Source organism: Stakelama pacifica, from assembly GCF_004361835.1.
Classification (GTDB): Bacteria; Pseudomonadota; Alphaproteobacteria; order Sphingomonadales; family Sphingomonadaceae; genus Sphingomonas; species Sphingomonas pacifica.
The window spans coordinates 1-57,671 of the sequence record NZ_SNWD01000007.1; the positions used below are offsets into that span (position 1 = coordinate 1).

Here is a 57,671-nt window from a genome sequence, read left to right on the forward strand (position 1 = left end):
CTCCTCGCTGAACCTCGATCGCTTCATTCGTCCGTCTCCTTGTCGAAGGCCGGACTCTACCTATCAATGGAGGAAATCTAGGGGCTCAGACCACGTTCGGAACCTGCAATAGCATCGCGAGATGTTTCAAGGCACCGACCGATGCAGACGACATCACGCAGCGAACGGCCTCGCTCCGGGGCGATTTCGGCCAGCGGGACGGGAACCTCCGGGTCTATAGCCCGGCAGTTGACCCGCTCCCGACAGATCCCCCCGGATCGCGCACCGTGTCGGCCGGCGGCGGACCAGCTGGTCTGGCGGATGTGCTGGCAACATGTTTTTGGTCGGCGGGCGGCATACCGGCGTGAATTGCCCTGCAGGATCGCTCGCAGCGCTTATCCCTTACTCGGGCAGAACCTGACCGCTCTGCCACAATCGCCTCTGCGGTCGCGGCGAGCGCGTCGATCGGGGCGCCGCCGTGCGCCATCGCCCGATCGAGATACGCAGCGCGTCGCCTTCCGAAATCAGATCGCGCCTGCCTGTTTCTGACGCACCGCATGATCCACCGCGCGCGCGGTAAGGGCCATATAGGTCAGCGACGGATTGACGCAGGAGGTCGACGCCATTTGCGCACCGTCGGTCACGAACAGATTGGGCGCGGCATGCGCCTGACTCCATGCGTTGAGCACCGAGCTCCGCGGATCGGCGCCCATTCGCGCGCCGCCCATTTCGTGGATCGCATCGCCCGGGACATGCTCGCTCTCGCTGCTCTTCACATGAAGCAGCCCTGCCTTGCGCAGCATGATCTCGCCCTGTTCGCGCGCATCGGCCATCATTTTGAGTTCATTGTCGCGGAAGGTCACGTTGAAGACCATTTGCGGAATGCCGAAACGATCGACTTTGGTCGGGTGCAGGCTGACGCGATTATCTTCATAGGGCAGGCATTCGCCGAATGCGCCCATGCTGAATCGCCAGGGGGCATAGCGCCGCATCCCTTCCTTCATCGCCGCCCCAAAGCCCTCGGGCTGTGCGCCATAGCGCCAGGCGCTGCCCTGATAGCCATAGCCGCGACGGAAACCGACATCTTCCTCGCCGTCGATATTGCGGAAGCGAGGGACATAGACCCCGCCGGGGCGACGGCCATATTCGATATAATCGGTCATTCCCGGAACATCGCCCGAAATGCTGACGCGGAAGATATGATCCATGACATAGCGGCCGAGCGTGCCGCTGGTGTCGAACCAGCTTTTCCCGCTCCCCGGCGCCTGCGAATTCATCAGGATCTGCACCGATGCCATGGCGGAGGCGCACAGAAAGACCAGATCGGCCTTCACCACTTCCGCCTGTCCGGTCTCGGCATCGACGAAGCGCACGCCGGTCACGCGCTTGCTCGCCGGATCATATTCAAGGTTCGACACGACGGCGTTGGGCCGGACGGTCAGCCGCCCGGTGGCGCGCGCGGCGGGGAGGGTTACCGCCTGAGTCGAGAAATAGGCACCGAACGAACAGCCGTTCGAACATTGGTTTCGATACTGGCAACGGGTGCGATTTTGCTCGGGCTTGTCCTCGGTCATGTTCGACACGCGCGCATGAATCAGCTTGCGCCCCGGAAACTGAGCCTCAAGCCGCTCCTTCAGCCATTTCTCCGCGATGTTCATCGGCATTGGCGGCTGAAATTCGCTGTCGGGCAGATAGGCAAGGTTCTCGCGCGATCCCGACACCCCGGCATAATTTTCGACATAGCTGTACCAGGGGGCAAGCTCGTCATAGCCGATCGGCCATTCGCCGCCTACCCCCTCGCGCTTGTTCGCTTCGAAATCGGCGGGGCTCCAGCGGAAGCACCAGCGGCCCCAGATCAGCGACTTTCCGCCTACCGCCGCGGGCCTGATCCAGCGGAACGCCTCGCCCTCGTCAAAGGCATAGGGGTTCAGCCGATCGTCATTATAGAACTGGACGTTGCTGCTGCTCACATAGCCGTGCTTGGCGATGAAATAATCGCTGTCGATGATCGGCTGCGGCACGTTCCCCCGCGCGGGAAGGTCGAAGGCGGGCGTGCCGTCATACGGATAGCCCGAACCGTGTTCGACCATATAGCCGCGGTCGAGCATCAGGACGCGCATCCCCTTTTCGGTAAGCTCCTTCGCGGCCCATCCGCCGCTCACCCCGGAACCGATTACAATCGCGTCGAAACCATTGGTCGATGCCATGATGCTGCCCCTTTCTTACCAGCGCAGCGCGCGCAGATTACGGAAACTGGTGGTGATGTCGGGGATGTAGGGCGCAGGCGCCTGATCATTCTCGACATAGAAATGCTCGACGCCGCTCGCGCCCGGCAGCGCGAAGAGGCGGGCGAAATCGATCGTGCCGGTGCCGACCGGCGCCATCGATCCGTCTTTCTTCATATCTTTCACATGAAAGGCGAAAAGCCGGTCGGATAGCCGGTCGATGAGCTTCGCGACATCGACCCCGGCATGCGCCGCCCAGTAGAGGTCGAGCTCGAACCCGACGAGTGCCGGATCGGTATCGGCGACCAGCCGGTCGTACAGGCTGGTGCCGTGGCCGGGGATCAGAAATTCGAAATCGTGATTATGATAGGCAAAGCCAAGCCCCGCATCGCGCGCCTGTCCGGCGATCCGGTTGATTTGGGGAATCAGCTTCGCGAACGCCGCTTCGGAGCGATAATCCTCGCTCAGCCAGGGCAGGATGATCGTCTTCGCGCCGAGCGCGTTCATGATTTTCTCGGCGGCACCGAAATCGCTCGACAGCAATTCGATCGGAATATGCAACGAGGGCGCAGTGAGGCCGAAGCGCGCGAGCGCATCGCGCAGCATGTTCTGATCCATCGCGGTATAGTTACCGCCGCCGAATTCGACCTCGCGATAGCCGATGGCCGCGACTTTTTTTAGCGTATCGACCGGATCGGCGGCGAACAGGTCGCGCACCGTAAAGAGTTGCAGGCCGATCGGACCTACCTGATGGGCACGGGCGAAAGCGGGCATGCCCAGTGTACCGAGGGCGGCCATGCCGGCGGCACCTGCAAGAAACGAGCGTCGGTTCGACATCATGCCGTGAACACCTTGTTGATGTTGGAATACAGATAGGCGCCGTCATATTCGCCGGGGACGGGCAGATATTCGCGTTCCTGCGTCATGCCGATTTCCGACGTGTAATAGCCGGTGAGCACGAGCTGGCGGAACGCTTCGAAAAAGTCCGCGCCAATGCCTGCCGTGTCGGTCATCGCGGAGGTCAGCAGCGCATCCTGCTGCTCCGGGCTCGCCTGATCGACGGGGAGCTTATACGCCTGCATGCTTAGCTCGTGCATCGCATCCAGCCCGGCAAGGACCGGCACCCGCTCGGCGGGGTAGGACCAGTCGGCGAGCAGCTTTTCGATATATTCGGGAACGCCTGCCTCGATCGCGCCGGGCGTGTCGGTGGCAGGCATGATCCGTTCGGACAGCGCTACCATCGCCGCGCGCTGGCGCGGGTTGAAGACCTGTACACTGGGCGGGCCTTCGCTGATAACGGGGCGGGTGGGCTTGCCCTCGATCCCCGCCGCCCGCGCGATAGGCGCATATAACGGCGCGGCGAACAGCGCAGCCATGCCCGCCAGCGCGCTTCTCCGGTTGATCATCTCTCGCTCTCCCCTGGTAACGCACGGATTGTCGTTCTGATGAAGGGCGGCGTCCGGTTCATGCCGCGTCGATCGCGCGATAGGCAGCGATCAGCCGCTCCTCGCCCGCGCGCCCCTGTATCGAATTGCCATGTTCCATGCCGATCACCCCGGCATAGCCGCGCCCGCGCAGCCACCGGACGACATTGCGATAATTGATCTCGCCGGTGCCCGGTTCGTTGCGGCCGGGATTGTCGCCGAACTGGATATAGCCGATCTGGTCCCAGCAGCTGTCGAGCGTGGGGATCAGATTGCCCGCCTGAATCTGCTGATGATACAGGTCCGCCAGCACCTTGATGCCCGGACTGTCGGCACCGGTCGCAATCATATAGCCCTGCGGGATCGTGCGCAAAAAGGCGTTGGGATGGTTGGTGATGGTGTTGAGCGGTTCCATCACCAGTATCTTGCCGTGCTTCGCCGCAATCTCGCCCGCCTGCCGCATCAGCGCGATGACGCGCGCGGTCTGAATCTCCTGCGGCACGCGGGAATCGACGAAGCCCGGCACGATCGTCAGCCATTTCGCGTCCATCCGCCTGGCGACTTCGATCGCGGGAAGAAGGTCGGCGAGAAACGCCTCGCGATCCTCCTTGCTATCGGCACCGAGCACGGGGCGGAATTGCGACCATTTCGGCATGCTCGCAACCAGCACACCCATGGTCATCCCGCGCCGGCGAAGCGCCTTCGCCATCGCATCGACCTGCGCGACCGGGCGCGCGGCGGCCTCATTATCTTCCCATGCGGTGAAGCCCTGATCGGCGGCAAAGGCGATCTGCTCCAGCACGTCGCCCCGGCTCGCGAAACTGCCGTCATGCGGCGCGAATTTCAGCGAAAAGCGGGCTGCGTTGCTCGTCTGCGCTCCGGCCCGGGCGACGCTCGCAAGGCCAAGGCCCAGTGCGGATGCACCGATCATCGTGCGGCGGCTTGTCTTCATGTCCGAACCCCTTGCCCCATCATGCCTGTTCGCCGCCGCATCGTTCGCCTTTCGCTCAGTCCGCCGTTTCGGTTTTGAGATACGCGATGATCGCAGCGCGCTTTTTCGGGTCGGCCACCGCGATCGGCATCTTGGTGCCCGGCACCGCCTTGGTCGGGGCGGCGAGGAACGCGTCGAGCGACTTCATGTCCCAGCGGATCTTTGATTTCTGCATCGCGGGCGAATAACGATATCCCGGCAATGTCCCTGCCTGACGCCCGAACAGGCCGTGCAGATTGGGGCCGAGCCGGTTCGCCCCGCCGCTTTCGACCGTATGGCACGCCTTGCACATCGCAAAGGCACGCGCGCCCTCGCTCGCGCTCTGGGCGGGCAGGGGAGCGGTCGCGCATAGCAGCGCGGCAAACCCCACCCCGGTTGCAGCAAATCCGTACGCAAACTTCATCGGATATCTCCTCGGATCATTCTGTAGCTCCGCCCCCGCTCAGACCGAGCAGCCGGCGATTAGCGGCCCTGTCGACACCGCTGGCGGCGAAATCGTCAAAAGCATGGGGCGTGACGCGGATGATATGGTCGCGGATGAACGGCGCGCCCTCTGCTGCGCCATCCTCCGGATGTTTCAGCGCGCACTCCCATTCGAGCACTGCCCAGCCCGCATAATCATAGGCGGCCATTTTGGAGAAGATCGCCCCGAAATCGACCTGCCCGTCGCCCAGCGAACGAAACCGCCCCGGCCGGTTGACCCAGCCTTGATATCCGCCATAGACGCCCGCCCGGCCATTAGGATTGAACTCGGCATCCTTCACATGAAAGCAACTGATTCTTTCATGATAAATATCTATAAAATCGAGATAATCCAGCTGTTGCAGTACGAAATGACTGGGATCGTAGAGGATGCGCGCGCGCGGATGATGGTCCACTGCGTCGAGGAATCGCTCGAACGTCACGCCATCGTGCAGATCCTCGCCCGGATGAAGTTCATAGGCGGCATCGACGCCCTCATCCTCGAACACATCGAGGATGGGTCGCCAGCGCCGGGCGAGCTCGGCAAAGGCTTCCTCGATCAGACCTGCCGGGCGCTGCGGCCAGGGATAGACATAGGGCCATGCAAGCGCGCCCGAAAAGGTCGCATGGGCGGTGAGCCCGAGGCGGCGGCTGGCGCATGCGGCGAGCTTCACCTGCCCGGCCGCCCATGCCTGACGCTCGGCGGGTTTGCCGCGAACCTCGGGTGCCGCGAACCCGTCAAACAGATGGTCATAGGCGGGGTGCACCGCGACCAGCTGCCCCTGCAAATGGGTCGAAAGCTCGCTGATCTCGATCCCGAACCGGTCGAGCCGCGCACGCAGGTCGTCGCAATAGGACTGACTCTCCGCGGCAGTTTCCAGATCGATCAGCTGCGGCGTGCACGGCACCTGCACCGCTTTATAGCCAAGCCCCGCCGCCCATTCGGCCATATGGTCGAGCGTGTCGAACGGCGCTTCCTTGCCCAGAAACTGTGCCAGAAAAATGCCGGGCCCTTTGATCGTCTTCATTGGGTTTCTCCGGGAAAAGGAAGCCAGCCCCGCGCTGCGTTCGACCGGACGGCAAGGTCAACAAACCGCATCGATCGCAGCCCGTCGGTAATGCCGGGAAGCAGCCCGTCCGCTTTGCTCCTGTCGCCTGAAATGGCGTCGGCAAAATCGGAATAGAGGGTGGCGAATGCCTCGATAAACCCTTCCGGGTGCCCGCTCGGCAGCCGCGTCGCCGCCTGCGCGGTTTCGTCGAGGTCCGGTCCGCCGCTATGCAGGATTTCGGTACGCGCATCGGGCCATAACAGCGTCAGATCGCCCGGCGCATTATGATCCCATTCGATCCCGCCTTTCTCCCCATAGACGCGCAGGCGCAGGCCGTTGCGCTCGCCTGTGGAGATTTGCGACGCGGTCAGCACACCCGGCACATTCCCGGCAAAGCGCAGCAGGATGTTGCAGTCATCGTCCAGCCGCCGCCCCGGCACCACGCGCGGCAGATCGGCGACGAGGTCGGTAACGCGCAAGGAGGTGACATATTCGGCAAGCTGAAAGGCATGAACGCCGATATCGCCGATCGCGCCGCCTTGCCCCGCGCGGTCGGGATCGGTGCGCCAGCTCGCCTGCTGATTGCTGTCCTCAATCGCTTCGGACAGCCAGCCTTGCGGATAGTCGACCATGATCTTGCGCACCCGGCCGATGGCGCCGGCCGCAATGCGCGCCCGCGCCTCCCTGATCATCGCATAGCCGGTATAGGTATAGGTCAGCGCAAACGGCCCGCCATTCGTCGCGACGATGGGGGCCAGCGCTTCCGCCTCATCCAGCGTCGCGGTCATCGGCTTGTCGCAGATGACCGGCAGGCCCGCCTCCAGCGCTGCCTTTGCGATGGCGAAATGGCTGTGATTGGGCGTGGCGATCGCAACCGCCTGAATCCCGTCCTCGCGCGCGGCTTCACCCGCCAGCATCGCCTCGATCCCGTCATAGGCGCGCGCCGGTTCGACACCCCATGCCATGGCCTGCGTGCGCGATTTATCGGCGTCGCGGCTGAATGCCCCGGCCACCAGCGTAAAGCGGGCATCAAGGCATGCCGCCATACGATGCACCGGGCCGATAAAGCTGCCCGGACCACCGCCGACAAGACCAAGGCGAAGGATCGGATACTGCCTCATATGCCGACCACCGTCGCCTCGCCATCCTCTTCTTTGGGAAGCGGCGGAGGCACCTTCTCGCGAAAGGTGATGGCGAAGATCACCATGATCGCAAAGGCAATCGCGGCGGGGATCAGCCAGATCGGCCGCCAGTCATGCCCGCCCGCCGGATCGGTATAGATGCCATAGACCAGTCCTGCGATATTCGACCCGATCACGATGCCGATCCCCTGCGTAATAAGGGTGAGGAAGGACTGCGCCCGTGCGCGCGAAGCGATGTCGAATTTGCGGTCGATATAGATCTGCCCCGACACGATCAGGAAATCATAGCAAATGCCGTGAATGATGATGCCGAGCAGCAGCATCGGCATGATCGCAGTGTCGCCGGCATAGCCATAGCCGAATAGGACGAAGCGGACCGCCCATGCGCCCATGCCGATGACCAGCACCCGCTTGATTCCCAGTCGGGTCAGCAGGAACGGCAGGCTGATGAGGAAGAAGGTCTCGAAAATCTGCCCTGCCGTCTGGATGCCCGTCGCCTCCACGCGTGCGCCGAAGAGCGACATGTGCAGATCCTTGTCGGCGAAAAACGGATTGGCATAGGTGTCGTAAAAGCTTTTCGGGATCATCAGCGCCAGCGTGCACAGGATGAACACCCAGAAGGACAGTTCCTTGCGCTGAAAAATCACGTCCAGCCCGAAAATCGCGGGGATGCTCACCACTTTGTGCTGCGCGCGGGGCGGCGTGTCGGGCAGGGTGAAGGCATAGAGGCCGAGCGCGATATAAACGACCGCCGCCATCCGCATCGGCAGCGCGGTTTCGGCAGCGCCGCTGATCACGCCGACCAGCAGCCCGGCAACGATCCAGCCGATCGTGCCCCAGACCCGGATCGCGGGAAATTCCCGTCCGATATCGTCGATCGCGTTGAACGCAATCGCCGTCGCCAGCGGGATGGTCGATGCGTAGAACAGGAAATGCAGCAGGCACCCGAACAGGAACAGCGATGGTGAGCTGTCGATCGTCGATACCCAGAACAATGCTGCGCCCGCGCCAAGCGACAACAGGCCAAGCAGCTTCTGCGCCGCCAGAAACCGGTCGGCGACCATGCCGACAAAAAGGGTGGAAAGGATCGTCGCAATACCGATCAGGCCGAAGGTCGTGCCGATGATCGTGTCGAAGCGCAGCCCCTTGCTCATATAGGTGCCGAGCGGGACCAGCCACACGCCCCATGCAAAATATTGCGCGAACATCATCGCGGACAGGCGCAGTTTTACCATATTGCCGTTTCCATCCCCGTCCTCCCGCTTGCTGTTCGCGGCGGAAATCGGAAAACGGCCTGAGCCCGTTCCTTCTCCCCGCCCGTTGCCGATCTTCGCCGGTTAGGAACAGCCAATCATGAGACCGATCTCATTGCAAGCAGTTTTCGCATTTGTCTTATTTTATTCGGGGGTTTCGGCGATAGCGGGCCCTTTGCCGACGCTTTGCCGGATGATCAGCCGGTGGGGCAGCGTCACGCACAACGGCACGTCCTGCCTGCCCTCCAGGATCTCGATCAGCAATTCGACCGCCTTTCGTCCGATCTCCGCCATGGGCTGGCGAATCGTCGTGAGCGGCGGATCGACATAGCGGGCCATGTCGATGTCGTCGAAACCGACGACCGATAGCTCCGCAGGGCAGGCAATCTGCGCATTGCGGGCGGCGGCGAGCGTTCCGATCGCCATTTCGTCGCTGAAGCAGAAAATCGCGCTCGGCCGGGCGTCGCGGGCAAACAAAGCCTGAGCGGCGCGACGCCCCGATTCGATCGAAAAATCGCCGCGCTCCAGCATCAAATGCCCGGTCAGCCCGCGGATCGCCGCTGCCCGCTGCGCGCCGAGCAGGCGGTCGCGAGTGAGCGGACTGTCTGCCGGACCCAGCACCAGCGCGATATCACGATGCCCCATGGTGTAGAGCGAATCCATCACCTCAAACGCAGCGCCCGCATTGTCGATATGCGCGCTCGACACGCCAAGGCCGGGCGTGAATTCGCAGCCATTGACGATCGGCGCGCGGCTTCCGTCGCGCGCGCGGATGCGATCCAGCACGCTGGGCAGGCGCGGGCCGAGAAAGATCATCCCGTCCGCCTCGCGCCGGTTCAGCATATCGGCATATTGCTCTTCACGCGCCGGTTCGTTGCGCGTGTCGCCCAGCAGCACGGCATAGCCCGCCGCCTGCGCCGCTTCTTCGACGCCGCGGATGACGCGCGAAAAGAACGGGTTGGAAATGTCGGGGACGGTCACGATGATCCGCCCGGTGCGGGTGGTGCGAAGGCTCGCCGCGACCGAATTGCGCGTATAGCCGAGCTGCTGCACCACCTCCAGCACGCGTTTGCGCGTCGCTTCGGCAACCAGTCCGGGATCGGACAATACTCGCGCTGCGGTTGCGCGCGACACGCCGGCGGCCTGTGCGACATCTCTGATCGTCGTCATCTGCGCTTCCTAACCGCATTGCGGCCGCGCGGACAGCCATGGCGGGCGTTAGCGAGCGGCTGGACAGGGCGGGTGGGTGGCTTTAGCATGAGATCGATTTCATAACGTCTTCACCGAAAAGAAAAACCATGGGTGATCGGCGGACCGGCACAGCGCCGGAAAACAGGAAAAGGGGGCGAGGATGATCGATCGGCGTTCATGGCTGAAGGGCGCGGCGGCAACGGGCGCCGGGCTGACCCTGTTTCCGAACGGCGCGTCTGCCGCGCGCCGCCTCTCGCCCTCCGACCGGGTCAATATCGCGGTGATCGGCGCAGGCGGCATGGGCGCTGCCAATATGGAGCGGCTGACCAGTCAGAATATCGTGGCGCTTGCCGATCCCGATTTCTCGCACGTCGCCAAAGCGTTCGTCGACGGCAAAGGCCAGCCGATCCAGTCCCGGCTCGCGCTGAAAACCGCGTATGACCGCGCCGCCAAATATGCCGATTATCGCCGCATGTTCGATACGCATCGCGATATCGACGCGGTCCTGATCGCAACCCCTGATCAGCATCATGCCGTCGCCGCGAAAATGGCGATGGAACGCGGCCTGCACGTCTATGTGCAGAAACCGCTGACCTATACGGTGCGCGAGGGGCGGGTGCTGAACGACCTTGCCCGTCGCAATCCGAAGCTTGTCACGCAGATGGGTAACCAGGGCCATTCGGGCGATGACGGGCGGCGCGTCGTCGAATGGCTGCGCGGCGGCGCGATCGGCGATGTGCGCGAAGTGCATGTGTGGACCAACCGGCCGATCTGGCCGCAGGGGGTGGCCCGGCCCGCTGCGATTCCCGCGCCCGCCGGGTTCGACTGGGATGTGTGGATGGGGCCGTCCACTGCCGGCTGGGGCTACAACCCGTTATACGCGCATTTCAACTGGCGCGGCTGGCAGCCGTTCGGGTGCGGCGCACTGGGCGATATGGGCGCGCATCTGATCGATTTTCCCGTATGGGCGCTCGAAACCGGCCTGCCGACGCGGATCGAGACTCGTCACTCGCCCTGGGGGCCGAGTGATCGGGCCGAGGACACCCCGCCCGGCGACGGGCGCGGCAGCTATCCGCTCGCCACCATGACCTATTTCGAGTTTGCCGATGCGAAGGGCGGGCCGGTGCGGCTGGTCTGGTATGATGGCGGGCTGATGCCGCCCAGCCCGCACGGGCTTCCGCCCGGCACGGTGATGAACCCCGATGGCGGGGTGCTCTATATCGGCAGCGATGGCTTGTTGATGCACGACACCTATGGCCAGAAACCGGTGCTGATGGGGGCAGGGGCCGCCGAACGCGCCGCCGCGATCCCGCAAAGCCTGCCGCGAATCGCCGGCGGGATCGACGGGCATGAGATGAACTGGGTGCGCGCGATCCGCGGCGAGGAGGCGATTTCCTCCCCCTTTGCAGATGCGGTGCCGCTCACCGAAACCATGCTGCTCGGTATCGTGGCAATGCGCGCCGCCACGCCGATCGAATATGACGGGGCGGCGGGCCGGATCACCAATAACCAGCAAGCGAACCGCTATCTGGACCGAACCTATCGAAAGGGGTGGGAGCTATGAAATTGCTGATCGGCGGTACGATTGCCGCGCTGATGATGACGCCGGTTCTCGCCATGGCGCAGGACAAGCCGAAGCCCGAAGATACCGAACAATGGTCGCCCAAAGTGCCGGTGGTGACGCCGGGCGGCGAGAGTTTCACCGCACCGCCTTCGGACGCGATGAAACTGTTCGACGGCAGCTCGCTCGATCAGTGGAAAGCGGTCGATGGCGGCGGCCCGGCGCGCTGGACTGTCGCCGACGGCGTGCTGACCGTGAACAAGCAAGCGGGCAATATCGAAACGCGCCGGGCATTCAGCGATTATCAGCTCCACCTCGAATATCGCATCCCGGCGAATATCAGCGGCGAAGGTCAGGGGCGCGGCAATAGCGGGCTGTTCCTCGCTTCGACCGGGCCGGGCGACAAGGGCTATGAGCTGCAGATTCTCGACAGCTATCGCAACGATACGTACGTGAACGGGCAGGTCGGCGCAATCTACAAACAATATCCGCCGCTCGCCAATCCGGCGCGCAAGCCCGGCGAGTGGCAGGCGATCGACGTGCTCTGGCATGCACCGGTTTTCGCAGCCGACGGGTCGCTGAAGACGCCCGCTTATGTCACGGCCTTTCTCAACGGCGTGCTGATCCAGGATCATGTCGCGCTGAAGGGAGAGACGGTCTATATCGGCAAGCCCGCTTACACCGCGCACGGCCCCGCGCCGATCAAGCTGCAGGCGCATGGTGATCCCAGCGCGCCGATCAGCTTCCGCAATATCTGGGTCCGCGATATTTCGGACGACTGACGCAAAGGCGGCCCGGCATCGCTGCCGGGCCGTTCGCGATCAGGCAGGAATCGGCTCTGCCGATGCCGGGGGCGCAGACGTCGCGCTGTGCGTTGCAGAGCGGGTCGACGGCCGGCCCGTATCGGGCTGCACCCTGAACGTTCGCGCCCGCGCAGCAAGGCCGCCGATCTCGTTCGAAAGATTGCGCGCGCCCGCCGATGTCTGTTCGACCATCGCGGCATTTTGCTGAGTCGACTGGTCCATGGCGTTCAGCGCACCGGCGATTTCGCTGATCGTCGTGACCTGAGCGCGGTTGTCGGCGTCCATCGATCGGACAAGCTCATGCACTGTCTCGACGCTTTGCGCGATTCCGGCAAGCGCGCCATCGACATTCTGCACCGCGCCGACCGCTGCGCCGATATCGCTTTGCGTCGCGGTGAGCTGTTCGCGCGCGCGGCCCGCCTCTTCCTCGGCGCGCATGGCAAGCGCAGAGACAAGGTCGGCAACGACTGCGAAGCCGCGTCCCGCTTCGCCCGCGCGACCTGCCTCGACCGCTGCGTTCATGGCAAGGACGCGCGTCTGGAACGCGATCTTGTCGAGCCCTTCGATGACGTCGTCGATACCCCTGGCGCTTTCGGACACGCGGCCCATCGCGGTCACCGCTTCCTCTGCGGTCGCGCGGCCGTCACCGACCGTGGTCATCGTGCCGTTGGTCTGTTCGACCGTGCGTTCGGATGCCTGTGACGAGGTGTGCAGGCGGTTCTTCATCTGCGAAAGCGCCGCCGATGTCTGTTCCAGACTTGCCGCGTTGCTCTCGGTTCTGCGGGCAAGGTCTTCGGACGCTTGTGCGATCTCGTCCGATCCGGTTCGGATCGTCGCGGTTGCTTCGGTGATCGAGGAAATCAGGTCGCGCAGATTGGCCAGCGCCTTGTTGAAATTGGCCTTCAGCGCGGCGTAGGAAGCCGGGAATTCGGTATCGATCGTGCTGGTCAGATCGCCCTGCGACAGGCGTTCGAGCTGCACCGAAACGGTTTCGACGACGAAGTGCTGCTCCTTATCGGCCCGTGCCTTTGCCGCTTCGGCCTTTTCCCGGGCGAGCGCGGAGTCGCGAAAGGTGCTGAGGGCGCGCGCCATATCGCCGATCTCGTCGGTACGCTGGTCGGAGGGGATGGGCGTATCATTGTCGCCCTCGGACAATTTCACCATCCGGTCGGTAACCTGCTTCAACGGCACCACGACCGAGCGGCCCAGCAATACGGTGACGATCATCACGATACCGATCAGGACGAGCGCAATGAAAGTCTGTTTGAAAATGGAGGAGAAGATCGCGGCGTTCAGATCATCGACATACACGCCGCTGCCGACGATCCAGCCCCAGGGCGCAAAGCCCTTCACATAGGACAGCTTTGGCTGCGGTTCGTCCTTGCCCGGTTTGGGCCAGCTATAGTCGACAAAGCCTTCGCCGTGTGCGCGGACGACATCCACCATCTCGTTGAAGAGCAGAACGCCGTCAGGGTCCGCCTTTTGCGACAGATCCTTGCCTTCCAGTTCGGGTTTGAACGGATGCGCGACCATGGACGGGCGCATATCGTTGATCCAGAAATATTCCTGACCCGAATAGCGCATTGCCTTTACGGCGGAGATCGCGGCTTTCTGCGCAGCTTCGCGCGTCATCCGGCCGGCGGCCTCTTCCGCCTGATAATGCGCCAGAATGCTATATGCGTTCTCGACTGCGGTTTTGGTTTCCTCTCTGACCCCGTCCCGCATCCTGCTATTGGTGCCATAGGCGGACAGGCAAAGCATCAGCACGAAACCGATCAGCGCCACGACGCCGATCATGTTCAACCGGCCGCCGATCTTCAAACGCATTACAATCTCCTGACGAAATATCGCCATTATAGTAGATGTGCGTATGTCCGGTCGTCGAAACGGCTAATTTGACGGAAGCGGTTTCAGGATCAGCGCTCGTCCTTGTCCCATCCATATACATCGTCGAGAATCCTGACGCCGTCCTTTGCCGATGGATCGGGTTCGGCGGTCAGATAGACGATATATACGCGGGTCTGCGGATGCGCGTCGATGGTGCGTGTCTCACCACTGGCCAGCGCTTCGGCGACGCTGGGGCGATCGATCGGGGGGAGCAGCGCTTCGGCCAGTTTCTGCGGGTTCTGAACGCGAATACAGCCATGCGAAAAGGCGCGCTTGTCCTTGTCGAACAGGCTGCGCGCGGGCGTATCGTGCAGATAGATCGCATAGTTGTTGGGCATTTCGATCTTGATCCGCCCAAGCGAATTTTGCGGCCCCGGCTTTTGCCGGATGCGGAAACCGCCATCGGCGGTCTTTACGCCGACATAGCCCTTGCGCGCCTCCGCCTTTGGATTGGCGCGCACGCGTGCGGCCAGCCCGTCTCTGGCGATGCTTTGCGGCACGTTCCACCATGGATTGACGGTGACGCCGGTGATCGTGCTCGCAAAGGCGGGGGATTCAGTGGCGGTCTTGCCGATGATCGCGCGGTGAGACTGTGCGACCTTGCGCCCGTCGATCAGGTCGACGCGATAGGCGGGCAGATTCACCCAGACATAGCGTTCGCCCAGATCGCGCGGCAGGCGGCGCCAGCGGTTCATATTGATTCGTATCGTCCGGCACCGTGCCGCCACCGTGCATTTGGAGAGCGCCGAACGCAGCACGGCATAATCGGGATTGCGCGGCAATAATTCCTCCAGCGCTTCGCCGACGCGATGCTGCGCCACCGCTTTGGCAAGCCAGCCGCGATAATCGGGATGGCCGCGGTCGAAGAGCCAGTTTTTCGCGGACGTGCCTGCGCCGACATAATAATCATGCGCCAGTTTCAGCGCGATCTTGCTGGCCGCCGCGTCCCGTGCTGCCCCGGTCATGCTTTTCAGCGATGCGACGTCATAGCTGGCGGGATCGAGCCCTTCGAGCTTCGTCATCGCCACTGCCTGGGCGAGCTGCGCGATATCGGCGTCGCTCCATTGCGGCTGCGCATCGGGTGCGGCCTGAACGGCTGGTTGGGGCGATTGCTGCGCGGCGGCAGGGGCGGCGGCGAACAGCAGCGGCAGAAACGCCGCACGGGCAAGATTGGTGGTCATCATCGCCTCTATAAACGTCATGGCGGCAATCTGTATCCTATTGGGGCTGGCACGGACTTGACTCTGATTGCGGGGAGCGCATCATAGAACATATAGAGAACACACTATGCAATCCGAGTCGGCCCTTCTCGCCCGGCTGCGCGGCACGATCGCGCAGGCAAAGGCTGTCGCTTCCGCGCATCCGCCGGTCCCTTTGGGGTCGGAGGCGGCGGATCGTGCGCTTGGCGGCGGGTTGAAGCGCGATGGCCTACACGAATTTTATGCGGCCGAACCGCAGGATTCGCCCGCCGCGCTCGCCATGGCATTGCTGTGCGCGGTGCGGTGCCGGGCAACCGGCCATGGTGCGCCGCTGCTCTGGCTGCGCGAGCGAAAGGCGCGCAGCGATGGGCAGCCTTATGGCCCCGGCCTTGCCGAACTGGGGATCGATCCCGATTCGGTGATCCTGCTCGACCTGCCCGATCTGATGGCGGTGCTGCGCGCCGGGGCGGACAGCCTGCATCATGGCGGGGCGACCGCTGCGTTGCTGGAAATGCCGGGCAAAGCGAGCGCGTTCGACCTGACTGCCTCGCGCCGCCTTGCGCTTGCCGCCGCGCGCATGGGGATGATGGTGCTGGTCGCGCGTGGGTGCGCGCAGCCGGTGCCCAGCGTCGCGCACAGCCGCTGGCGGGTGGCGAGCGCACCCTCCGCCGCGCTTGCCGCCGATGCCCCCGGCCATCCTGTTTTCGACCTGACCCTGATCCGTCACCGCGGCGGGAAAGAGGGGATCGACCTTCGTCTGGAATGGAATCGTGACGAACAAAGCTTCCGCGCGCCGCTATCTGGCGGCGTATCTGCCCCTGCTATCGGCGGAGCGGATCGTTCGGGCGGGCGTCGCGCCGCCTGATACGCCGTTCGCGCTGGTTGAAAAAGTGCGCGGCGCGATGCGGATCGCGGCGCTGTCGCACGCTGCGCTCGACCTTGGCCTGTCCCCCGGCATGGCGCTTGCCGATGCGCGGGCGCGCGAGCCTGATCTGGCCGCCTGTCCGCATGATGCGGCGGCGGATGCGGCTTTGCTCGGCTGGCTGGCCGATGGGTGCGAACGTTATACCCCGATGGTTGCGACGCAGGGGGAGGCGGGGCTGGTCCTCGACCTTACCGGATGCGAAGCGGTTTTTGCGGAGCGGGGAAGCGCAAAGACAGGGCCGTGCTTCGACAGGCTCAGCACGAACGGTCAACAGGGGCGGTCCGAAAGTTTTGAGGCACAGCTTGCCCGCGATCTTGTCGCGCGGCTCGCCGGTGCCGGGTTCACCGCGCGGCTGGCCCGCGGCGATACGCCGGATATGGCGCATGCGCTGGCCCGGTTCGCCTGCCGCGATCCGCGCGCGCTGCCGGTCGAGGCGCTGGCGCTGGACGGCGATGGTCATATTGCGCTCCACCGAGCGGGACTTTCCACCATCGGCGATCTGGCGGATCGCCCGCGCGCGCCGCTCGCCGCGCGGTTCGGGCCGCAGCTTCCCGTCCTGCTCGCGCGGCTGCTGGGCGAGGAAGACCCGCGCATCACCCCGCGCCGCCATGCGCCCGAAATTGAGGTCGAGCGGCGCTATGCCGAACCGATGATGACCACCGGCCCGTTGCTGGCGGTGATCGCCGATATGGCGCACGAAGCGGCGCGCGCGCTCGACCTTGCCGGGACGGGCGGACGGCGGTTCGGGGTCGCGCTGTTCCGGGTCGATGGGCATGTCGCGCGGCTTACCGTCGAAACCGGCGCTGCGACGCGCGACCCGGCGGTGATTGCGCGCCTGTTCGACGAACGGCTCGATTCGCTTGCCGACCCGCTCGATCCCGGTTTCGGCTATGATATGCTGCGCTTTGCGGTGCTTGACGCAGAGCCGCTCGATCCCGATCAGCAGCCATTGGAAGGGGGCGAAGCGCGCATCCCCGATCTCGCACCGCTGCTCGACCGGCTGGCGGTGCGGTTCGGTGCGGCGAGCGTGCGGCGCTTCCATCCGCGCGACCATCATTTCCCCGAACATGCCGCGACCACCCGCCCGGCGCGCGCCGGAGCCGCCGCTTTGCCATGGCCGGCCCCCGAACCCGGCGAACCGCCGCTGCGCCCGCTGACGCTGTTCGACCCGCCCCAGCCGATCACCGTGCTTGCCGAGGTGCCCGACGGCCCGCCGCGCCGCTTTCAGTGGCGGGGGGAGCAGCATCGCGTGCGCCTGTCCGAAGGGCCGGAGCGGATCGCCTATCCCTGGTGGCGCGTCGAGCAGGGCGAGGGGCCGACGCGCGATTATTACCGGGTGGAGGATGAATCGGGGCGCCGCTTCTGGCTGTTCCGCCACGGCCTGTATGAAGAGCGCGGCAATCCCGACTGGTATATTCACGGCCTGTTTGCATGACCGGCTATGCCGAACTCGCGGCGGCGACCAATTATTCGTTCCTGCGCGGGGCAAGCAGCGCCGCCGATATGGTGAAGGCGGCGATTTGCCACGGCCATACAGGCATCGGCATTGCCGATCGCAACACCGTGGCCGGGGTGGTGCGCGCGCATGTCGCGCTGAAGGAGATGCGCGAGGAATTGCCCGAATTAGGGCCTTTCCGGCTGGTCGTCGGCGCACGGCTGGCCTTTGCCGACGGTACGCCCGACATCATCGCCTATCCGATGACGCGCTATGGCTGGGGCAGGCTCACCCGGCTGCTCACCACCGGCAATCTGCGCGCGCAAAAGGGCGAATGCATTTTGACGCTCGCCGATCTGGAGGCGCATCATGCGGACCTCGCCCTCCTCGCCATGCCGGGCGCTTCGGAGGAATTGCTGCGGCGGCTGAAGACGCGCTTTGCGGGGCGGCTCTGGCTGGGCGCGGTGATGCAGCGCAGCGGACGCGATGCGCGGATGCTGGTGCGGCAGCAGGGGATTGCGCTGGGTGCGGGCGTCCCGCTGATCGCGATCAACGATGCGCTTTATGCGGGGCCGGAGGCGCGGCCGCTGCACGATATCCTCACCGCGATCCGCGAAAAGACGACGGTGCAGGCGGCGGGGCGCAAACTTGCCGCCAATGCAGAGCGCCATCTGAAACCGGGCGAGGAGATGGCGCGGCTGTTCGCCGATGCGCCCGAAGCGCTGGACGAAATCGACCGGCTGATGGAGCGGATCGGCTTCACGCTCGATGATCTCAAATATGAATATCCGCACGAGCCGGTGCCGCCGGGCTATACCCCGCAAGGCTGGCTGACCGAACTGGTGTGGAGCGAATATCGCCGCCAATGGCCGGAGGGGCGGCCCGATCTCGCCGCCTTGCTGGAGGACGAATTGCGCATCGTCGGCGATGCCAAATATCCCGCGTATTTCCTCACCGTTCACGACATTGTCCGCTTTGCGCAAGGGGCGGGGATATTGTGTCAGGGACGCGGCAGTGCGGCCAATTCGGCGATCTGCTATGTGCTCGGCATCACCGCAGTCGATCCGGCGAAGCATAATCTGCTCTTTTCGCGCTTCATCTCGCCCGAGCGCAAGGAGCCGCCCGATATCGATGTCGATTTCGAACATGAGCGGCGCGAAGAGGTGATGCAATATATCTACAAACGCTATGGTCGCCATCGCGCAGGCATCGCCGCCACGGTCATCCATTATCGCCCGCGCAGTGCGGTGCGCGAGGTGGGAAAGGCGCTGGGGCTCACCGAGGATATCACCCAGCGTTTGTCCTCGACCATATGGGGCAGTTTTTCGAAACGCTATGATATGTCGCGCGCAAGCGAGGGGGGCCTTGATCCCGACAATCCCGAAATCGCGCGGGTGCATCGCTTCGTTGAGCAAATCCTCGAATTTCCCCGCCATTTGTCGCAGCATGTCGGTGGTTTCGTGCTGACGCAGGATCGGCTCGACGAAACCGTGCCGATCCATAATGCTGCAATGGCGGACCGTACGTTCATCGAATGGGATAAGGACGATATCGACGCGCTCGGCCTGATGAAGGTGGATGTGCTCGCGCTTGGCATGCTCACCTGCATTAAAAAGGCGTTCGACCTGATCAATCCGGTGCGGGAGGGCCTCCGCGACAAGAAAGACCGCCCTTCGACAGGCTCAGGGCAAACGGTGTGGGGGCCGGTTGGGCGCGCTGCGCGAGTTGCGGCACCCACTCCCGCTGCATCGCCCGTTGCGTCACCCATCCCCGTTGGTGCTGAGCCTGTCGAAGCACCGTTCTTCTCTTCCCACGGTGGGGGCACTCCATCGCTTGCCCCCTATACCCTCGCCAATATCCCCGACGATGCGCCCGATGTGTTCGACATGCTGTGCGCGGGCGACAGTATCGGGGTGTTTCAGGTCGAAAGCCGCGCCCAGATCAACATGCTGCCGCGTCTTCGCCCGCGCGCTTTTTACGACCTCGCCATTCAGGTTGCGATCGTGCGGCCAGGCCCGATTCAGGGCGATATGGTTCATCCCTATCTGCGCCGTCGTCAAAAGCGCGAAAAGGTCGACTATCCTTCGCCCGGACCGCCGCATGACCCGAACGAACTACGCGGCGTGCTGGGCAAGACATTGGGGGTGCCGCTGTTTCAGGAACAGGCGATGCGGCTCGCCATCGTCGCCGCCGACTTCACCCCCGCAGAAGCGAACAAATTGCGCCGCGCCATGGCGACCTTCCGCAATCTGGGGAAGATGGAGAATTTCGAGGAAAAGATGGTCGAAGGCATGGTCGCGCGCGGTTATGAGCGCGACTTCGCCCTGCGCTGTTTTCGGCAGATCGAAGGGTTTGGCAGCTATGGCTTTCCCGAAAGCCATGCCATCGCCTTTGCGCGGCTGGTCTGGGTGTCCTCCTATCTCAAATGCCGCTATCCGGCGGCCTTTGCGGCGGCGCTGCTCAATTCGCAGCCCATGGGATTTTACGCCCCCGCCCAGATCGTTCGCGATGCACGCCAGCATGGCGTGACGGTGCGCGAAATCGATATCAATCACAGCCATTGGGACAATAGCCTTGAAGGTGATCCTGCCTCACCCGCGCTGCGGCTAGGCTTTCGGCAGATCAGCGGGTTCAAGCAGGAATGGGGGGACGCCATCGGCGCCGCGCGCCCATACGATACGGTGGAACAGCTTGCCCGCCATGCCCGGTTGCCGCGCCGTGCGCTCAACCTGCTCGCCGATGCCGATGCGCTGCGCTCGATCGGGCTCGACAGGCGGGAAGGGCTGTGGGAGGCGCGGCGTACCCCGGTCGGGGAATTGCCGTTATTCGCCGCCGCCGATGCCCGCGAACTGGGTGCCGAGCCGCATGTCCCGCTGCCCGAAATGGCGCTGAGCGAACATGTCGCCGCCGATTATCAGGTGACGCGCCTGTCGCTCAAAGCGCATCCGATGACGTTCCTGCGCCCGCTATTCGATGACGAGGGTGTCACCCCCTGCGCCGTGCTGCGCCATTGCAAGGCGGGGCAGCGGGTAAAGGTTGCGGGCGTCGTGCTGGTGCGCCAGCGGCCGGGCGAGGGCAAGGCGATCTTCGTCACGATCGAGGATGAGGACGGCATCGCCAATATCGTGCTGTGGCTGCGCACGTTCGAGGCGCAGCGGCGCGCGGTGATGGCTGCGCGGCTGATGCTGGTCGAGGGCGAGGTGCAGAAAAGCCCGGAAGGCGTGATCCATGTCATGGGTGCGCGGGTGCATGACCGCTCCGCCGAACTGGGGCGGTTATCCGCGACGCACCGCACCCGCGCGCAATTGTCGCGCGCCGATGTGTTCAAACATCCGCAGCATCCGCGCAATGTGCGCATCCTCCCCAATTCGCGGGACTTTCATTGATGGGGCTGCCGCGTGTCCCGGTCGTCATTGCGAGGGGCGAAGCGACGCGGCAATCCAGCGTGCGCGCGGATCAAAACGGCCTTATCCGTGACTTGGTTTTGCGAGGCATGCCGGAATTAGCTGCAACACTGACTCCGCAGCCCGCTTCCGTGAAGCCAGGCTAGTCCCAATATATTCCGATGTGGCGCAGGTGGCTCTGGATTGCTTCGCTTCGCTCGCAATGACGGCGGTCGGCTGAGGTGTGGCAAGACTTGACGCCGGGCCGCCCGCACCGCACCGCTGCGTTTTTGCCCCGCCCGCTAAGCCCCCGCAAGGACGCCGGATGACCGTTACCGATATTGCCCGCCGCACCTATGATCACGGCTGGCGGCTCGACCCCATCGTTCGCAGCCTGCTCGACACCGATTTCTACAAGCTGCTGATGCTGCAGATGATCTGGCGGCTGCACCGCGATGTGTCGGCGACCTTCACCCTGATCAACCGCACCAAAAGCGTCCGGCTGGCCGAGGTGATCGACGAAGCCGCGCTGCGCGATCAGCTCGACCATGCGCGCTCGCTGCGCTTCACTAATAAGGAGCTGATCTGGCTGGCGGGCAACAGCTTTTACGGCAAGGCGCGGATGTTCGAGCCCGATTTCATCGCCTGGCTCGCCGACTTCCGCCTGCCCGATTATGATCTGCGCGTCATGGACGGGCAGTTCGAGCTGCATTTCGAAGGCCACTGGACGCATACGACCATGTGGGAAATCCCGGCGCTGGCGATCGTCAACGAGCTGCGTTCGCGCGCGCTGCTGCGCGGTCGCGGGCGGTTCGAGCTGGATATTCTCTACGCTCGCGCAAAGGCGAAATTATGGGACAAGGTGGAGCGGCTGCGCGCGCTGCCCGATCTGGTCCTCTCCGATTTCGGTACAAGGCGGCGGCACGGGTTTCTGTGGCAGCGCTGGTGTGTCGAGGCGCTGAAAGAGGGACTGGGCGACCGGTTTATCGGCAGTTCGAACGTGCTGATCGCGATGGACGCCGATCTGGAAGCGATCGGCACCAATGCGCACGAACTGCCCATGGTGCTCGCCGCGCTGGCTGAGGACGATGCGGGCGTCGCTGCCGCGCCCTATCGCGTGCTGGAGGAATGGCAGGCCAATTATGACGGCAATCTGCTGATCGCGCTGCCCGATGCGTTCGGCACCCAATCCTTCCTTGCCCATGCGCCCGAATGGCTGGCCGACTGGACCGGCTTTCGCCCCGACAGCATGCCCCCGATCGAAGCGGGCGAGCAGATCATCGCATGGTGGCAGGCGCATGGCCGCGATCCGCGTACCAAACGGCTGATCTTTTCCGACGGCATGGATGTCGATGAGATTGAGCGCGTCTATCACCACTTCCATGGCAGGGTGCGGATGAGCTTCGGCTGGGGCACCAACCTCACCAATGATTTTCGTGGGTGCGACCCGCGCGGGGCGTCGCTCGACCCGATCTCGATCGTCGCCAAGGTAACCAGCGCCAATGGCCGCCCGGCGGTGAAACTGTCCGACAATCCCGAAAAGGCGACCGGCGACCCGGCAGAAATCGAACGCTATCTGCGCATTTTCGGCGGCAAGGGTCGCAGCGCGCAGGCGGTGGAGGTGTAGTAGCGAACGCCGCCCCTCAGAGCGGCGTTCGCGAGGCGGTTCGTCGATTACATATCTGCGGCGGTGGGGCGCACGATAATCTCGTTCACATCGATGCCTTCAGGCTGTTCGAGCGCGAAGCGGATGGCCCGGGCGAGGGCGTCGGGCTTCAGCGATTTCTTGCGCCACTCTTTAAGGCCGGCGGCGACATCGGGATCGGTGATGTCGTTGCCCAGTTCGGTTTCGGTCACGCCGGGGGAAATGATAGTAGAACGGATGTCGTCATGCTCCTGGCGCAGGCCGTCGGTGATTGCCCAGACCGCATATTTCGTCCCGCAATAGACGGCGGCCGTCGGCAATACGGTATGTGCCGCCACTGAGGCGACATTCACGACATGCCCGCTGCCCTGTTCGATGAAGGACGGCAGTACTGCCGCGATGCCGTTGAGAATGCCATGGATATTGACGTCGATCATCCGCTTCCATTCGTCACGCTTCAGCGCAGCGAGCGGCGATAGCGGCATCACACCGGCATTGTTGACCAGCGCGTCGATGCGTCCGAAGCGCTCCTTTGCTGCGCTCACAAATGCTTCGAAGTCATCGCCGTCCGTGACGTCGAGCGCACGCCATTGCACCGCATCGCCCAGTTCGTTCGACAGCGCTTCCAGCCGATCGCCGCGCCGCGCGCCAATGAACAGCTTTGCGCCGGTATGCGCGAGTTCGCGCACCGTTGCTTCGCCGATTCCGCTCGATGCGCCGCTAATCAGCACCACTTTCTCATTCAATCCGGTCATGTCGGGTCCTTTCCCTCTTACTGCTGAAGTTCAGATGGGGTCGAACCCGCCGGGGGAGGTAGAAGGATTGCCCGAACCTGTTGCACGATCCTCCAAAAGCGCAACGATGGCGATTGCGCGCGTGCGCGGACGGTGGGAAGGCTGAGCGATGAGGAAGATCGAGGAACTTGCGGCAGCGATCGAACATCACGGCGTGAATCAGGGTATTTCGGCGACGGCGATACCCAATCTCTCGCTGATTCGAGCGGACCGCGTCAGTGTGCCGGTGCCCGCCGTCTATGAGGCATCCTGTTGCATAATTGCCCAGGGCGCCAAGCAGGTGTCGCTGGGCGACCAGCATCTGTTTTACGATGCGACGAAATATCTGATCGCGTCGGTCGACCTGCCCGTTGTCGGGCATGTGCAGGAGGCGAGTCCTGAACAGCCATATCTATGCTGCAAGATCGACCTGAACCTTGCCGCGCTGAACGACATGATCATGTCGCAGGGTATGCCCGCAGCGCCAACCGATCTGCCCGTAATGGCCGTGTATCCGACCGACCCTGATTTGCTCGACGCAGCCTGCCGGTTGATCGGGCTGCTCGACCAGCCGGACAGCATCGCTACGCTTGCGCCGCTGATCGAGCGGGAAATTCTCTATCGCCTCCTTACCGGCCCGCATGGTGCGTTGCTCCGCCATCAGGCACGCGCCGACAGCCATCTCAATCAGGTGAGCCGCGCTATCCGGCTTATCCGCGAACGGTTCGAAGAGCGGTTGCGGATCGGGGAAATAGCGGCCGCCGCCGGGATGAGCGAATCCTCGCTTCACGCCCATTTCAAATCGATCACGCGCATGACGCCGATCGAGTTTCAGAAGCAATTGCGCCTTCAGGAAGCAAGGCGGCTGATGACGAGCAGCGGCAGCAGCGCGAGTGAGGCGGGGTTCGCGGTGGGCTATGACAGCCCGTCACAGTTCAGCCGCGAATATCGGCGGCTGTTCGGCCTCGCCCCTCGTCAGGATGTCGATCGGCTGCGGGCAGAAGATCGCTATGTCGGCGCGGTTTAGCCGGATGGCGCCGTCGCTGACTCGTCCGCCCCGCAGGCTTTGTCCCTATGGATCGGCTCGGACAGCAGCTTGTGATTATACGCCTCGACCCGTTCGACGATTGCATCGCCCCGTCGCAGCGTTTCCAGCTTGTAGATATCGGGGGTGAAGGAATAGCCGATTTCGGCAAGCCGCGCCGGATCGTCGGTGCCGCTTTGCACGATGGTGCGGGTCAGGCAGCCCTCATATTCGGTCGTTTTCAATCCCCGCCCATAGCCCGGAATATCAACGGGAAAGGTCGTGCGGCGCAAGCTGCCGTCGACATTCCACACATAGCCGCTGACGAACGCTCCTTCCGGCGAATATTCGTACCGGCGTAGCAGACGGCCGTTGGTATCGCTCCACAGCGCCTGAATGCCGGTGCGGCGGCCCATTTGGAAATGGGTAACTTTGATCGCCTGACCGGAGGGCGCATATTCGACAACGGTGCCGTCAGCGCGGCCGTGGCGATAGTCGCCGCGCTCGAGAAGATGCCCTTGCTTGTCATAATCGGCATAGGGACCGTTGCGTTTCCCGTCACGATATTGAGCGCGCGCGGCAAGGCGGCCGTTTTCGTGATAGATGCGATAATCCCCTTCCAGCCCTTTCGGACCGTATGTCCATGCCTCTTTGGGCGCGCCATCGGGAAACCAGCTGCGATAGGCACCGTCCAGCGCTCCCGCCTGCCAGTGCCGTTCCATCATCAGCGTGCCATTCTCGTAGAATTGCCGATCGCGCCCCTGTTTCTCGCCACCTTCGCAGCCGACCTCGCGCATCAGCATGCCATCGTCGCGGCGCAGTTCGACAATGCCCGAAAAGCGAGGACGCCCTTCCACCCTGCACAGGTCGCTTTCCGCGACGCTTTCATGGTTCGGTATGACCATGCGTTCCTGCGATGGCGCAGAGGCTACCAGCAATGCGGCGAAAACCAGGGTCAGCGTCATGACGGGCGCTGGCGCACGAAAAAGCTGGCGACGAGCAATACGAGGCTTACGCCCATAACCGTGCCGCCGAGCGACCAGAGCGTCTGCGCATCGTTCGCCGTTACGCCGTCCATGAACAGCGGCATGCCGAAACAGCCAAGCGCGACGATCACGCCGATAGTGCCGAAATAGCGGAGCAGGGCTTTTCTGGGATTGCGTGCCATGGCCGCGCCATAACCGCGGCGTCCCTGCCGGGGCAAGCGTACCCGGCCGGACCGTCTTATCGCGTGCACGGCATATCGGGTCCGCGACATGCAAACGGCCCGAGACGCGCCGGGGGGAGGGACGCGGCTCGGGCCGGTGCGGAACGCAGTACCCGCGTGCTTCCCCTGTCGCCGGACCGGGAAGCGCGCGGGGCTATGCGCGCCGGATTACATGCGGAACGAGATGTTCGCGACGAACGTACGGCCGTTCTTGTAGAAAGCCGACGGGCGATCGCGCGTGCCGCTATACTGCAGATAGGTTTCGTCGAGCAGGTTCTGCGCGTTCAGCGTCACGGTGACGTTCGGCGTGATCGAATATGCGATCTGCGCGTCGAGCTGGCTGTACGGCGCGACCATTTCCTGCGAGCCGAGACGGCCGATCGTGCGGAAATAGGCGGAACGATAATTATAGTTCACGCGCGCCTGGAACGGTCCGCTTTCGAAATACGGGATCACATTGACCGTATGCTTCGAAAGATAGGGCAGGTTGAGTACGGCGGAATCGGCAATCACCGTGCTGGTGCTGCTATCCTGATAAGAATAGTTCGCCTGAATACCGAAACCGCCCCAGATTTCGGCCTGACCGTTGATCAGCACGCCGTTGACCTTGGCCTTGCCCGCATTGATCGGACGCGAGACGCTATAGCCGCTGACGACCTGCCCCTGAAGCGAGTTGAACAGCGACACGCCTTCGACGCGGGTGTTCACGATGTAATTGTCGATCTCGCGCCGATAGAGTTCGAGCGAAATCAGCGCGCCCGGCTTCGGATAATATTCGGCCGTCAGCTCGTAATTCTTCGATTCGTACGGCTTCAGGTTCGGGTTGCCGCCGCCGGCATCGAACGTGACGTCGTTCTGCGTGATCGACGCTGCCAGATCCTGATAGCGCGGCCGCGCTATCACCTTGGCGAAAGCACCGCGCAGGATGAGGTCGGGCGTGACTTCATAGGCAATATTGAACGCCGGCAGGAACTTCAGATAGTCGGTCGACGTACGCGTCGGGACCGGGACCGGATTGGGATTCTCTGTCGTCGGCAGCGTCAGCGCATAGCGCGAAATGTCGCGGGTATAGACCAGACGCCCGCCCAGATTGCCGCGGAATCCGCTGCTGTCGAAATTCAGCTGAACATAGCTGGCAACCGTGCTTTCACGAACGCTGCTCGATGCGCCGACCTTGTTGATCAGCGGCGTGTTGATCGCATTGGCGAGAATGTCGATCACCGCCTGATCGGGCAGGTTCAGATATTGGGTCGCATTGCCGCTGCCGCCGGTGCCGTCGAACACGCCCGACGGAGTCACCAGCGTGTCGACGCCCAGCTGATCGCCGGTCAGCGACTGCTGCAAATAGGTGTTCACGCCGCGCGCATCGATGCGGTTGACATGATCGGTCACCCGCGCGCCGATCAAAAGGTCAGTGAAGATTCCGCCGCCCTGCAGCGGCAGCGTCGCGTCGAAACCGCCAAACGCATCGCGGTCGGTGGTAACGCTATAGTCGAGACCGCCGATCTGCGCCGCATTCAGCTGCTGCCCGTTGATGATGACGGGCTTGCCTTCGATCGTGGCGTCATTGTTGTTCGGGTTGGTGAAATAATTGGCGGGGTCGGTCGGATCGCCGACGAAATTGACCTCTGCCGAGGTCGGCGTGATGGCATAGCTGAACGGCAGTTTCGTCTGCACATTGAACAGATATTCGGGATTGCGCCCGCCGGTCGCCTTGCTCCAGCCGCCTGCGAACGAAATTTTCGCCCCGCCATCGCCTTCCCAATCGGCGAAGAAGTTCAGATTGTCGGTCTTCAGCGACGTGCGGCGCACCAGCGTATCGAGCTGCGCGCTCTGGCTGTTTGCTGCGCCAAAGCTCGCCTGTGTGACGACACCGTTCGACACCGTCGCCGATTGCAGGACATCGCCGGTCCATGCACCCGGGATGGTGTACATCGACTGGCTGTAATTGTTGTAATTGCCCTTGATGTGCAGGCCGGTCACGGTGAACGTCAGATCGTCGGTCGGACGATACTGGACGGTGCCCGCAATGCTCGCCCGCTCGCGCTTCTGCTGGAAATAGGCATAGTTGATGCCGAACGGCAGATAGGCGTCGGCCAGATCCTGACGCGAGCCGCCCGAAACGGTTGCGTTGGGATTTTTGAGGACCGGCTGGTTATCGGCGCCGCGGACAAGCACCGAATTTCCGTCCGCATCCTGCTGAGTCTGGAAAAAGCGGCCTGCGCCCTGTTCATAGCCGAAAAATTCGACGCCCGAACGGACAAGCTGCTGGCGGTCATAGGTGCCGGCGAGCAGGATGCCGAACGTCTCGTCCTTGTTCTTCCAGCTATACAGGCCCGATCCGCGGATATTCCCCTTGTCCGCGCGGTCATTGTACGAATAGCCGGCGGATGCGAAAATCGAATTGGCGTCGAGGTCGAGCGGGCGGCGTGTGCGCACGATGACCGTGCCGCCAAGGCTGCCGTCCTCAAGCCGCGCTTCGGGCGATTTATACACTTCGAGCCGGTCGACCAGTTCGGGTGCGAGCAGCGAATAGTTGAAGGTCCGCGACGAGGGGTCATTGTCATTGCCGCCCCAGTCGGCGGTGGCGAGCGCATGGCCGTCGAGCAGCATCCGGTTCAGTGCGGGATCGGTGCCGAGAATGGCGACCTTTTCACCCTCACCGAAACGGCGGTCGATCGACACGCCGGGGATGTGCGACAGCGATTCGGCCACGTTGCGGTCGGGAAACTTGCCGATATCTTCGGCTGAGATCGCATCGACCACAGCATTGGCGTTCCGCTTGATATCGATCGCGTTGCGAAGGCTCTGCGCATAGCTGGTGACGACGATGTCGTTCGCGGTATCCGCTTCGGTCGGGGCGGTGGTGGCCTGACTATCCGACCGGGTCTGCGCATTGGCGGGCGAGTCCGCCTGCACGGTTTGCGCCTGTGCGGCGCTGGCCAGACCGACGACCGAAGTCGTTACGAGTATCAGATTGCGCAAACCCTTCATAAATACCTCCTCAAGTCCCTCGACGCCCGAACGACGCCCCTCATGGCTGCGGGTCATGCCGCTTCGTGCGGCTTGTTATGGGCGAGCCCGTCACATTGGTATGCCTATTCGTCGGCAAAATAAAACCACAATATACCCAATTGGCTACAATATTATGTCCCGGATTCGGAAATTACCCCGCAACTGTGGTGATTGCGCAACAAGTCCACGCGCTGGGCGTGATACCAATTCTCCAATTATCGCGATTGGTTAGCAATTAGTGTGGGCCGGTCGGGCCCGGGCCATGCCGGGGAAAGGGCGCCGCCCTGCGCCGATCCGGGCTATCGGGCCGACTACAGGAAGGTGAAAAAAAGGGGCCGCCCGAACCATGCCGGACGGCCCTTTGCAAAGGATAGGAATGTTACGGCGATCAGTGAAGCATTGCCGCCGATCGCTGATGGCTGGCGGCAGTGCGTATCATCGCGTGATAATCGCTGTTGCCGATCTTGAACTTCGTCGCCTGATCGGCGAGCGAATTGACATCGCCGTTCAGGTTGCGCGCCGCGGCCGATGTTTCCTCGACCATCGCGGCATTTTGCTGGGTGGACTGGTCCATCGTCCCGATCGCGACGCTGATCTGCGAAATAGCTGCTGCCTGTGCCTGATTGTCAGCAGCCATCTGACCCAGAAGCTGATGGACTTCACCGACGTCGGTGGCGATGCCGCCCAGTGCCTGATCGACCTTGTGTACCATCTCCACGGCGGAGCGGATATCGCCCTGCGTCGCCGTCAGCTGGGTACGCGCCCGGTTCGATTCCTCTTCCGACCGCATGGCAAGCGCGGAGACGAGATCGGCAACCACTGCGAAGCCGCGGCCCGCTTCGCCCGCACGGCCCGCTTCGACCGCGGCGTTCATGGCAAGGACGCGAGTCTGGAACGCGATCTTGTCCAGCCCCTCAATCACGCTGTCGATACCCTTGGCACCTTCCGATACCCGGTCCATCGCAGCCACGGTTTCATCGGCGATGGCCCGGCCGTTCGAAACGGTCGCCAGCGCGCCGTCGGCACGTTCCACCGTACGGTTCGACGCGGTGACGCTGGTCTTCAGACGATCGTTCATCTGCGCGATCGCCGCCGATGTCTCTTCGAGGCTCGCCGCATTGCTTTCGGTGCGGCGGGCAAGGTCTTCGGACGCGGCCGCGATGTCATTCGATCCGGTACGGATATTGTTCGCGCTTTCGGTCACCGTGCCGATCAGGCTGCGCAGCGCGCCGGTCGCGGCGTTGAAATTGACCTTCACCGATTCATATTCGGGGGCCAGCGGGACATCGATCGATGCGGTCAGATCGCCATCGGCAAGCCGGACCAGATTGGTTTCCAGCGCTTCGACGACCTTGCGCTGTTCGGCATCGGCGATCGCCTTGGCAGCCTGCGATCTTTCCTGAGCCACGGCGTTTTCGCGGAATACCAGCACCGCCTTTGCCATATTGCCCAGTTCGTCGGCGCGATCGGTGCCGGGAACATCGACCCTGTTGTTGCCGCTCGCCAGTGCGCCCATGGTTTCCTGAAGGCGCTGAACCGGCGTGGTGATGCCGAAGCGCGATACCATATAGCCGACGCCGATGCCGAACAGCGCGGCGATCGCGCTGATCACCATCATCCGGAAGGAAGTGGAGGCGGCGTCATCGCTTAACCGGGTCGAGGTTTCTGTCGCTTTTTCGATCCGCCCGTTGTTGAAATTGGCAAGGTTTGCCGACAGCGCTACAACCCGGGGGTCCGCCTGTCCCAGAAAGGCGGTCGCGCGGGGCGAATCGTTACGCAGGCTGAAGGGCACCGACTGTTTCACGCTCGCATAAATGGCGTCAATCTCGGTGCTGATCTCGCGGACCTTGTCAGACGCCGAAGGGTCAAGTGTTTCGATCTCGGTAAGAAGCGCCTTTACGTCGGTATAGTCCTTTTCGACCTCTTCGACGGCTGTGCGCGCTTCCTTCGAATTGCCGTCATAGACCAGCGCACGGTATCCCGCATATACCATTGCGAGCGCGAGGCGATTTACCCGGGCGAGTTTGGTATTGGCGGGCAGGACGTGATCGGTAAGTACCGAATAATCTTCGTTAGATTGGTTCATGGCGCGCGATCCCATGATCGCGATGCCGAACGTGACCGCGCTCAGCAATATGAGCAGCGCCAATATCTTAGTCGATATCTTAAAACGTCCTAATTGCTCTTCCATGTCCTCTGTTTCCTTTGCCGCTTTTTTTGTTTGTAGAGCGGTCTGGTCGCGGTCGGATGAAATCAAAAAGATTCATATTTCTACAGATACAGCGGGACGAAGGCATCCGGACAGGAAATCAGATTTTTTCTTTTTGCTGTAAATAGTTCCTCCGCTGATCGCGGAGGAGGCACTTTCTGTCCGACCGGCGCGCAAGCAAATATCTTGCGCGCCGCAAAACGATGCTGTAACCGGTTACATGGCCGGTGGGAGCATATCTGATCCGGTCAGAGCAAGATCGCGAACGCACGCGGCGGCGGAAGAGAAGAGGGCGAAACTCCAACAGCAATGGTTTGTGTCCGATGGCCTGCAGGTCCGACGGGCGCGCGAAACAAGACACGGGTCCATCAGGCATCCCATGCGGTCCGACGCTGAGGCGCGGCGACATATTTGGCGATGATGGGCATGCGAACGTTCAGGAAGGAACAGGGTAGGATGAAGCGGAAACTTGCAACAGAAGGACGCGCGCGGCTGACGCGGCTGGCGGCGCTGCTGCTCGGCACGGCGGCGGCGGTGGTCCCGGCGGTCCCCGCATGGGCGCAGCAGAGCCAGGCATCGCTGCGCGGCGTGATTACGACCGAAGCCGGCAATCCGGCTACGCAGGTCACCATCGTAGAGGTCAATACCGGCTTCCGCCGCACCGTACAGGTCGGCGCGGACAACAGCTATAATTTCGCTTCGATAAGTCCCGGCACCTACCGGATGGAAATCCAGCAGCAGCAGGGAAGCCGCAATACCGACAATTTCCAGCTGCTCGTCGGCCAGAATGCGCAGCTCAATCTCGACCTCACCAAATCGAACGCTGCGGCCGCAGAACCGACGGGTGACGTGGATGACGCAGCTGTCGCCGATGCGGGCGCTGCCGACGATATCGTCGTGACGGGCAGCAGCATCCGGACGCTGGAAGGCGGCGAAGTCGGCGTCAACATCACCGAACGGCTGATCGATCAGCTTCCGCAGGTGAACCGCAACTTCCTTGCCTTTGCCGATCTGGCACCGGGTGTGCAGTTCAACACGGGTGCGAACGGCAATTCGAGCATTCGCGGCGGCGCGCAGGCCAGCAATTCGGTCAATGTCTTTATCGATGGCGTCAGCCAGAAGGATTATGTCCTTAAAAACGGCATTACCGGTCAGGATTCGACGCAGGGCAATCCCTTCCCGCAGCTCGCCATCGGCGAATATCGCGTTATCAGCTCCAACTATAAGGCGGAGTTCGATCAGGTAAGCTCAGTCGCGATCACGGCGGTGACCAAGTCGGGCACCAATGAGTTTCATGGTGAAGGCTTTGTCGATTTCACCAATCAGGATATGCGCGCCAAGCGGCCGATCGAAATCCAGAACCAGACTGACAAGGTCGACACGCGCGACATGCAGTTCGGCGGCGCGCTGGGCGGTCCGATCATCAAGGATGTCGCGCATTTCTTCGTGACCTATGAAGGAAAGCGTCAGCAGGTCCCGGTCGATATTCAGCCGGGCAACGGCGTGGCTGTCAGCACGATCCCGAGCGAATATCAGGATATTTTCGGCGCCTATAACCGCAAGTTCAACGAAGATCTGTATTTCGGCAAGATCGATGTTGCGCCGACCACGGCCGATCTGCTCGAATTCTCGGTGAAATATCGTAAGGAAACCGGGCAGAGCATCGATAGCGGTTCGAACGCCTATGAATCGCGCACCGATACCGACACAACGGAACTGCGCGCGCTTGGCCGCTGGCAGCATACCGCGGATAATTGGGTCAACGAGCTTCGCGTTTCCTATCAGGACGTGAAATGGGCACCGACGCCGACATCGTTCGGCATCGCGCAGAGCTTCAAGCAGATCAATCAGAACGGCAATAATTTCAATCGCGCGGACCTGTTCAAGATCGGGCCGAGCCAGGGCTATCAGAACAAGGGTCAGAAGGGCTGGACCGTTCAGGAGGATTTCACCTGGACCGGGTTCGACAACCATACGATCAAGGTCGGCGCGGTCGGTCGCTGGATCGAGCTGAAATCGCTCCAGCTCAATTATTTCAACCCGGTCTATCTGTATAATGCGGTGGTGCCCGGTTCGACCGGTTTCAACGATACCACGCCCTATGAACTGCAGTTCGGAGCCTCGCCTCCGGGGGTCGATCCGCGCATCAATTCGGACACCTTCCAGTTCGGCGCGTATATTCAGGACGATTGGGACGTTACCGATCGGCTGACTCTGAACCTCGGCATCCGCTGGGATTATGAGAAGAATCCGGCCTATCTCGATTTCGTGACGCCAGACGATGCGCTTCGGGCGATTTCGCCCGAAAATTATCCGGCGATCACCAATGCCGATTACAACATCAACGATTATATCTCGAACGGCAGCAATCGTAAAACGTTCACCGGTGCGTTCCAGCCGCGCGTCGGCTTCAGCTATCAGATCGACGAAGCGGGCCGCTTCACGGTGTTCGGCGGCTATGGCCGGTCCTATGACCGGACGCAGTTCGACTTCCTGCAGCAGGAGCGCAGCGGGGGTGCCTATCCGCGGCGTATCTTCCAGTTCTTCAACAATGATCCGCTGAGCACCTGTACGCCGGCGAGTGCGAGTGCAACCTGTCTGGCATGGAACCCGGTCTATCTGACTCAGGAAGGCCGCGATCAGCTTCTGTCGACGGTGACCGCCGGTGCGCGCGAAATCCGCTATATGGATAACAAGCTGAAGACGCCCTATTCGGACCAGTACAGCCTTGGCCTGCGTTCGCGGTTCAACGCAGTCCAGCTTGAAGTTGGCTATCTGCGCGTGGTCAGCAAGGACGGCTTTACGTTCGAACTGGGCAACCGTGCGCCGGACGGCAGCTTCTATACGCCGGATCCCAATACCGGCGTGATTACCTCGCCCTTCCGCTTCACCCCGCCGGGGTTTTCGAACATTCTGCTTGGTGTCAACGGTTTGGAGACCCGGCAGGATTCGGCGTATCTGAAGTTCACCAAGAGCTATTCGGCAAGCTCACCGTGGAGCCTCGATGCGACCTATACCTATACGGAGGCCGAGGATAACGGGCTCAGCACCTATTCGCTCGATATGCCGCATATCGAGGACTATCCCTTCACCCGGACGACCGGCGTTCCGCGCCATCGCTTCGTGGCGGCGGGCAGTGTCGATGTGCCGTGGGGCCTCAGCCTGTCGGGTCGTCTGACGCTGCAATCGCCGACCTATCTGCGTGCCCTTCTCGATAGCCGCGATCCGTTGTCGCGGACCTTTGTCTCAAAGCTTGCGGAATCGAACGGCGATCGCTGGGGCAAGCGGCAGATCGACGTGGCGCTGACCAAATATGTGCCGATCGGCCTGATCAATGACGAGACCAAGCTGCGGTTCCGCGTGGACATCATCAACCTGTTCAATGACCGCAACTATGTCGATTTCAACAATGATCCGACCGACAATAGCCGCACCACCGCTTCGCCGACCGTTTATGGCGAGCGGACCGGGTACAGCGTCGGCGGGAATCCGCCGCGTACGATCAAGCTGACCGCCGGGTTCAGCTTCTGATTTCCCCCCTTGGCGGGGACGCGTGCCATCGCGTCCCCGCTGTTTTTTTCAACGTTTCGGGGTTCTCTCGATTCGGCGATCAGGCATGCGCGGCGCCGGTCGTTTGCCGAACCACCAGCGCGGGCAGCCGGAGATAGGGCGCATCGGGTTCTCGGCTTTCCATCAGCCGGACCAGCCGGTTGATAACGTCGAGCCCCAGATCGACCATCTCGATCCGCATCGTGGTGAGCGCAGGCGTCACCAGCCGGGCGAGCGGCGTGTCGTCGAACCCGCCGACCGCGATATCTTCGGGCACGTTCAGCCCCGCATCGCGCAGGGTTGGAACGACACCGATCGCCATCAGATCGTTTGCGGCAAAAACCCCGTCCGCGCCCTGTCGGTCCGCGATCAGCGTGCGTGCCGCCGCGATTCCGCCCTCTTCGGTAAAATCGCCTTCCAGCACGCGCGCGGTCAGGCCCGCCGCTGCGATCGCGTCGCGATAGCCGCGTTCGCGAAGATCGGATTCGATATTGCCGCGCGGTCCGCGCAGATGAACGATATGCCGCTTGCCGATATCGATCAGATGTTCGGTCATCGCGCGCGCTGCCGCGACATTGTCGACCCGGACGATCTGCGCCGCGGGCGGAACCTCTCCGACCGGATTGACCACCACGGCGGGTACATTGGGCGGCAGCATGGCCGCGAGGAGGTTCGGCGGCAGATGCGGCGCCATGACGACCAGCCCGTCGACCCTGCCGTTCATCGCACCGATCGCGGCGGCGGACAGTTCGGAATCGACATGCATGTTCGACAGAAGCAGCTGAAATCCATGCGCCGAGGCGCCCCGGTCCAGCCCGCGGAGCACCTCAGAGAAAAACTCGCCGTGCAGATCGGGCAGCACCACCCCGATCGCGCCCGACCGGGCGAGGCTGAGATTGCGCGCGCCGACATGCGGCACATAGCCGAGTTGCGCCGCCGCAGCACGCACCCGCTCGCGGGTCGCCTCGGTGACATTGCTCTGCCCGTTCAGCGCGCGCGAGACCGACGCTACCGAAACTCCGGCTTCGCGTGCCACATCGCGGATGGTGGCCGATCGCTTGTTCATGTTCGTCCTCGTCACATGGTCCGAACATGGCTCGCTTTCCCAATTGTAACCGGTTACACAGGTCCGGTGTCAGAAAGATGAGCCGTTCAGGTCGTCGAAAGATTGCCGAAGATAATCGGAAAAGGGAAGCAATGGATAAAAAGCCTGTTTCGCGCCGCGCCCTGTTGATGGGGGCCGCTGTCACCACCGCCTGGGCCGCGAGCCCGGCGCGCGCGCTGACCCGCGCCTTAGCGGCCGATGCGCTGGCGCTGCCCCGGTCGGTCGAGGCGCTGATCGGCCGGATGACGGTCGAGGAAAAGGCGGGCCAGCTTCAGATCATGGCCGCCGCATGGGCGGGCGGCGCTGCGAATGCGCTGAACCCCATCGCGCCCAAGGCGAGCTTCGACGAACAGCTGGAGCAGGTGCGCGCGATGCAGCTTACCGGCGTGTTCAACGGCAATGGTGCTGAGATGGCGCAGCGCATGCAGCGCGCGGCGATGGAGGAGGCACGGCTTCCCATCCCGCTGATCTTCGCGGCCGATGTCATTCACGGCTTTCGCACGGTGTTCCCGGTACCGCTCGGCGAAACCGCGAGCTTTGAGCCCGATCTTGCCCGCCGCACCGCGCGCGCCGCAGCAGAAGAGGCCGCCGCCGCCGGGATCGACTGGACCTTCGCGCCCATGGTCGACATTGCCCGCGATGCGCGCTGGGGCCGGGGCGTCGAGGGATCGGGCGAGGATGTCTATCTGGGCAAGCTGATGGCCGCTGCCCGCGTCCATGGCTTTCAGGGCAAGGCGCTGACCGATGACGATGCGGTGCTGTCCTGCGCCAAGCATTTCGCGGCGTATGGCGCGGCCGAATCGGGGCTGGACTATAACACGGTCGATATTTCGGAGCGGACGCTGCGCGAAGTGTATCTGCCGCCGTTCAAGGCTGCGTTCGATGCCGGTTCGCTCAGCACCATGGCGGCGTTCAACGAGATTTCGGGCGTTCCCGCCACCGCCAATCCTTGGCTGATGCAGGAAGTGCTTCGCAGCGAATGGGGTTTCGACGGGTTCGTCGTTTCCGATTATACCGGCGATGAGGAGCTGATCGCGCATGGGTTTGCGCAGGATGCGCGCGACGCGACGCGCCTCGCCTTTATGGCCGGGGTAGATATGTCGATGCAGTCGGGTTTCTACCGCGAGCATCTGCCCGACCTCGTTCGCTCGGGCGAGGTGCCGATGGAGCGGCTCGACGAATCGGTTCGACGGGTGCTCGCGGTCAAGGCAAAGCTCGGCCTGTTCGACGATCCGTTCCGCCGAATCAGCCCGGCGCGCGAAAAGCAGCGCATCCTCACGCCCGAAAAGCGCAAGCTGGCGCGTGAAGCCGGGCGGCGCTCGATCGTGATGCTCAAAAATGAAGGCGACCTTCTCCCGCTGCCGCGTTCGGGCAGGAATATCGCGATCATCGGACCCTTTGCCGAGGGACAGCATGACCTGATCGGACCGTGGAACGTCTATGGTTCGGATGCGCAGGCGGTCGACCTCGCCACCGGCATTCGCGCCGCCGTCGCAGATCCGAAGCTGGTCACCACGGCGCTCGGCTCGGGTGTCGAGGAAGCGATCGACGGCGGCATCGAACAGGCGCTCGCCACCGCGCGCACCGCCGATATCGTGCTGCTGGCGGTGGGCGAGGCGACCAATATGTCGGGCGAGGCGCAGGCGCGTGCCGCGATCACGCTGCCGAAGCCGCAAATGCGGCTGGTCGAAGCAGTCGCGAAGCTGGGCAAGCCGATGGTCGTCATTCTGAAAAACGGCCGTGCGATGGAACTGGAAGCGCCGCTGCTCGATGCGCAGGCGATCCTTGTCACCTGGTTTCTCGGCACCGAAAGCGGCCCGGCAACCGCCGATATTCTGTTCGGGGTGGAAGGCCCGTCGGCACGCCTGCCGGTCAGCTTTCCCTATGCCACGGGGCAGGAACCCTATTATTACAGCCATAAATCGACCGGTCGCCCGAATCCCGAAGGGCCGCTACAGCCCTATAAGGCGCATTTCCGCGGCATTCCGAACGAGGCGCGTTTCCCGTTCGGCCATGGCCTTACCTATGGCAAGGTCGAATATTCGGACCTGAACCTGCCCGCGCGCATGGCATGGGACGGTGCGCTGGAAATCACCGCGACGCTGCGCAACACCGGCAGTCGCCCCTGCGAGGAAGTTGCGCAGCTTTATATTCACGACATGGCGGCGAGCATCACCCGGCCGGTTCGTGAACTGAAGGGCTTTCAGAAGGTCGCGCTTCGCCCCGGCGAGGCGAAACAGGTAAAATTCCGCCTGACTCGCGATCAACTCACCTTTATCGGGATCGATGAACGCCTGACCGTCGAGCCGGGCAGCTTTCGGTTATGGATCGCGCCCTCGGCACAGGCCGATGGCGTTTCGGGCAGCTTCGAACTGGTACAGGGATGACAGCAATCAAAAAGGCAATCGGCGCCGTTTTTCTGGCGCTTGCAATGACGAGCGGCGCGACGGCCTTTGCCCGTCCGCATGCGCAGGCGCAGGTCGACCAGCAGGAGCGTGTTGCACCCCGGCACATCCTGTTCGTCGGCAACAGCTTTACGTTCGGCGCGCTGTCGCCGGTGCATCGCTATCGGCCCGGGATCGTGCACGACCTCAACGGCGATGGCGTTGGCGGTGTGCCTGCGCTGTTCGCCACCTTTGTCGAACAGGCGGGGCTGAACTGGGTGGTCAGCCTGGAAACGTCGCCGGGCAAGGGGCTGGACTGGCATCTCGCCAACCGCAGATCGGAGATCGATCGCGTCTGGGATGCCGTCGTGCTGCAGGGATATAGCACGCTGGATGCGAGCGATCCCGGCAACCCGAAGCGCCACGCCGCCGCCGCCGATGCGATCGCGCGGATGGTGAAGAAACGCAATGAAAAGGCTGATGTCGAGCTGACCGCCACCTGGACGCGCGCCGATCAGACCTATCAGCCGCAGGGCCATTGGTATGGAAAGCCGGTGAACGCAATGGCCGACGATCTTCAGTCAGCCTCGGTTGAAATCGACCGGAAGAGCAAGGCGATCACCGGCGTGGTGCCGGTGGGCGAGGCGTGGAACCGCGCCTTTGCCGAGGGGATTGCCGACCCGAACCCTTATGACGGGATTGAGTTCGGGAAGCTCGATCTGTGGAGCTATGACCAGTATCACGCCGATACGCCGGGCTATTATCTCGAAGCGCTGACCGTGTTCGGCAAAGTCACCGGCCGCGACCCGCGCAGCCTTGGCCGCGGAGAGCGCGCGGCGTCCGACCTTGGCCTGTCGCCGGATGAGGCCGAAGCGTTGCAGGCCGTTGCCGCGAAAACGCTGATCGACCATGGCGTGACCCTGCACACGCCGCGTAAGCCGCTCTAAGCATTTTCCGGTCAGGTGGCATCACCTGACGATTCAGAAAATGCGCCAGAACAAGAATCCAGAGCGGCCGATCTGAAGCAATCAGTTCGCAAACCGCTCTTTACGCGTCAGGCCGATCGGGCCTTTGCGCCTCCGTCGGCGATGCGCGGCTGGAAGGGGCGTTCCAGCCATTCGGCCAGCTCTGCCTCCAGAAGGGCAGGGGCAAACAGGAAACCCTGTAGTTCGTTGCATCCAGCCGTTTGCAGCAATCGCTCCTGTTCGCTGGTTTCCACGCCCTCGGCGGTAACTGACAGCGCCATGGCATGGCCCAGCGCGATCACTGCCTGTACAATGGCAATCGCTTCGGGCTCCTGGCCCAGCCGTTTGACGAAACTCTTGTCGATCTTGATCCGGTCGACGGTGAATTTCTTCAGATAGCTGAGGCTGGAATAGCCGGTTCCGAAATCGTCCAGTGCGATACGGAAGCCGGCGGCGCGCAGATGCTGTATCGCGCCGCGCACTTCCTCATCATCTTCGACCAGGATGCCTTCGGTCACTTCCAGCTCGATCTGTCGCGGGCTTACCCCCGCTTCATACACGATCTTATGGATACGCAGCGCCATATCGGTGCCGCGAAACTGGACCGGAGAGACATTGACCGCGACCGACAGGCCGGGCCATTTGCGCGCGACGCGGCACGCTTCGCGCAGTACCCATTCGCCCAGCTGATCGATCAGGCCGCTCTCTTCCGCCACCGGAATGAAGGCATCGGGTGCCAGCGGCCCGTGGCGCGGGTGGGTCCAGCGGACCAGCGCTTCCAGTCCGACAATCCTGTTGCCGCGCGAACTGAGCTTGGGCTGATACGCGACATAGAGCCCCTCGCCGGTTTCCAGCGCGATGCGCAGATCGGCGTCCAGTTCGCGACGGCGCGCAATGCTTTCATCCATTTCCACGCCGAAGAAGCGAAAGCCGTCACGGCCGCCCTCTTTCGCGCGATACATGGCGATATCCGCCTTGCGCAGCAGCTCGACGCGATCGGAGACGGCGGAAGAGCAGACCGAAATGCCGATACTCCCCCCGACATGCACGGTCGTTCCCAATATTTCGAACGGCTGTCGCAATTCGGCAAGCACGGCCTGTGCAAGGCAAGCAAACGCATCGCGATTCCCGCAATCGGTCACGCAGATGGCGAATTCGTCGCCGCCCAGCCGTGCGACGATATCATCCTCTCCCGCCACATGCGAAAGCCGGGCAGCGACTTCCTGAATCAGCCGGTCCCCGGCCAGATGGCCCAGCGTATCGTTGACCTGTTTGAACCGGTCGAGATCAATCAGCAACACGCCGAGCAGGCGGCCGTTGCGGATCCGGGCGATCGCTTCATCCACTGCCTTGCTGAAGGCCGCGCGGTTGGGCAGCGAGGTCAGCGGATCGTGATTGGCGAGATATTGCGCCTGCGCTTCTTTCGCCTGAAGTTCGAGCTGAGTCTGTTTGAGCGCTTCGATCGAGCGGGCGTCGCGGCGCATCAGCCAGCCGACGCCGGCGACCAGCGCCGTCAGCAGCGCAAGCAGCGCAGCGAGCGCCGCACTGCCCTTGATCAGCATCGAACGCAAAATCGCCTCGCCCGGCATAGCGGGACGCCAGGTGAAATAGCCGATCCTTTTCCCCTGCGAGGAGGTCAGCGGAACGCTGAAATAGCCCTCTCGCGAGGGGACCGGCTTGTCGCTGACATGTGCATCGACGATTCCGCGCTCCTGCCGAAGGCGCCGCATCAGCCCGGTCTGGAGATAGCGCACGCTGATCACCAGCGGCTCCTGGCCGGGCGGCGCGTCGCTATAACGTGAATCCGGGACCATGCGCATCACGCTTGCCGCTGCCGGCTGGCCGTTCAGCGAAACCAGATCGGTGGCATGTATGGCGGCGGCGGAGGTGCGCACGCTGGTATCGCCCGATAGCGGGCGGTTGGCGAGCCGTTCATGCGGGTTGGCTGCGCGCCCGCTTTCGCTGCGGACAGCATGGATCAACGGCGCAAGGTCGGGTTTCACCGTCTCGAAAATGCGCGGCGACACGCGTGTCCGCCAGTGCATCGCGTAAAGCGGCCGGTCCTTTCCATCGACAATGATATCCAGCTCATGGCCGAAGACATAGTGGAACCAGATGCCGACATTCTGGTCGAACCAGTCGAGATCGATCCTGTCCTTTTGCAGATTGTCGATCGCAAGGTCCCATATCGCCACGCCGGCCTGACTTTGCGCCAGTTCATCGAGCGTGGCGCCGATGGCCGAATGAACTTCCCCCACCTGCTGGTCGCGGATCGCCCGATCGGTCCTGTCCGCCGTGACCCACAGGCTCCAGATGGCGAACCATATCAGGCCCGCAGCGAAGACAAGTGCCGGCAAGGCGACAAATGCGAGAAATTGCCGCTTCGGTCCGATAAGGCTGAACTTGGGCGGCAAGGACGGCAAACCTCTCACAATGACGACAAAGGCATCGCAAGGCTCCGATCGCTCCGCGTCCATCAACAGTGCAAAGCTTCCGGACCTTCGGAGTTATTCCTGATTATAGCGGGCTTTGCTACCGACCGGAGCAGGGTAGGTATTTTCAACATATCGCACATTTCCGGTTAGCGGTTGAAGCGGCGGTATGCGCGCGATCCGTGCGTCAACCGGTAATAAGGCTGACGCCTGCTTTCCCTGATGGTTTCTGCCGTGTAAGGGCCGTTCCGGGCCAATGGTAACAGTTTGAAAGACAAGGGAGAGCAATTTGACCGACGACCGCCGATCGGCGACCACGACCCTGGCATTTGCCTCGGTCACCACGCTTTTCTTCGCCTGGGGGTTTATCACCTCGCTGGTCGATCCGCTGGTCGCGGCGGTGAAGGGCATTTTCACGCTCACCGACCTTCAGGCGCAGCTAAGCGCTTCGGCATTCTTCATCGCGTATGGCGTGATGAGCTTTCCTGCCGCCGGGCTGGTCGCGCGCATGAAATCGGTGCCCAGCGTGCTGATCGCGCTGATGCTGATGATCGGCGGGTGCCTTACCATGCTGGTAGCGACCAATATCGAAACCTATTCGCTGGTCCTGCTCGGTCTGTTCATCACGGCGAGCGGCATCACCATTCTTCAGGTCGCGGCGAACCCGCTTGCGGCGGTGCTCGGCCATCCCGATCGCAACCATTTCCGCCTGACCTTCAGCCAGGCGTTCAACAGCGTCGGCACCTTTATCGGTCCCTGGCTGGGCGCGACGCTGTTCCTGAACGGCGTCGAAGTGAAGGAGGGCGTTCGCCTGACCGACGAAGTGCGGGCAGGGGCGCTTGCCGGAATCGATTCAGCCTTCCTGTGGATCGCAGGACTTATCGCGCTGCTGGCGCTGTTCATCTTCGCGATGCGCGGCCTGATTACGCGCGCGGCGCCCAAGCCGGAAGAAGAGGTCGCACGGCGCGGCGTGGGTGCGGTGCTTTCCGAAGCGCTCACCTCGCGCTGGACGCTGCTCGGCGGCGCGGCGATCTTTTTGTATGTCGGCGCCGAAGTGTCGATCGGGACGCAGATGGCGCTGTTCCTCAACAGCGACGATGTGCTCTCGATCCCGCTGCAACAGGCGGGCAAGATGGTCAGCCTGTACTGGGGCGGTGCGATGGTCGGGCGGCTGATCGGATCGGCGCTGCTCACCCGGCTGCCTGCTGCGCGGATGATGACCTTCTTCGCGTCGGCGGCCTGTCTGATATGTCTATACATATTCGCGTTCGGCGGGTCGGTCGCCGGATATGCGGCGCTTTGCATCGGCCTGTTCAACTCGATCATGTTCCCGGTGATCTTCACGCTGACGCTGGAGCGCTCGACCGCCAGCGAGGCGGCAACGTCCGGCTTTTTGTGCTTCTCCATCGTCGGCGGCGCGGCATTGCCCGCGCTGACCGGGGTAGTGTCGGGGCATAGCAGCTATATCACTGCGTTCATCGTTCCTGCTGCGGCCTATGCGCTGCTCGTGCTCTTCTCGCTCGCTGCGGCGCGCGCGCCGGTGCACAAGCTCGGCACCGCGAAGCCCGCCGCCGGGCACTGATCCGGGGCGGCGCGCTATTTACCGGAAGCAAGCCCGATCCGCCGCTCCAGCCAGCGGGCGGCGGTATCGGCGCTGACCTTGTCGGTATCGCGATCGACCATGTAATTGGCCTGCCGCATCGCATCGGCGGGAATGGCGTTCACCAGCGGGCGAAGCGCAGCGATGAAGCGCTGATCGTCGGCATGTTGGGGTGACACCATCAGGATCGCGTCATAGCCGGGAATGGCATGGCGCGGATCGCCCAGCACCTTCAGCCCAAGTTTGGCAATCCGCCCGTCGGACGAAAAGGCGCTGACCACATCGGCCTTTCCGCTTTCCAGCGCGCGATACATGAAGCTTGGCGTATAGGCTTGCGCACTGCGGAAATGCAGCGGATAGGCGCGCTTCACCGCCGCCCATTCGGGCCGTTCGAGAAATTCCAGATCGGTGGCGAAGTTCATCTCGCCTGATTGCGGCACCAGATCGGTCAGCGTTTCGATCCCGCGCCGCTTCGCATCCGCGCCCCGCATGGCAAAGGCATAGCTGTTTTCGAACCCCAGCGGGCCGATCAGGCGGATGTCGTGCGTCTTTGCCACCCACTGCCCGACGCCCTTCACGATCGCCGCGCGGTCAGGCGTGTCGGTGCGATGCATCTCGTTGGTCCAGATCGTGCCCGAATAATCGACATAAACGTCGATATCGCCGCTCGCCAGCGCACCGAACACCACCGCTGATCCCAGCCCTTCGCGATAGGTCACGCGATAGCCCGCATTCTCCAGCCGATGGCCGATCATGCGGGCGAGGATATATTGTTCGCCGAACCCTTTCGCGCCCACCACAACGCGCTTCTCCGCGCCGCCGGTCGGCAGCACCGGCCAGATCGCCGCCACGACGCCCAGCACGAGCATCCCCAGCGCTGCCCAGACCTGAACGCGCCGTCGCCGCCGCAGCCCGTTCTCGGCCATTCCCAGCAGCGCGTCGACGATCAGCGCCAGCGCCGCCGATGCAATGCAGCCGGCGATCACCAGCGTCCAGTTCTGCGTTTGCAACCCGGCAAAGATCAGATCGCCAAGGCACGGCTGCCCCACCGTCGTTGCCAGTGTCGCCGCGCCGATCGTCCATACTGCTGCGGTACGGATCCCCGCCATCAGCACGGGCACGACGAGCGGTGCCTCGACCAGCCAAAGCTTTTGCCGCGCTGTCATGCCGACCGCATCCGCCGCCTCGACTACCGCCGGATCGAGATTGACGAGGCCGGTCACCCCGTTGCGCAGGATCGGCAGCAGTGCATAGAGCGCCAGTGCGAGCAGAGAGGGGAGAAACCCGAGCGCCGGTATCCCGCCGCCGACCAGCCCCGACATGAGCAGCAACAGCGGATAGAAGAGCGCCAGCAGGGCAAGCGCGGGGATCGTCTGCACCAGACTGGCAAAGCCAAGCGTCACGCGCGCCACCGCCTGATTGCGCGCCGACCAGATGGTGAGCGGCAGTGCGATGGCGAGGCCGAGCAGCAGCGCAGCGGCGGTCAGCAGGATATGCTGGGCGAGCAGATCGGGGATGCGGGACCATGCGGCGTTCATTCGCCCTGCTCCAGCCGCGAAAGGAGATGCGCCTGTTCGCGCGGCACCGCGACGAGCGCATCCGCTGCCGCGCCGCCCTTGCCGGTCAGCATGGCGTGCGGATCGCCGTCAGCGACGATCCTTCCCGCCTCCATCACCAATATCCGGTCGGCGAGCAGCAGTGCCTCCGCCATGTCATGCGTCACCATGATCGTGGTGAGGCCCAGCCGGTCGTGCAGCCGCCGCACCGCCTGACCCAGCGTGTCGCGCGTCACGGGATCGAGCGCGCCGAAGGGTTCGTCCATCAGCATCAGTTTCGGTTCGGTGGCAAGCGCTCGGGCGACGCCCACCCGCTGCCGCTGCCCGCCCGACAGCGCATCGGGCATGCGCGCCGCAAATTCGCGTGGCAATTCGACGAGTTCGAGCAGTTCGGCGATCCGCGCTTCGTCCTGCTTCTCGCCTTTCAGCCGCATGCCGATGGCCACGTTTTCGCCCACGCGCATATGCGGGAACAGGCCGATATTCTGAAAGACATAGCCGATCCGGCGACGAAGTTCATGGACCGGTACCGAATTCACCGGCTCACCGCCGATCGACACGCTGCCGCTGCTCGGTTCGTGCAGACGGTTGATCATTTTGAGCAGCGTCGATTTGCCCGAACCCGAAGCGCCGACCAGCGCCACGAATTCGCCCCCGGCGATGGTCAGCGTCACGTCCTCCACCGCTCGCACCGCGCCGTCATAGGTCTTGCCGACCCGGTCAAAGGCGACCGACGGGCCGCGCGGATACGATTGTTCTGGCATCAGGGGCCGTTGTGCGGGATGAGCGCGGCAAGGTCAAAATGATTGGAGAAGGAACGCGACCATGGCCGGAACAAAGGCGATTTTCATCACCGGCGCGGCGTCGGGAATCGGCCGCGCCGTGGCGCAGCGTTTCGCGCGCGAAGGCTGGGCCGTAGGGCTTGCCGATGTCGATTCGGCGGGGCTTTCGGAGACGGCGGCATTGCTTCCCAAAGGCTGCGCTTCGATCCATGTCATGGATGTGCGCGACGCCGATGGCTGGGTCGAGGAACTGACCGATTTCACCGAACGCACCGGCGACCGGCTGGACGTGTTGTTCAACAATGCGGGCGTGGCTCTGGGCGGGCCGTTCGGTGAGACCGATCTGGAAGATATCGAACGGATCATTGCGATCAACTTTACCGGTGTCGCGCTGGGCGCGCGCATCGGCTATTTCTTCCTCCGCAAAACGCCCGGATCGTGCCTGCTCAACACAGCGTCGGCGGCGGGAATTTACGGCACCTCGGGCGCTGCGATCTATTCAGCGACGAAGTTCGCGGTGCGCGGGCTTACCGAAGCGCTGGACGGCGAATGGCATGGCGAGGGGATACGCGTCCGATCGCTGATGCCGGGCTTCATCGATACGCCGCTGCTCGACCGCGGCGTCGAGGCGTCGAACGAGACGGTACGCGATCGGGTGCGCCGGGCCGGCCTTGAATTCACGCCGGTCGAACAGGTCGCCGAACAGGCATGGCAGGCGGTGCAGGGCGACACGCTTCACACGGTAATCGGCAAGACGGCGAAGCGGATGAAGTTCGCCGCGCGCTGGCTGCCGGGCAAGATCCGAAAGCAGATGCGCAGGGGCGGGTAAGCACCGGAGCAAAGCGCCGCATCCGGTGGTTGATTGCGGTATGAATGAAGCGACACCCCGTCCCGCCCGATGAGCTATCGCGCCGCCACGCGCCGCGAACGGCTGGTCGGTGCGTCCGGCGCTTTGGTCGTTGTTTTGGGGCTCGGCGCGGCACTGCTTGGCGGGCTGGTCGTTCAGCAACCCGGCACGCGCGTTCAGAAGGCACTGGAAACCTTCAATGTCGCACCGCCCGATCCGCCCCCGCCGCAGCCCGACACCGAGCCGCCGCGCGAACGCACGAAACGGGAGGAAGGCGCATCGGCGCCGCCCAATGTCACTACACGCGCGACCGAGGTGCAGGCACCGCCCCCGGTGCTCAAACCCGACCCGCCGCCAATCCCCGTCGCGACCAAAGCGGCGAGCGGCAGCGATTCGACCAGCGGCAATGCCGATGTCCCCGGCCCGGGTACCGGTGCCGGCGGCGAAGGCGAGGGGACGGGCAGCGGGCGAAGCGGCAACGGGTCCGGCGGTGGCGGCGCCAATTCGCCACCGCACCGTATCGGCGGGCGGCTGAGCATCGCCGATTTGCCCGTCGATGTCATCGCGACCGCGCGGCAGGGCGAGTTGACCGTCGGCGTGATCTATCGTGTGCTCCCCAATGGGAGTGTGGGCGATTGTCAGATCGAGCGCCCCAGCGGCAATCGCGCGATCGACGCCATCACCTGTCGCCTGATCGAACAACGGTTCCGCTACGAACCATCGCGCACACCATCAGGGCGCCCGGTGGGATCCTATATCGCGGAGAATCACAGCTGGATCATTCGGGACTTGCCGCGCCAGCCGCGGCGCTGATGGCTGGGGCCGAACGGGGCAATCGCTGGCCGCCACGCCGGTCGCTTCGGACCGACTCGGGAAACCTTATCCCGACCTATAACGTCATCGCCAACACCAGGTCGTCGCAGACCTGATCCCCGACGGTGAATTGCCGCTTACCCACGGGTTCGAAGCCATATTTGCGATAAAAACCGATCGCGCGCTCGTTTCCGGCATAGACGCCCAGCATCAGCCGCTTTGCGCCCGCTTCGCGCGCGGCGTGGATTGCGGCTGCCATCATCGCCGCGCCCGCGCCGCTGCCATGCAGTTGCGACAGGGTGTAGATGCGCTTCACTTCTAAATCGCCTTCGCCGGCCACGGGAAGGTCGGGCGCGGTCAGCACGCAATAGCCGAGCGGAGCGCCGCCCGGTACTGCCTCGATCAGCCAGGCCTTGCTCCCCTCAGGCGCGAGCAGGTCGCGATAATATTCCGCGTTATGCTTCGTCGCACAATGCGCCACCATCGCGTCGCCGCCGATGATCCCGGCAAAGCCATCGAGAAAGCTTGCCGCGCCGACCAGCGCCAGCCGCCCGGCATCGCCCGCATCCGCAGGGGCGAGCCGCCATGATTCGATCCGCATCGCGTCCTCAATCCACCAGCGCGTCGATCGCCTGCGCCATTTCGATATCGCGCTCGGACAGGCCGCCCGCGTCATGCGTGGTGAGCAGGATTTCGACGCGATTATAGACGTTCGACCATTCGGGGTGATGGTCCGCCTTTTCCGCGAGCAGCGCCACGCGAGTCATGAATGCGAACGCTTCCGAAAAATCGGCAAAAGTGAAGCTGCGCGCAATCGCATCGCGTGCCTCGTCATGGTCCCAGTCGGGCAGGCCGTCGAGCGCATCCTCGCGTTCCGCCTGACTCAATTGCTCCACCATCGCATCCTCCTTGCCGTATCGCTGCGCCAGCGCCTATGGATTTTCGGATGGCGGCACAAGATTTCTCCGGCGCGCTGCCCGATGCGCGCGATATCGAGCGGATGGCGGAAATCGCGCTGTCGCGGATTCCGCCGCCCTTTGCCGATCATCTCGCCAATGTCGTACTGCGCGTGGAAGAGCTTGCCGACGCCGAAACGCTGGCCGCGGTCGGGCTCACCCATCCGATGCAATTGTCGGGCGTCTATCATGGCCGACCGATCGGCGAGAAATCGGCATGGGACGTGGCGAGCTATCCCGACCAGATTCGCCTTTATCGCAAACCTATTCTAGCCGAATGGCACGATACCGGCGTCGATCTGCAACGGCTGGTGACGCACATCGTGGTGCATGAGGTCGGCCATCATTTCGGCCTGTCGGATGACGATATGCATGCGCTGGAGGATTCGTCCGGGGCGGGCGAATAATGCCCGGCGGGGCGCTCGCCTTTCGCGACGTGACCTGTGTTCGCGGCGGGCGGACCTTGTTCGCCGGGCTTTCCTTCGCGGTGGAAAAGGGCGGCGCGGCGCTGGTGCGCGGGGCGAACGGGGCAGGCAAATCGAGCCTGATCCGAATCGCGGCCGGGCTGCTCAAACCCTATGAAGGGATTGTCGCCTATACCCCGCCGCGCGCGCTGATTACCGAGGATGCGGCGCTCGACCCCGAATTGCCGCTGGCGCGTGCGCTGCGCTTCTGGGCGCGGCTCGATGACAGCGAGCGCGACAGGGATGCGGCAGTCGCCGCAGCGCTCGACACCTTCGGTCTGGCGGAACTGGCCGAGGTGCCGGTGCGGTTGCTCTCGACCGGGCAGCGGCGCCGCGCCGGGCTGGCGCGCGTGGTTGCCGCCGATGCGCTCACCTGGCTGCTCGACGAACCCGCCAACGGGCTCGACAGCGTGTCGGTCGAGGCGCTGGAGCGCGCCATTGCCCGCCACCGCAAAGCGGGCGGGGCAGTCGTGCTCGCCACCCATTTGCCGCTCGCCGTGCCGCGCGCGCAGGAAATCCTGCTGGGGGCGGGATGAGCGGCTTTCTCACCCTCGTCGCGCGCGAATTGCGCCGCGCCTGGATGCAAGGCGGGCTGGTGCTGCCCATCGCATTCTTCCTGCTGGTCGCGATCCTGTTTCCCTTCGCGCTGGGGCCAGACAGCGCGCTGCTGGCGCGTGTCGCCGGGGGCGTGATCTGGGCTTCGGCGCTGCTGGCCGCCTTGCTGCCGGTCGAGCGGCTGGTCGCGCCCGATCTGGAGAACGGCACGATCGACCAGCTTGTCGTGCGCGGCATGGCCGATGCGACGATCGCGGCGGCAAAGATGGTCGGCCACTGGCTCGGTTTCGCGCCGCTGCTGATGCTGGCGAGCGGGATTGCGGCGGCACTGCTCGGCGCTGACGGCGCTGCGCTGGTGCGGATCGAGATCGGCCTGCTCATCGGCAGCCCCGGCCTCGCCGCGCTGGGAGTGGCGACGGCGGCGCTGACCGCAGGGCTGCGCGGGGCAGGGGCTGTCGCCGGGCTGGTGATGCTGCCGCTCGCGATACCGCTGCTGATCTTCGGGGCGGGATCGATCGCGGCAGCGCCCGGTGCGCTGAAACTGCTGGGCGCAGTGAGCCTGTTGCTCGTCGCGGGCGCGCCGTTCGTCGCTGGCCTGGCGATGAAGCTGGCGAGAGATTAAAAGTTTAGCGGCGCAGCAGCAATTCGGTCTTTCTGACCTCGATAACGGGCACTTCCCACGGGTGCGCCGCCAAAATCGCGTCCAGCGCGGTCGAAACCGCTGCCTGCGGCACGTCGTCCGGGATATAGACGGTCAGGATCGCGGTCGGCGAGGCGATGGGTTCCCCTGCCGTGCCGAGCGCGGGGTTGGCATCGGCTGCGGGCGTGAACACCTCCCGGCCGGCCGAAAGTTCGAATACCGCCTTGTAGAGCCCGAAATCGCCGAGCGGATTGTCGCTGCGGACGATGTCGATGATCCGGGCAAGCGCGCAATCCGGATCGATTGTCGCAATGTCGCCTGCGCTCAGCAGATGGAATGTCGCTTCATCGACCGGGCAATGGATCTTCAGCGCAGTGACGGCGCGGCTCTGATGCGGTGTGACCATCGGCAAAGGCTATCAGAGCCTTCCGCGCGAAGCGAGCGGGACGGATCAGACGGACGACGTGGCGCAGCGTTCGCCGTGTCAAAAGGGCTTGAGCAGGAGCGGAGGGGAAGTGAGGCGGGACCGACGCCGGTTTGTACGCAACAGGGAACAAACAAACCGCGAAGCAAGGGGAGCACGATGCTGTTCTTATCCAGTCGGCGCTCGGTCCCGCCACCCTTTCGGGCTAAGCTCTTTCAACCATATTCGTGCAGGATTCGCTATTCTGTAATAGTACAGTGCAAGTCCTGTCCTGTAATCGGACGCTTTCAATTTGTCGCAGCGCACTGATAAATTCGCAGCCGCCACATCGCAATACAGCCATATTGTCTGATGAGTAGTGGGCCTTCCGCCCGATTACCGCGACCAGCGGGCGAAAATCGCGGTCGGCAGTGACAGTCCGCGCGCTTCCTCGCGCACGCCCAGCTCACCCGCCTCGACCGTGCCACCCAGATCGGCAAAGGCCTGCCGCACCAGCTCGCCGATCGCCAGCGCCGACATGCGGACGGCATAGACGGTCAGGAACAGAAAGCGCGAATCGGAATCGAGCAGCTGCCGGCAATCGGCGATCAGGCCGGGCAGGCTTTGCTCCAGCTGCCAGATTTCCTTGCCCGGCCCGCGCCCATATTTGGGCGGATCGAGCAGGATGCCGTCATAGCGCCGCGCGCGCCGCACTTCGCGCGCCGCGAACTTCGCCGCATCCTCCACCAGCCAGCGGACCGGCGAATCGGCAAGGCCCGACAAAGCGGCATTGCCGCGTGCCGCCTCGACCGATTTTTTGGACGCATCGACATGCACCATCTTCGCGCCCTTCGCCGCCATGGCGAGCGTGCCGACGCCGGTATAGCCGAACAGGTTCATCACCTCAGGCTCCGGCAGATCGGCTACCTGCTCGCGCATCCAGCGCCAGACGGGAGCCATATCGGGAAAGAAGCCGAGATGCCGGAACGGCGTGGTCTGCGCGGTGAAGCGCACTTCTTCCCAGCGGAGCCGCCATCCCGCTTCCGGCACGTCGCGCGCAAATTGCCAGCGCCCGCCGCCATCTTCGTCCGAGGCGGGCACGAACTCGCCATGCGCGTCCCAGTCGGGCGAGGCGGGCTGCCACATCGCCTGCGGTTCGGGGCGGATGAAGCGATAGTCGCCATAGCGTTCGATCTTGCGCCCGCCGCCGCTGTCGATCAGGCCGTAATCGTCCCACGGCTCTCCGATTAGCTGAACCAGTTTCATTTCGACGGGGTGGCGAGGTCCGCGATATGGGCGGTCACATCGTCGAACGTGGCGTGAACGACCTCATAGCGCTCCTGCCGCTCGAACAGATCGCCGACGCGCGAGGGCAGTTGCGGACGAACCCCGGTGGCGCGTTCCACCGGATCGCGGAATTTTGACGCATGCGCGGTGGCCAGCGTAACGATCGGGATGGCGGGATCGAGATCGACGTCGCGCGCGGCGGCAAGGCCGATCCCGGTATGCGGGTCGATCACCTGCCCCGCCTCACGCCAGGCCCAGCGCATTGCAAGCGACATGTCATCGGGATCGATCCGCGCGCTGGTGAACAGCTTTGCCGCACCTTCGCGCTGGCTGTTGGTCAGCTGGATAGCGCGGGATTTTTCGAACGCCGCCATCTGCGCCGTGATGGCTGCGCCGTCGCGCCCGCCCAGATCGAATTTCAGCCGTTCGAAGTTCGAACTGACCTGAATATCCATCGACGGGGCCGCGGTCGGCGTCACCTCTCCGGCGGAATAATCGCCGCTGGTGAGCGCACGGTGGAGAATGTCGTTCACATTGGTCGCGACGATCAGCTTCGCGACCGGCAGTCCCATCTTCGCTGCGACATAGCCTGCGAACACATCGCCGAAATTCCCGGTCGGCACCGAAAAGGCGACCGGGCGATCGGGAGCGCCTAAACGGACCGCAGCGTAGAAATAATAGACCACCTGCGCCATCAGCCGCGCCCAGTTGATCGAATTGACCGCCGAGAGATGATAGCGGCCCGAAAAGCCGGGGTCGTTGAACATCGCCTTGACCAGCGCCTGTGCCGTGTCGAAATCGGCATCGATCGCGATGTTGTGGACGTTGGGCGACAATACGGTCGTCATTTGCCGCCGCTGCACATCGCTGACCCGCCCGCGCGGATGCAGCATGAAGATGTCGAGGCCTTCGCGCCCGGCAAGCGCATCGATCGCCGCCGAACCGGTATCGCCCGAGGTCGCGCCGATGATGGTCAGATGTTCGTCGCGCCCGTCCATGAACTTTTCGAACAGCAGGCCGAGCAGCTGCAGCGCCACATCCTTGAAGGCGAGGGTGGGGCCGTGAAACAGCTCCAGCAGCCATTGGCGATGGTCGAGCTGGACCAGCGGCGTCACGGCAGCATGCGAAAACCGCCCGCAATAGGCCTGTTCGCACAGGCGGCGCAGCGTGTCCTCGTCCAGACTGCCCTCGACATAGGGCATCATTACCCGGACGGCGGTTTCGACATAGGACAGCCCGGCCATATCGGCGATCTCTGCCCGGGTGAATTGCGGCCACACCTCCGGCACATACAGCCCGCCGTCCGACGCAAGCCCGGCCAGCGTCACTTCCTCGAAATTGAGCGCAGGCGCGCTCCCTCTGGTGCTGATATACCGCATAATATCGTCCCGGTTAGCCGCCCCCCGTCAGCGCGGCAAGTCGCTCTACGCCGTAGGTCTGCGCCGACGCAACGCAAGGATATAGATCACCAGCGCGATCGCGGCGAACAGGAACCATTGCACGGCATAAGAGAAATGGTTGTTGGGTATGGATGAAAGCTCCGGCGTCCCGTTCGGCGACAGGCCGTCAGGCGGCGTATTGGCGACGAGCAGCAGCGGTTGCGGCGCGGGAGAAAGCATCTCGCCGATCAGCGAACGGTGGGTGGGGGCATGGCTGATAAAGCCATGTACTTCGCCGCCGCGCCAGTGCGGGCGATAGGCCGGATCGCGGGTGGTGCCGAGCTGAACCAGCATGCCGGGGCCTTCCGCGCCGGTGCGGCAATGGGCGATAACGCGATATCCGGCCTTGCCCGCGCCCTCCAGATCGAACGATACCGGTTCGAGGCAAAAGCCGCTTGCCGGGCGGAACAGAACCGACTGATCGGGAAAGCGCGGAAAGGCGATTTCGCTTTTATGGATATTCGCCGCATAGCGTTCGAGCAGCGCCTCTTTCCACGCCTTGCGCTCCAGCTGCCAGATGCCGAGCGCGATCATCGCGCCGATGCACAGCGCCACGATGATCGTCGAAACAATCGGAATGCGTTTCAAGGATTGGGGTCGATCCGTCCCTCGCGCGCCGCATTGCGATATTCGAGCGCGAGGAGCAGTCCCTTGGCGAAGCGAAGCGACACCAGCGTCCCCCCGACCACCAGCGGCAGCCACAGCAACACGTGAAGCCACCAGGGCGGATCGGCAGCGAGTTCCAGCCACACCGCCAGAATGACGACCAGCGTTCCCCATATCAGGGTGAGGAATGCCGCCGGTCCGTCGCCGACATTGAAGCTTGCGAAATCGAGCCCGCAGGCGCTGCATCGCGGCGCGAACCCCGCGAACGATGCGAACAGGGTTTTCGCGCCGCAGCGTGGACAAAGCCCCCGAATCGCGGCTTCGGCCGGTTCGGGGGCTGCGTTTTCCTTATGCTCGCGGGTGATGGTCAGCCCCCGTGGATCGGTGCGCCCCAGCCGCCCCAGACATAGATGGTGACGAACAGAAACAGCCAGACGACATCGACGAAATGCCAGTACCAGGCAGCCGCTTCAAAACCGAAATGCTGGCGCGGGGTGAAGTCGCCGCGATAGACGCGGATCAGGTTCACGATCAGGAAGATCGTGCCGATAATGACGTGAAAGCCATGGAAGCCTGTCGCCATGAAAAAGGCTGCGCCGTAATTCAGACCCGAAAACGGGAACGGCGCATGCATATATTCATAGGCCTGAATGCTGGAGAACAGCAGGCCCAGTAAAATGGTGAGCCACAGCCCCTTTTTCACCGAATCGCGATCGCCATGGATCAGCGCATGGTGCGCCCAGGTTACCGTGGTTCCCGACAGCAACAGAATGAACGTGTTGAGCAGCGGCAGTTCGAAGGCGTTGATGACTTCGATACCCTTGGGCGGCCATGCGCCCGCAGTGACGTTCTGCAGCACCGTAACCGCGCCGTCAGACCATTCGATCGGTGCCGGGAACAGCGCGAAATCGAAATAGGCCCAGAACCAGCCGACGAAGAACATCACTTCCGATGCGATGAACAGGATCATGCCATAGCGCAGATGCAGCTGCACCACCGGAGTATGATCCCCGGCATGCGCTTCGCGAATGACATCGGCCCACCAGGAGAACATGGTGAAGAGCACGCCGACAAATCCGGCGAGCAGGACGAAGGTCCCGCCCGGAGCCGAGTGCATCCACATCACCCCGCCCGATGTCAGCACCAGTGCGGCGATCGCCCCGATCAGCGGCCAGGCGCTGGGCGGCAGGATGTGATAATCGTGGTTCTTGGCTCCGGCCATGACGTATCCCTGTCCTTGCTTTTCTTTTATGGTTTAACCCGACACCTTGCCGGAATCTACCGGGTAAAAGGTGTAAGAGAGTGTGATTTCCTGAACATCGCGCGTGTCCGGGTCTTCCATGATCTTCGGATCGACATAATAAATCACCGGCATCCGCATGGTTTCACCCGGTTCAAGCGTTTGCTGGGTGAAACAGAAACACTGGATCTTGGTGAAATATTTCCCTGCCTGTGCCGGGGTGACGTTGAACGTGGCGGTGCCGGTCACGGCGTGATCGGCCCGATTGGTCGCGGTGAAAAACGCCATGTCGCGCGCACCGATATCGATCCGGTCGGAGCGTTGCTCGGGTTTGAAGTTCCATGCCAGTTTCGGGCTGACATTGCTGTCGAACGATACGGTAATTTTGCCGCCGCTCGCGCCGGGCGCGTCGCTTCCCGTCTGGGTGGTGCCGTTCAGGCCGGTTACCTGACAGAATACCCGGTAGAGCGGCACGCTCGCAAAGCCCAGCCCGACCATCACGAAAACGACGGCGGCGGCGATCGAGGCGGTGCGCAGATTGGCGTTCATCTATCCGCCGAGCTGCATCTTGGCGATCGAGATCGCGAACACCAGCACCACGAACGCGCCGAGCAGCCATGCCATGACCTTTGCCCGCGCCCGCTGACGTTCGCGAACGACCTGTTCTTCTTCCGGGGTCATGCGCCGATCGTCCAATGGTCGAGCACCAGCGCGCCGAACAGCAGGAACAGATACAGAATCGAAAACGCGAAGAGCTGCTTTTCGGGTTTCATGCCGTCGCCGGGAATGCTGCGGCGGAGCGACACTCTGGCGGCAAGCGCAGCGAACACCGCGTTGAGCGCAATCGCCGCTGCGCCATAGACCCAGCCGGTCAGCCCCAGCGCCCAGGGTGCGATCGCCACGGCCGCCATCGGGATCGTGTACAGGCCGATCTGATGCCGAGTCACCCGCTCGCCCGCGACGACCGGCAGCATCGGTACACCCGCATTCGCGTAATCGCTCTTCACGAACAGCGACAGCGCCCAGAAATGCGGGGGCGTCCAGAGAAAGATGATCGCGAACAGGAGCAGCGGCAGCAAGGTGACATTGCCCGTCGCCGCTGCCCAGCCGATCACCGGCGGAAAGGCGCCCGCAGCGCCGCCGATGACGATATTCTGCGGCGTGCGGCGCTTCAGCCAGATCGTGTAGATAAAGACATAGAAGAGGATCGACGCGCTCAGCACCGCGGCGGCGACCATGTTCGTCGCCAGCTCCATCAGAATGACCGAGAAAAAGGCGAGGCCGACGCCGAAATGCAGCGCCGATTGCCGATCCATCCGCCCGGCGGGCAGCGGGCGACCGGCAGTGCGCTTCATCTTCGAATCGAGGTCCGATTCATACCATTGGTTAAGCGCTCCGGCTGCGCCCGCGCCCAGCGCGATACACAGGATCGCGGTGAAGCCGAGGACCGGGTTGATCGCTTGCGGGGCTACCAGCAGGCCGCACAGCCCGGTGAACACGACAAGGCGCATCACCTTCGGCTTGGTCAGCGCCAGAAAGTCGCGCCACTCGGCGGGTAGCGACACATTGGGGTTGGTCATGGTGTTCATAACAATCTCGCGCGCCGAAATACTGCACCGGCGCTTCTCATCGCCGCCTTATCCCATGTCGGGGGGATGAAGGCCAGCTTGGGCGATTCATCGCAAAGCGGCCCCGCCGATCCGATTGCGAAGGACGGGGCCGGAAAACATGCCGTCAGTCGATCTTGGGCAGGGTTTCGAACTGGTGGAAAGGCGGCGGGCTGGACAGGGTCCATTCCAGCGTCGTCGCGCCTGCGCCCCAGGGATTGTCGCCTGCCTTCTTTCCGGCGGCGAGCGACCAGATCATATTGACGAAGAAGATCGCCATGCCCGCCACCATGACTTCATAGCCATGGCTGGCGATCGAGTTCCACGTCGCAAAGGCATCCGGATAATCGGGATAACGGCGCGGCATGCCCTGCAGCCCGAGGAAATGCATCGGGAAGAACAACATGTTCACGCCGACGAAGAACACCCAGAAATGCAGCTGGCCGAGAAACTCGTTATACATCTTCCCCGTCATTTTGGGGAACCAGTAATAGAGGCCGGCGAACAGCGAGAAGACTGCGCCGAGGCTCAGCACATAATGGAAATGCGCGACGACATAATAAGTGTCTTGCATATAATCGTCGACACCGCCGTTCGCGAGTACGACGCCGGTCACGCCGCCGACGGTGAACATGAAGATGAACCCGATCGCCCAGACCATCGGCGTCTTAAAGCTGATAGAACCGCCCCACATCGTCGCGATCCATGAGAAGATCTTGATGCCGGTGGGGACCGCGATGATCATCGTCGCTGCGGTGAAATACATCTTCACATCGACCGGCAGACCGGTGGTGAACATGTGGTGCGCCCAGACGACGAAGCCGACCACGCCGATCGCGACCATGGCATAGGCCATGCCGAGATAGCCGAACACCGGCTTGCGGCTGAACGTCGCGACGATATGGCTGACCATCCCGAAGCCGGGAAGGATCATGATATACACTTCGGGATGGCCGAAGAACCAGAACAGATGCTGGTACAGCACCGGATCGCCGCCGCCGGCCGGATCGAAAAAGGTCGTGCCGAAATTACGATCGGTAATCAGCATGGTGATCGCGGCAGCGAGCACCGGCAGCGCGAGCAGCAGCAGGAATGCGGTGATCAGCACCGACCATACGAACAGCGGCATTTTGTGCAGCGTCATGCCCGGTGCGCGCATGTTGAAAATGGTGGTGATGAAGTTGATTGCGCCGAGGATCGAGCCCGCCCCGGCAAGGTGCAGTGCGAAAATCGCGAAATCGACCGACATGCCCGGCTCGCCATAGGTCGATAGCGGCGCATAGACCGTCCAGCCGGTGCCTGCGCCCGGTCCGACGAACAGCGACAGCAGCAGCGAGCAGAAACCTGATACGGTCAGCCAGAAGCTGATATTGTTCATCCGCGGAAACGCCATGTCCGGCGCGCCGATCATGATCGGCACGAACCAGTTGCCGAATCCGCCGATCATCGCGGGCATGACCATGAAGAACACCATGATCAGGCCATGGGCGGTCACCATCACGTTCCAGAAATGGAGCGCGGCATCGCCTTCCTCGCCCGACAGCATCGGCAGCCACTGAATGCCCGGCTCGGCGAGTTCGAGGCGCATCGCCCCCGAAATCGCACCGCCGACAATCCCCGCGATGATCGCGAAGATCAGGTACAGCGTGCCGATATCCT

49 protein-coding genes (1 of these 49 running past the window's edge) are annotated in these 57,671 nt (G+C 63.2%); 17 read left to right on the forward strand and 32 right to left on the reverse strand.

All coding sequences use genetic code 11. From position 1 onward, the window contains the following. Nucleotides 1–503: 503 nt before the first annotated feature. From EV664_RS10825 to EV664_RS10865, 9 genes are all read right to left on the reverse strand, one after another. Nucleotides 504–2,186: a GMC oxidoreductase gene (locus EV664_RS10825; RefSeq protein WP_133495738.1), complete on the reverse strand. Its 1,683-nt coding sequence runs from the start codon at nucleotides 2,184–2,186 to the stop codon at nucleotides 504–506. A gap of 15 nt (nucleotides 2,187–2,201) precedes the next feature. Further along, nucleotides 2,202–3,044 (reverse strand): sugar phosphate isomerase/epimerase family protein, encoded by an 843-nt coding sequence (locus EV664_RS10830; protein ID WP_133495739.1) that lies wholly within the window; start codon nucleotides 3,042–3,044, stop codon nucleotides 2,202–2,204. Further along, the gene (locus EV664_RS10835; protein WP_133495740.1) at nucleotides 3,041–3,610 is read right to left on the reverse strand and encodes a gluconate 2-dehydrogenase subunit 3 family protein; all 570 of its coding nucleotides are present in this window, start codon (nucleotides 3,608–3,610) and stop codon (nucleotides 3,041–3,043) included. The genes EV664_RS10830 and EV664_RS10835 overlap by 4 nt, the downstream gene beginning before the upstream one ends. A 58-nt stretch (nucleotides 3,611–3,668) precedes the next feature. Next, on the reverse strand, nucleotides 3,669–4,580 hold the full coding sequence (locus EV664_RS10840; protein WP_133495741.1) for a hydroxypyruvate isomerase family protein: 912 nt from the start codon (nucleotides 4,578–4,580) through the stop codon (nucleotides 3,669–3,671). Between the two features lie 55 nt (nucleotides 4,581–4,635). Further along, on the reverse strand, nucleotides 4,636–5,022 hold the full coding sequence (locus EV664_RS10845; protein ID WP_133495742.1) for a c-type cytochrome: 387 nt from the start codon (nucleotides 5,020–5,022) through the stop codon (nucleotides 4,636–4,638). A gap of 16 nt (nucleotides 5,023–5,038) precedes the next feature. Next, nucleotides 5,039–6,109 carry a sugar phosphate isomerase/epimerase family protein gene (locus tag EV664_RS10850; protein WP_133495743.1) on the reverse strand — a complete coding sequence of 357 codons (1,071 nt, stop codon included), beginning with the start codon at nucleotides 6,107–6,109 and terminating at the stop codon, nucleotides 5,039–5,041. Further along, nucleotides 6,106–7,251 carry a Gfo/Idh/MocA family protein gene (locus EV664_RS10855; protein ID WP_133495744.1) on the reverse strand — a complete coding sequence of 382 codons (1,146 nt, stop codon included), beginning with the start codon at nucleotides 7,249–7,251 and terminating at the stop codon, nucleotides 6,106–6,108. Before EV664_RS10855 ends, EV664_RS10850 begins: the two co-directional genes overlap by 4 nt. Then, nucleotides 7,248–8,507, reverse strand: a complete 1,260-nt coding sequence (locus EV664_RS10860) for an MFS transporter (protein ID WP_133495745.1) — start codon at nucleotides 8,505–8,507, stop codon at nucleotides 7,248–7,250. Before EV664_RS10860 ends, EV664_RS10855 begins: the two co-directional genes overlap by 4 nt. A 162-nt stretch (nucleotides 8,508–8,669) precedes the next feature. Then, a complete protein-coding gene (locus EV664_RS10865) occupies nucleotides 8,670–9,695 on the reverse strand; it encodes a LacI family DNA-binding transcriptional regulator (RefSeq protein WP_133495746.1) in 1,026 nt (341 codons plus the stop codon). A 181-nt stretch (nucleotides 9,696–9,876) separates the two neighbouring features. On the opposite strand from EV664_RS10865, the gene EV664_RS10870 reads away from it, so the two are divergent. After that, nucleotides 9,877–11,280, forward strand: a complete 1,404-nt coding sequence (locus tag EV664_RS10870; RefSeq protein ID WP_133495747.1) for a Gfo/Idh/MocA family protein — start codon at nucleotides 9,877–9,879, stop codon at nucleotides 11,278–11,280. After that, nucleotides 11,277–12,059: a 3-keto-disaccharide hydrolase gene (locus tag EV664_RS10875; RefSeq protein ID WP_133495748.1), complete on the forward strand. Its 783-nt coding sequence runs from the start codon at nucleotides 11,277–11,279 to the stop codon at nucleotides 12,057–12,059. The genes EV664_RS10870 and EV664_RS10875 overlap by 4 nt, the downstream gene beginning before the upstream one ends. A 39-nt stretch (nucleotides 12,060–12,098) precedes the next feature. Here the strand turns inward: EV664_RS10875 and EV664_RS10880 are convergent, their stop codons facing one another. Further along, the gene (locus EV664_RS10880; RefSeq protein ID WP_229668224.1) at nucleotides 12,099–13,907 is read right to left on the reverse strand and encodes a cache domain-containing protein; all 1,809 of its coding nucleotides are present in this window, start codon (nucleotides 13,905–13,907) and stop codon (nucleotides 12,099–12,101) included. A gap of 89 nt (nucleotides 13,908–13,996) precedes the next feature. Continuing rightward, on the reverse strand, nucleotides 13,997–15,169 hold the full coding sequence (locus EV664_RS10885) for a L,D-transpeptidase family protein (RefSeq protein ID WP_133495749.1): 1,173 nt from the start codon (nucleotides 15,167–15,169) through the stop codon (nucleotides 13,997–13,999). 85 nt (nucleotides 15,170–15,254) lie between these two features. On the opposite strand from EV664_RS10885, the gene EV664_RS10890 reads away from it, so the two are divergent. The 4 genes from EV664_RS10890 to pncB all read left to right on the forward strand — a co-directional run bounded on the left by EV664_RS10890 (nucleotide 15,255) and on the right by pncB (nucleotide 22,536). Continuing rightward, a complete protein-coding gene (locus EV664_RS10890; protein WP_133495750.1) occupies nucleotides 15,255–16,031 on the forward strand; it encodes a hypothetical protein in 777 nt (258 codons plus the stop codon). Beyond that, a complete protein-coding gene (locus EV664_RS10895; protein WP_308423523.1) occupies nucleotides 15,937–17,526 on the forward strand; it encodes a DNA polymerase Y family protein in 1,590 nt (529 codons plus the stop codon). Before EV664_RS10890 ends, EV664_RS10895 begins: the two co-directional genes overlap by 95 nt. Further along, on the forward strand, nucleotides 17,523–20,912 hold the full coding sequence (gene dnaE / locus EV664_RS10900) for a DNA polymerase III subunit alpha (protein ID WP_133495752.1): 3,390 nt from the start codon (nucleotides 17,523–17,525) through the stop codon (nucleotides 20,910–20,912). Before EV664_RS10895 ends, dnaE begins: the two co-directional genes overlap by 4 nt. 322 nt (nucleotides 20,913–21,234) lie before the next feature. Beyond that, nucleotides 21,235–22,536, forward strand: a complete 1,302-nt coding sequence (gene pncB / locus EV664_RS10905; RefSeq protein WP_133495753.1) for a nicotinate phosphoribosyltransferase — start codon at nucleotides 21,235–21,237, stop codon at nucleotides 22,534–22,536. A 47-nt stretch (nucleotides 22,537–22,583) separates the two neighbouring features. On the opposite strand, the gene EV664_RS10910 is transcribed toward pncB, so the two are convergent. Further along, nucleotides 22,584–23,309 (reverse strand): SDR family oxidoreductase, encoded by a 726-nt coding sequence (locus EV664_RS10910; RefSeq protein WP_133495754.1) that lies wholly within the window; start codon nucleotides 23,307–23,309, stop codon nucleotides 22,584–22,586. A 148-nt stretch (nucleotides 23,310–23,457) separates the two neighbouring features. On the opposite strand from EV664_RS10910, the gene EV664_RS10915 reads away from it, so the two are divergent. After that, the gene (locus tag EV664_RS10915) at nucleotides 23,458–24,354 is read left to right on the forward strand and encodes an AraC family transcriptional regulator (RefSeq protein ID WP_133495755.1); all 897 of its coding nucleotides are present in this window, start codon (nucleotides 23,458–23,460) and stop codon (nucleotides 24,352–24,354) included. Here EV664_RS10915 and EV664_RS10920 read toward each other — a convergent pair. The 4 genes from EV664_RS10920 to EV664_RS10935 form a co-directional block, all read right to left on the reverse strand. Next, a complete protein-coding gene (locus EV664_RS10920) occupies nucleotides 24,351–25,316 on the reverse strand; it encodes a toxin-antitoxin system YwqK family antitoxin (RefSeq protein ID WP_133495756.1) in 966 nt (321 codons plus the stop codon). The genes EV664_RS10915 and EV664_RS10920 overlap by 4 nt on opposite strands. Further along, on the reverse strand, nucleotides 25,313–25,519 hold the full coding sequence (locus EV664_RS10925; RefSeq protein WP_133495757.1) for a hypothetical protein: 207 nt from the start codon (nucleotides 25,517–25,519) through the stop codon (nucleotides 25,313–25,315). The genes EV664_RS10920 and EV664_RS10925 overlap by 4 nt, the downstream gene beginning before the upstream one ends. A gap of 207 nt (nucleotides 25,520–25,726) precedes the next feature. Further along, entirely contained in the window at nucleotides 25,727–28,552 is a 2,826-nt protein-coding gene (locus EV664_RS10930) for a TonB-dependent receptor (protein ID WP_133495758.1), read from the reverse strand. 409 nt (nucleotides 28,553–28,961) lie between these two features. Beyond that, complete coding sequence (locus EV664_RS10935; RefSeq protein ID WP_133495759.1) at nucleotides 28,962–30,764, reverse strand: methyl-accepting chemotaxis protein; 1,803 nt, start codon at nucleotides 30,762–30,764, stop codon at nucleotides 28,962–28,964. Between EV664_RS10935 and EV664_RS19230 the strand changes: the two genes are divergently transcribed. Beyond that, nucleotides 30,658–30,906, forward strand: coding sequence for a hypothetical protein (locus EV664_RS19230; RefSeq protein WP_162848824.1), 249 nt, complete (start codon nucleotides 30,658–30,660; stop codon nucleotides 30,904–30,906). The two genes, EV664_RS10935 and EV664_RS19230, sit on opposite strands and share 107 nt — an antisense overlap. Before the next feature lie 332 nt (nucleotides 30,907–31,238). Beyond that, nucleotides 31,239–34,313, forward strand: a complete 3,075-nt coding sequence (locus tag EV664_RS10940; RefSeq protein ID WP_133495760.1) for a TonB-dependent receptor domain-containing protein — start codon at nucleotides 31,239–31,241, stop codon at nucleotides 34,311–34,313. 79 nt (nucleotides 34,314–34,392) lie between these two features. Here the strand turns inward: EV664_RS10940 and EV664_RS10945 are convergent, their stop codons facing one another. Beyond that, nucleotides 34,393–35,397, reverse strand: a complete 1,005-nt coding sequence (locus EV664_RS10945; protein ID WP_133495761.1) for a LacI family DNA-binding transcriptional regulator — start codon at nucleotides 35,395–35,397, stop codon at nucleotides 34,393–34,395. Between the two features lie 131 nt (nucleotides 35,398–35,528). Between EV664_RS10945 and EV664_RS10950 the strand changes: the two genes are divergently transcribed. Beyond that, the gene (locus EV664_RS10950; protein WP_133495762.1) at nucleotides 35,529–37,823 is read left to right on the forward strand and encodes a glycoside hydrolase family 3 N-terminal domain-containing protein; all 2,295 of its coding nucleotides are present in this window, start codon (nucleotides 35,529–35,531) and stop codon (nucleotides 37,821–37,823) included. Beyond that, a complete protein-coding gene (locus EV664_RS10955; RefSeq protein ID WP_133495763.1) occupies nucleotides 37,820–38,767 on the forward strand; it encodes a DUF4886 domain-containing protein in 948 nt (315 codons plus the stop codon). Before EV664_RS10950 ends, EV664_RS10955 begins: the two co-directional genes overlap by 4 nt. Before the next feature lie 107 nt (nucleotides 38,768–38,874). On the opposite strand, the gene EV664_RS10960 is transcribed toward EV664_RS10955, so the two are convergent. Continuing rightward, nucleotides 38,875–41,199 carry a putative bifunctional diguanylate cyclase/phosphodiesterase gene (locus tag EV664_RS10960; protein ID WP_162848825.1) on the reverse strand — a complete coding sequence of 775 codons (2,325 nt, stop codon included), beginning with the start codon at nucleotides 41,197–41,199 and terminating at the stop codon, nucleotides 38,875–38,877. Nucleotides 41,200–41,506: 307 nt separating this feature from the next. On the opposite strand from EV664_RS10960, the gene EV664_RS10965 reads away from it, so the two are divergent. After that, nucleotides 41,507–42,799 carry an MFS transporter gene (locus tag EV664_RS10965; protein WP_133495765.1) on the forward strand — a complete coding sequence of 431 codons (1,293 nt, stop codon included), beginning with the start codon at nucleotides 41,507–41,509 and terminating at the stop codon, nucleotides 42,797–42,799. A 14-nt stretch (nucleotides 42,800–42,813) separates the two neighbouring features. On the opposite strand, the gene EV664_RS10970 is transcribed toward EV664_RS10965, so the two are convergent. Then, entirely contained in the window at nucleotides 42,814–44,355 is a 1,542-nt protein-coding gene (locus tag EV664_RS10970; protein WP_133495766.1) for an ABC transporter permease/substrate-binding protein, read from the reverse strand. Then, the gene (locus EV664_RS10975; protein WP_133495767.1) at nucleotides 44,352–45,137 is read right to left on the reverse strand and encodes an ATP-binding cassette domain-containing protein; all 786 of its coding nucleotides are present in this window, start codon (nucleotides 45,135–45,137) and stop codon (nucleotides 44,352–44,354) included. The genes EV664_RS10970 and EV664_RS10975 overlap by 4 nt, the downstream gene beginning before the upstream one ends. Before the next feature lie 61 nt (nucleotides 45,138–45,198). On the opposite strand from EV664_RS10975, the gene EV664_RS10980 reads away from it, so the two are divergent. Together EV664_RS10980 and EV664_RS10985 are read left to right on the forward strand one after the other, a co-directional pair. Next, complete coding sequence (locus EV664_RS10980; RefSeq protein ID WP_133495768.1) at nucleotides 45,199–45,984, forward strand: SDR family oxidoreductase; 786 nt, start codon at nucleotides 45,199–45,201, stop codon at nucleotides 45,982–45,984. A 69-nt stretch (nucleotides 45,985–46,053) separates the two neighbouring features. Further along, a complete protein-coding gene (locus EV664_RS10985; RefSeq protein WP_229668226.1) occupies nucleotides 46,054–46,815 on the forward strand; it encodes an energy transducer TonB in 762 nt (253 codons plus the stop codon). 76 nt (nucleotides 46,816–46,891) lie between these two features. Here EV664_RS10985 and EV664_RS10990 read toward each other — a convergent pair whose 3' ends face one another. Both EV664_RS10990 and EV664_RS10995 read right to left on the reverse strand, forming a co-directional pair. Continuing rightward, nucleotides 46,892–47,416, reverse strand: coding sequence for a GNAT family N-acetyltransferase (locus tag EV664_RS10990; protein WP_133495769.1), 525 nt, complete (start codon nucleotides 47,414–47,416; stop codon nucleotides 46,892–46,894). A 7-nt stretch (nucleotides 47,417–47,423) separates the two neighbouring features. Further along, on the reverse strand, nucleotides 47,424–47,744 hold the full coding sequence (locus EV664_RS10995; protein WP_268237675.1) for a 4a-hydroxytetrahydrobiopterin dehydratase: 321 nt from the start codon (nucleotides 47,742–47,744) through the stop codon (nucleotides 47,424–47,426). A 17-nt stretch (nucleotides 47,745–47,761) separates the two neighbouring features. Between EV664_RS10995 and EV664_RS11000 the strand changes: the two genes are divergently transcribed. Genes EV664_RS11000 through EV664_RS11010 form a run of 3 tightly spaced genes read left to right on the forward strand, consistent with a single transcriptional unit; the run spans nucleotide 47,762 to nucleotide 49,412 of the window. After that, nucleotides 47,762–48,178: a metallopeptidase family protein gene (locus EV664_RS11000; protein ID WP_188656408.1), complete on the forward strand. Its 417-nt coding sequence runs from the start codon at nucleotides 47,762–47,764 to the stop codon at nucleotides 48,176–48,178. Further along, a complete protein-coding gene (gene ccmA / locus EV664_RS11005) occupies nucleotides 48,178–48,771 on the forward strand; it encodes a heme ABC exporter ATP-binding protein CcmA (protein ID WP_133495772.1) in 594 nt (197 codons plus the stop codon). The genes EV664_RS11000 and ccmA overlap by 1 nt, the downstream gene beginning before the upstream one ends. Then, on the forward strand, nucleotides 48,768–49,412 hold the full coding sequence (locus EV664_RS11010; protein WP_133495773.1) for a heme exporter protein CcmB: 645 nt from the start codon (nucleotides 48,768–48,770) through the stop codon (nucleotides 49,410–49,412). The genes ccmA and EV664_RS11010 overlap by 4 nt, the downstream gene beginning before the upstream one ends. A gap of 4 nt (nucleotides 49,413–49,416) precedes the next feature. Here the strand turns inward: EV664_RS11010 and EV664_RS11015 are convergent, their stop codons facing one another. The 10 genes from EV664_RS11015 to ctaD form a co-directional block, all read right to left on the reverse strand. Further along, the gene (locus EV664_RS11015; RefSeq protein ID WP_133495774.1) at nucleotides 49,417–49,836 is read right to left on the reverse strand and encodes a hypothetical protein; all 420 of its coding nucleotides are present in this window, start codon (nucleotides 49,834–49,836) and stop codon (nucleotides 49,417–49,419) included. 393 nt (nucleotides 49,837–50,229) lie between these two features. Beyond that, nucleotides 50,230–51,099, reverse strand: coding sequence for a class I SAM-dependent methyltransferase (locus tag EV664_RS11020; protein WP_133495775.1), 870 nt, complete (start codon nucleotides 51,097–51,099; stop codon nucleotides 50,230–50,232). After that, nucleotides 51,096–52,499 (reverse strand): threonine synthase, encoded by a 1,404-nt coding sequence (thrC, locus tag EV664_RS11025; RefSeq protein WP_133495776.1) that lies wholly within the window; start codon nucleotides 52,497–52,499, stop codon nucleotides 51,096–51,098. The genes EV664_RS11020 and thrC overlap by 4 nt, the downstream gene beginning before the upstream one ends. 45 nt (nucleotides 52,500–52,544) lie before the next feature. Continuing rightward, entirely contained in the window at nucleotides 52,545–53,147 is a 603-nt protein-coding gene (locus tag EV664_RS11030; protein WP_133495777.1) for an SURF1 family protein, read from the reverse strand. Then, nucleotides 53,144–53,530 carry a DUF983 domain-containing protein gene (locus EV664_RS11035; RefSeq protein ID WP_188656413.1) on the reverse strand — a complete coding sequence of 129 codons (387 nt, stop codon included), beginning with the start codon at nucleotides 53,528–53,530 and terminating at the stop codon, nucleotides 53,144–53,146. Before EV664_RS11035 ends, EV664_RS11030 begins: the two co-directional genes overlap by 4 nt. 2 nt (nucleotides 53,531–53,532) lie before the next feature. Further along, a complete protein-coding gene (locus EV664_RS11040; RefSeq protein ID WP_133495779.1) occupies nucleotides 53,533–54,387 on the reverse strand; it encodes a cytochrome c oxidase subunit 3 in 855 nt (284 codons plus the stop codon). A gap of 33 nt (nucleotides 54,388–54,420) precedes the next feature. Then, nucleotides 54,421–54,954, reverse strand: a complete 534-nt coding sequence (locus EV664_RS11045; protein ID WP_133495780.1) for a cytochrome c oxidase assembly protein — start codon at nucleotides 54,952–54,954, stop codon at nucleotides 54,421–54,423. Continuing rightward, a complete protein-coding gene (locus EV664_RS19660) occupies nucleotides 54,955–55,086 on the reverse strand; it encodes a hypothetical protein (protein WP_268237668.1) in 132 nt (43 codons plus the stop codon). After that, complete coding sequence (locus EV664_RS11050) at nucleotides 55,083–55,994, reverse strand: heme o synthase (protein WP_133495781.1); 912 nt, start codon at nucleotides 55,992–55,994, stop codon at nucleotides 55,083–55,085. The genes EV664_RS19660 and EV664_RS11050 overlap by 4 nt, the downstream gene beginning before the upstream one ends. A gap of 145 nt (nucleotides 55,995–56,139) precedes the next feature. Beyond that, nucleotides 56,140–57,671: the 3' portion of a cytochrome c oxidase subunit I gene (gene ctaD, locus EV664_RS11055; RefSeq protein ID WP_133495782.1), read on the reverse strand. Its footprint extends 118 nt past the window's final position; 1,532 of the gene's 1,650 nt are visible here — the last part of the coding sequence; the start codon falls outside the window, past its right edge; it ends in the stop codon at nucleotides 56,140–56,142.

Excerpts from the sequence above, each read along its gene's own strand:
- EV664_RS10825 (WP_133495738.1), bottom strand. The coding sequence starts at position 2,186 with ATGGCATCGACCAATGGTTTCGACGCGATTGTAATCGGTTCCGGGGTG.
- EV664_RS10830 (WP_133495739.1), bottom strand. The coding sequence starts at position 3,044 with ATGATGTCGAACCGACGCTCGTTTCTTGCAGGTGCCGCCGGCATGGCC.
- EV664_RS10835 (WP_133495740.1), bottom strand. The coding sequence starts at position 3,610 with ATGATCAACCGGAGAAGCGCGCTGGCGGGCATGGCTGCGCTGTTCGCC.
- EV664_RS10840 (WP_133495741.1), bottom strand. The coding sequence starts at position 4,580 with ATGAAGACAAGCCGCCGCACGATGATCGGTGCATCCGCACTGGGCCTT.
- EV664_RS10845 (WP_133495742.1), bottom strand. The coding sequence starts at position 5,022 with ATGAAGTTTGCGTACGGATTTGCTGCAACCGGGGTGGGGTTTGCCGCG.
- EV664_RS10850 (WP_133495743.1), bottom strand. The coding sequence starts at position 6,109 with ATGAAGACGATCAAAGGGCCCGGCATTTTTCTGGCACAGTTTCTGGGC.
- EV664_RS10855 (WP_133495744.1), bottom strand. The coding sequence starts at position 7,251 with ATGAGGCAGTATCCGATCCTTCGCCTTGGTCTTGTCGGCGGTGGTCCG.
- EV664_RS10860 (WP_133495745.1), bottom strand. The coding sequence starts at position 8,507 with ATGGTAAAACTGCGCCTGTCCGCGATGATGTTCGCGCAATATTTTGCA.
- EV664_RS10865 (WP_133495746.1), bottom strand. The coding sequence starts at position 9,695 with ATGACGACGATCAGAGATGTCGCACAGGCCGCCGGCGTGTCGCGCGCA.
- EV664_RS10870 (WP_133495747.1), top strand. The coding sequence starts at position 9,877 with ATGATCGATCGGCGTTCATGGCTGAAGGGCGCGGCGGCAACGGGCGCC.
- EV664_RS10875 (WP_133495748.1), top strand. The coding sequence starts at position 11,277 with ATGAAATTGCTGATCGGCGGTACGATTGCCGCGCTGATGATGACGCCG.
- EV664_RS10880 (WP_229668224.1), bottom strand. The coding sequence starts at position 13,907 with ATGCGTTTGAAGATCGGCGGCCGGTTGAACATGATCGGCGTCGTGGCG.
- EV664_RS10885 (WP_133495749.1), bottom strand. The coding sequence starts at position 15,169 with ATGACGTTTATAGAGGCGATGATGACCACCAATCTTGCCCGTGCGGCG.
- EV664_RS10890 (WP_133495750.1), top strand. The coding sequence starts at position 15,255 with ATGCAATCCGAGTCGGCCCTTCTCGCCCGGCTGCGCGGCACGATCGCG.
- dnaE (WP_133495752.1), top strand. The coding sequence starts at position 17,523 with ATGACCGGCTATGCCGAACTCGCGGCGGCGACCAATTATTCGTTCCTG.
- pncB (WP_133495753.1), top strand. The coding sequence starts at position 21,235 with ATGACCGTTACCGATATTGCCCGCCGCACCTATGATCACGGCTGGCGG.
- EV664_RS10910 (WP_133495754.1), bottom strand. The coding sequence starts at position 23,309 with ATGACCGGATTGAATGAGAAAGTGGTGCTGATTAGCGGCGCATCGAGC.
- EV664_RS10915 (WP_133495755.1), top strand. The coding sequence starts at position 23,458 with ATGAGGAAGATCGAGGAACTTGCGGCAGCGATCGAACATCACGGCGTG.
- EV664_RS10920 (WP_133495756.1), bottom strand. The coding sequence starts at position 25,316 with ATGACGCTGACCCTGGTTTTCGCCGCATTGCTGGTAGCCTCTGCGCCA.
- EV664_RS10925 (WP_133495757.1), bottom strand. The coding sequence starts at position 25,519 with ATGGCACGCAATCCCAGAAAAGCCCTGCTCCGCTATTTCGGCACTATC.
- EV664_RS10930 (WP_133495758.1), bottom strand. The coding sequence starts at position 28,552 with ATGAAGGGTTTGCGCAATCTGATACTCGTAACGACTTCGGTCGTCGGT.
- EV664_RS19230 (WP_162848824.1), top strand. The coding sequence starts at position 30,658 with ATGGCGCGCGATCCCATGATCGCGATGCCGAACGTGACCGCGCTCAGC.
- EV664_RS10935 (WP_133495759.1), bottom strand. The coding sequence starts at position 30,764 with ATGGAAGAGCAATTAGGACGTTTTAAGATATCGACTAAGATATTGGCG.
- EV664_RS10940 (WP_133495760.1), top strand. The coding sequence starts at position 31,239 with ATGAAGCGGAAACTTGCAACAGAAGGACGCGCGCGGCTGACGCGGCTG.
- EV664_RS10945 (WP_133495761.1), bottom strand. The coding sequence starts at position 35,397 with ATGAACAAGCGATCGGCCACCATCCGCGATGTGGCACGCGAAGCCGGA.
- EV664_RS10950 (WP_133495762.1), top strand. The coding sequence starts at position 35,529 with ATGGATAAAAAGCCTGTTTCGCGCCGCGCCCTGTTGATGGGGGCCGCT.
- EV664_RS10955 (WP_133495763.1), top strand. The coding sequence starts at position 37,820 with ATGACAGCAATCAAAAAGGCAATCGGCGCCGTTTTTCTGGCGCTTGCA.
- EV664_RS10970 (WP_133495766.1), bottom strand. The coding sequence starts at position 44,355 with ATGAACGCCGCATGGTCCCGCATCCCCGATCTGCTCGCCCAGCATATC.
- EV664_RS10975 (WP_133495767.1), bottom strand. The coding sequence starts at position 45,137 with ATGCCAGAACAATCGTATCCGCGCGGCCCGTCGGTCGCCTTTGACCGG.
- EV664_RS10980 (WP_133495768.1), top strand. The coding sequence starts at position 45,199 with ATGGCCGGAACAAAGGCGATTTTCATCACCGGCGCGGCGTCGGGAATC.
- EV664_RS10985 (WP_229668226.1), top strand. The coding sequence starts at position 46,054 with ATGAGCTATCGCGCCGCCACGCGCCGCGAACGGCTGGTCGGTGCGTCC.
- EV664_RS10990 (WP_133495769.1), bottom strand. The coding sequence starts at position 47,416 with ATGCGGATCGAATCATGGCGGCTCGCCCCTGCGGATGCGGGCGATGCC.
- EV664_RS11000 (WP_188656408.1), top strand. The coding sequence starts at position 47,762 with ATGGCGGCACAAGATTTCTCCGGCGCGCTGCCCGATGCGCGCGATATC.
- ccmA (WP_133495772.1), top strand. The coding sequence starts at position 48,178 with ATGCCCGGCGGGGCGCTCGCCTTTCGCGACGTGACCTGTGTTCGCGGC.
- EV664_RS11010 (WP_133495773.1), top strand. The coding sequence starts at position 48,768 with ATGAGCGGCTTTCTCACCCTCGTCGCGCGCGAATTGCGCCGCGCCTGG.
- EV664_RS11015 (WP_133495774.1), bottom strand. The coding sequence starts at position 49,836 with ATGGTCACACCGCATCAGAGCCGCGCCGTCACTGCGCTGAAGATCCAT.
- EV664_RS11020 (WP_133495775.1), bottom strand. The coding sequence starts at position 51,099 with ATGAAACTGGTTCAGCTAATCGGAGAGCCGTGGGACGATTACGGCCTG.
- thrC (WP_133495776.1), bottom strand. The coding sequence starts at position 52,499 with ATGCGGTATATCAGCACCAGAGGGAGCGCGCCTGCGCTCAATTTCGAG.
- EV664_RS11040 (WP_133495779.1), bottom strand. The coding sequence starts at position 54,387 with ATGGCCGGAGCCAAGAACCACGATTATCACATCCTGCCGCCCAGCGCC.
- EV664_RS11045 (WP_133495780.1), bottom strand. The coding sequence starts at position 54,954 with ATGAACGCCAATCTGCGCACCGCCTCGATCGCCGCCGCCGTCGTTTTC.
- EV664_RS19660 (WP_268237668.1), bottom strand. The coding sequence starts at position 55,086 with ATGACCCCGGAAGAAGAACAGGTCGTTCGCGAACGTCAGCGGGCGCGG.
- EV664_RS11050 (WP_133495781.1), bottom strand. The coding sequence starts at position 55,994 with ATGAACACCATGACCAACCCCAATGTGTCGCTACCCGCCGAGTGGCGC.